This window comes from Parvimonas sp. M20 (genome assembly GCF_035282425.1).
GTDB lineage: Bacteria > Bacillota > Clostridia > Tissierellales > Peptoniphilaceae > Parvimonas.
On record NZ_JAYKBQ010000004.1, the window covers coordinates 57,672 to 115,342 of the forward strand.

Annotated in this window: 55 protein-coding genes and 2 pseudogenes (2 of these 57 cut by a window edge); 51 read left to right on the forward strand and 6 right to left on the reverse strand. The window is 28.7% G+C overall.

Annotation, left to right across the window (positions count from 1 at the left end; translation table 11 throughout):
- Positions 1-1,003, reverse strand: partial view of a DNA polymerase III subunit gamma/tau gene (gene dnaX / locus VJI93_RS03225; RefSeq protein WP_323999214.1) — the 5' portion only. Its footprint begins 626 nt before the window's first position; the window shows 1,003 of its 1,629 coding nt (coding positions 1-1,003); it begins with the start codon at positions 1,001-1,003; the stop codon falls past the left edge of the window.
- A gap of 217 nt (positions 1,004-1,220) precedes the next feature.
- On the opposite strand from dnaX, the gene VJI93_RS03230 reads away from it, so the two are divergent.
- The gene (locus VJI93_RS03230) at positions 1,221-1,901 is read left to right on the forward strand and encodes a YczE/YyaS/YitT family protein (protein WP_323999213.1); all 681 of its coding nucleotides are present in this window, start codon (positions 1,221-1,223) and stop codon (positions 1,899-1,901) included.
- Positions 1,902-1,981: 80 nt separating this feature from the next.
- Positions 1,982-3,160, forward strand: a complete 1,179-nt coding sequence (locus VJI93_RS03235; protein ID WP_323999212.1) for a M20 metallopeptidase family protein — start codon at positions 1,982-1,984, stop codon at positions 3,158-3,160.
- 280 nt (positions 3,161-3,440) lie between these two features.
- Here VJI93_RS03235 and VJI93_RS03240 read toward each other — a convergent pair whose 3' ends face one another.
- On the reverse strand, positions 3,441-4,595 hold the full coding sequence (locus VJI93_RS03240) for an NAD(P)-dependent malic enzyme (RefSeq protein WP_323999211.1): 1,155 nt from the start codon (positions 4,593-4,595) through the stop codon (positions 3,441-3,443).
- Between the two features lie 202 nt (positions 4,596-4,797).
- Complete coding sequence (locus VJI93_RS03245) at positions 4,798-6,090, reverse strand: 2-hydroxycarboxylate transporter family protein (RefSeq protein ID WP_323999210.1); 1,293 nt, start codon at positions 6,088-6,090, stop codon at positions 4,798-4,800.
- Between the two features lie 178 nt (positions 6,091-6,268).
- On the opposite strand from VJI93_RS03245, the gene radA reads away from it, so the two are divergent.
- Positions 6,269-7,636, forward strand: coding sequence for a DNA repair protein RadA (gene radA / locus VJI93_RS03250; RefSeq protein WP_323999209.1), 1,368 nt, complete (start codon positions 6,269-6,271; stop codon positions 7,634-7,636).
- A gap of 37 nt (positions 7,637-7,673) precedes the next feature.
- Here radA and VJI93_RS03255 read toward each other — a convergent pair whose 3' ends face one another.
- Complete coding sequence (locus VJI93_RS03255) at positions 7,674-8,219, reverse strand: DUF6648 family protein (RefSeq protein ID WP_323999208.1); 546 nt, start codon at positions 8,217-8,219, stop codon at positions 7,674-7,676.
- Between the two features lie 36 nt (positions 8,220-8,255).
- Positions 8,256-8,681 (reverse strand): hypothetical protein, encoded by a 426-nt coding sequence (locus tag VJI93_RS03260; protein WP_323999207.1) that lies wholly within the window; start codon positions 8,679-8,681, stop codon positions 8,256-8,258.
- Positions 8,682-8,998: 317 nt separating this feature from the next.
- On the opposite strand from VJI93_RS03260, the gene VJI93_RS03265 reads away from it, so the two are divergent.
- The 44 genes and pseudogenes from VJI93_RS03265 (at position 8,999) to fabZ (ending at position 53,031) form a co-directional block, all read left to right on the forward strand.
- Entirely contained in the window at positions 8,999-9,703 is a 705-nt protein-coding gene (locus VJI93_RS03265; protein WP_323999206.1) for an ABC transporter ATP-binding protein, read from the forward strand.
- A gap of 1 nt (position 9,704) precedes the next feature.
- A complete protein-coding gene (locus tag VJI93_RS03270) occupies positions 9,705-12,926 on the forward strand; it encodes an FtsX-like permease family protein (RefSeq protein ID WP_323999205.1) in 3,222 nt (1,073 codons plus the stop codon).
- A 33-nt stretch (positions 12,927-12,959) separates the two neighbouring features.
- Complete coding sequence (locus tag VJI93_RS03275) at positions 12,960-13,421, forward strand: GNAT family N-acetyltransferase (RefSeq protein ID WP_323999204.1); 462 nt, start codon at positions 12,960-12,962, stop codon at positions 13,419-13,421.
- Between the two features lie 44 nt (positions 13,422-13,465).
- The gene (locus tag VJI93_RS03280) at positions 13,466-15,046 is read left to right on the forward strand and encodes a type I restriction-modification system subunit M (RefSeq protein WP_323999203.1); all 1,581 of its coding nucleotides are present in this window, start codon (positions 13,466-13,468) and stop codon (positions 15,044-15,046) included.
- On the forward strand, positions 15,039-16,055 hold the full coding sequence (locus tag VJI93_RS03285; RefSeq protein ID WP_323999202.1) for a virulence RhuM family protein: 1,017 nt from the start codon (positions 15,039-15,041) through the stop codon (positions 16,053-16,055). The genes VJI93_RS03280 and VJI93_RS03285 overlap by 8 nt, the downstream gene beginning before the upstream one ends.
- Positions 16,048-17,238: pseudogene (locus VJI93_RS09380) on the forward strand (restriction endonuclease subunit S); the annotation flags it as partial. The gene VJI93_RS03285 and the pseudogene VJI93_RS09380, both read left to right, overlap by 8 nt.
- A gap of 180 nt (positions 17,239-17,418) precedes the next feature.
- Positions 17,419-17,931 (forward strand): annotated as a pseudogene (locus tag VJI93_RS09395) (restriction endonuclease subunit S); the annotation flags it as partial.
- A 19-nt stretch (positions 17,932-17,950) separates the two neighbouring features.
- Positions 17,951-19,033: an AAA family ATPase gene (locus tag VJI93_RS03295; protein WP_323999199.1), complete on the forward strand. Its 1,083-nt coding sequence runs from the start codon at positions 17,951-17,953 to the stop codon at positions 19,031-19,033.
- Positions 19,034-19,038: 5 nt separating this feature from the next.
- Positions 19,039-22,062 (forward strand): type I restriction endonuclease subunit R, encoded by a 3,024-nt coding sequence (locus VJI93_RS03300; RefSeq protein ID WP_323999198.1) that lies wholly within the window; start codon positions 19,039-19,041, stop codon positions 22,060-22,062.
- Between the two features lie 235 nt (positions 22,063-22,297).
- Positions 22,298-23,191, forward strand: coding sequence for a flavodoxin domain-containing protein (locus VJI93_RS03305; RefSeq protein ID WP_323999197.1), 894 nt, complete (start codon positions 22,298-22,300; stop codon positions 23,189-23,191).
- Positions 23,192-23,451: 260 nt separating this feature from the next.
- On the forward strand, positions 23,452-24,192 hold the full coding sequence (locus VJI93_RS03310; protein ID WP_323999196.1) for an alpha/beta hydrolase: 741 nt from the start codon (positions 23,452-23,454) through the stop codon (positions 24,190-24,192).
- A 29-nt stretch (positions 24,193-24,221) separates the two neighbouring features.
- Entirely contained in the window at positions 24,222-24,581 is a 360-nt protein-coding gene (locus VJI93_RS03315) for a DUF6176 family protein (RefSeq protein ID WP_323999195.1), read from the forward strand.
- A gap of 27 nt (positions 24,582-24,608) precedes the next feature.
- Positions 24,609-25,370, forward strand: a complete 762-nt coding sequence (locus tag VJI93_RS03320; protein ID WP_323999194.1) for a class I SAM-dependent methyltransferase — start codon at positions 24,609-24,611, stop codon at positions 25,368-25,370.
- A gap of 29 nt (positions 25,371-25,399) precedes the next feature.
- Positions 25,400-26,314 (forward strand): alpha/beta hydrolase fold domain-containing protein, encoded by a 915-nt coding sequence (locus VJI93_RS03325; RefSeq protein WP_323999193.1) that lies wholly within the window; start codon positions 25,400-25,402, stop codon positions 26,312-26,314.
- 49 nt (positions 26,315-26,363) lie between these two features.
- Positions 26,364-26,693, forward strand: a complete 330-nt coding sequence (locus tag VJI93_RS03330) for a nuclear transport factor 2 family protein (protein ID WP_323999192.1) — start codon at positions 26,364-26,366, stop codon at positions 26,691-26,693.
- Between the two features lie 159 nt (positions 26,694-26,852).
- Positions 26,853-28,307 (forward strand): glutamate--tRNA ligase, encoded by a 1,455-nt coding sequence (gltX, locus tag VJI93_RS03335; RefSeq protein WP_323999285.1) that lies wholly within the window; start codon positions 26,853-26,855, stop codon positions 28,305-28,307.
- Between the two features lie 7 nt (positions 28,308-28,314).
- Positions 28,315-30,015 carry a DUF2207 family protein gene (locus VJI93_RS03340; RefSeq protein WP_323999191.1) on the forward strand — a complete coding sequence of 567 codons (1,701 nt, stop codon included), beginning with the start codon at positions 28,315-28,317 and terminating at the stop codon, positions 30,013-30,015.
- 53 nt (positions 30,016-30,068) lie between these two features.
- Positions 30,069-31,784, forward strand: coding sequence for a DUF2207 family protein (locus VJI93_RS03345; RefSeq protein ID WP_323999190.1), 1,716 nt, complete (start codon positions 30,069-30,071; stop codon positions 31,782-31,784).
- Between the two features lie 47 nt (positions 31,785-31,831).
- Complete coding sequence (locus VJI93_RS03350) at positions 31,832-32,380, forward strand: LemA family protein (RefSeq protein ID WP_323999189.1); 549 nt, start codon at positions 31,832-31,834, stop codon at positions 32,378-32,380.
- A gap of 139 nt (positions 32,381-32,519) precedes the next feature.
- A complete protein-coding gene (locus VJI93_RS03355; protein ID WP_323999188.1) occupies positions 32,520-32,993 on the forward strand; it encodes a YehR family lipoprotein in 474 nt (157 codons plus the stop codon).
- 149 nt (positions 32,994-33,142) lie between these two features.
- Positions 33,143-33,637 carry a YehR family lipoprotein gene (locus VJI93_RS03360; protein ID WP_323999187.1) on the forward strand — a complete coding sequence of 165 codons (495 nt, stop codon included), beginning with the start codon at positions 33,143-33,145 and terminating at the stop codon, positions 33,635-33,637.
- 106 nt (positions 33,638-33,743) lie between these two features.
- Complete coding sequence (locus tag VJI93_RS03365; RefSeq protein ID WP_323999185.1) at positions 33,744-34,217, forward strand: YehR family lipoprotein; 474 nt, start codon at positions 33,744-33,746, stop codon at positions 34,215-34,217.
- A gap of 106 nt (positions 34,218-34,323) precedes the next feature.
- Positions 34,324-34,800, forward strand: coding sequence for a YehR family lipoprotein (locus VJI93_RS03370; RefSeq protein WP_323999184.1), 477 nt, complete (start codon positions 34,324-34,326; stop codon positions 34,798-34,800).
- 446 nt (positions 34,801-35,246) lie between these two features.
- Positions 35,247-35,732 (forward strand): DUF1307 domain-containing protein, encoded by a 486-nt coding sequence (locus VJI93_RS03375; protein ID WP_323999182.1) that lies wholly within the window; start codon positions 35,247-35,249, stop codon positions 35,730-35,732.
- Positions 35,733-36,143: 411 nt separating this feature from the next.
- The gene (locus VJI93_RS03380) at positions 36,144-37,106 is read left to right on the forward strand and encodes a metal ABC transporter solute-binding protein, Zn/Mn family (RefSeq protein WP_323999180.1); all 963 of its coding nucleotides are present in this window, start codon (positions 36,144-36,146) and stop codon (positions 37,104-37,106) included.
- Between the two features lie 65 nt (positions 37,107-37,171).
- The gene (locus VJI93_RS03385; protein WP_323999179.1) at positions 37,172-37,882 is read left to right on the forward strand and encodes a metal ABC transporter ATP-binding protein; all 711 of its coding nucleotides are present in this window, start codon (positions 37,172-37,174) and stop codon (positions 37,880-37,882) included.
- A 3-nt stretch (positions 37,883-37,885) separates the two neighbouring features.
- Positions 37,886-38,770, forward strand: a complete 885-nt coding sequence (locus VJI93_RS03390; RefSeq protein WP_323999178.1) for a metal ABC transporter permease — start codon at positions 37,886-37,888, stop codon at positions 38,768-38,770.
- Positions 38,767-39,876 (forward strand): metal ABC transporter permease, encoded by a 1,110-nt coding sequence (locus VJI93_RS03395; RefSeq protein WP_323999177.1) that lies wholly within the window; start codon positions 38,767-38,769, stop codon positions 39,874-39,876. Before VJI93_RS03390 ends, VJI93_RS03395 begins: the two co-directional genes overlap by 4 nt.
- A 259-nt stretch (positions 39,877-40,135) precedes the next feature.
- Entirely contained in the window at positions 40,136-40,720 is a 585-nt protein-coding gene (locus VJI93_RS03400; protein ID WP_323999176.1) for a DUF3841 domain-containing protein, read from the forward strand.
- A 165-nt stretch (positions 40,721-40,885) separates the two neighbouring features.
- Positions 40,886-41,332, forward strand: a complete 447-nt coding sequence (locus tag VJI93_RS03405) for a hypothetical protein (protein ID WP_323999175.1) — start codon at positions 40,886-40,888, stop codon at positions 41,330-41,332.
- A 76-nt stretch (positions 41,333-41,408) separates the two neighbouring features.
- Positions 41,409-42,014, forward strand: a complete 606-nt coding sequence (locus VJI93_RS03410; RefSeq protein ID WP_323999173.1) for a hypothetical protein — start codon at positions 41,409-41,411, stop codon at positions 42,012-42,014.
- 181 nt (positions 42,015-42,195) lie between these two features.
- A complete protein-coding gene (locus VJI93_RS03415; protein WP_323999172.1) occupies positions 42,196-42,714 on the forward strand; it encodes a biotin transporter BioY in 519 nt (172 codons plus the stop codon).
- 199 nt (positions 42,715-42,913) lie between these two features.
- Positions 42,914-43,141, forward strand: a complete 228-nt coding sequence (acpP, locus tag VJI93_RS03420; RefSeq protein WP_004832775.1) for an acyl carrier protein — start codon at positions 42,914-42,916, stop codon at positions 43,139-43,141.
- 42 nt (positions 43,142-43,183) lie between these two features.
- Complete coding sequence (accB, locus tag VJI93_RS03425; protein WP_004832776.1) at positions 43,184-43,621, forward strand: acetyl-CoA carboxylase biotin carboxyl carrier protein; 438 nt, start codon at positions 43,184-43,186, stop codon at positions 43,619-43,621.
- A 1-nt stretch (position 43,622) separates the two neighbouring features.
- A complete protein-coding gene (accC, locus tag VJI93_RS03430) occupies positions 43,623-44,990 on the forward strand; it encodes an acetyl-CoA carboxylase biotin carboxylase subunit (RefSeq protein ID WP_323999171.1) in 1,368 nt (455 codons plus the stop codon).
- On the forward strand, positions 44,974-45,840 hold the full coding sequence (accD, locus tag VJI93_RS03435) for an acetyl-CoA carboxylase, carboxyltransferase subunit beta (protein WP_004832778.1): 867 nt from the start codon (positions 44,974-44,976) through the stop codon (positions 45,838-45,840). Before accC ends, accD begins: the two co-directional genes overlap by 17 nt.
- On the forward strand, positions 45,840-46,757 hold the full coding sequence (locus VJI93_RS03440; RefSeq protein ID WP_323999168.1) for an acetyl-CoA carboxylase carboxyltransferase subunit alpha: 918 nt from the start codon (positions 45,840-45,842) through the stop codon (positions 46,755-46,757). The genes accD and VJI93_RS03440 overlap by 1 nt, the downstream gene beginning before the upstream one ends.
- Complete coding sequence (locus tag VJI93_RS03445) at positions 46,757-47,704, forward strand: beta-ketoacyl-ACP synthase III (RefSeq protein ID WP_323999165.1); 948 nt, start codon at positions 46,757-46,759, stop codon at positions 47,702-47,704. Before VJI93_RS03440 ends, VJI93_RS03445 begins: the two co-directional genes overlap by 1 nt.
- Before the next feature lie 9 nt (positions 47,705-47,713).
- Complete coding sequence (locus tag VJI93_RS03450; RefSeq protein ID WP_004832781.1) at positions 47,714-48,658, forward strand: DUF561 domain-containing protein; 945 nt, start codon at positions 47,714-47,716, stop codon at positions 48,656-48,658.
- Positions 48,651-49,730: an NAD(P)H-dependent flavin oxidoreductase gene (locus VJI93_RS03455; RefSeq protein WP_150263244.1), complete on the forward strand. Its 1,080-nt coding sequence runs from the start codon at positions 48,651-48,653 to the stop codon at positions 49,728-49,730. Before VJI93_RS03450 ends, VJI93_RS03455 begins: the two co-directional genes overlap by 8 nt.
- 4 nt (positions 49,731-49,734) lie before the next feature.
- Positions 49,735-50,631 (forward strand): ACP S-malonyltransferase, encoded by an 897-nt coding sequence (locus VJI93_RS03460; RefSeq protein ID WP_323999161.1) that lies wholly within the window; start codon positions 49,735-49,737, stop codon positions 50,629-50,631.
- Complete coding sequence (fabG, locus tag VJI93_RS03465; protein ID WP_150263242.1) at positions 50,624-51,358, forward strand: 3-oxoacyl-[acyl-carrier-protein] reductase; 735 nt, start codon at positions 50,624-50,626, stop codon at positions 51,356-51,358. The genes VJI93_RS03460 and fabG overlap by 8 nt, the downstream gene beginning before the upstream one ends.
- Positions 51,359-51,365: 7 nt before the next feature.
- Positions 51,366-52,598, forward strand: a complete 1,233-nt coding sequence (gene fabF, locus VJI93_RS03470) for a beta-ketoacyl-ACP synthase II (protein ID WP_150263241.1) — start codon at positions 51,366-51,368, stop codon at positions 52,596-52,598.
- A 1-nt stretch (position 52,599) separates the two neighbouring features.
- Entirely contained in the window at positions 52,600-53,031 is a 432-nt protein-coding gene (gene fabZ, locus VJI93_RS03475; protein WP_323999158.1) for a 3-hydroxyacyl-ACP dehydratase FabZ, read from the forward strand.
- Between the two features lie 14 nt (positions 53,032-53,045).
- Here fabZ and VJI93_RS03480 read toward each other — a convergent pair whose 3' ends face one another.
- Entirely contained in the window at positions 53,046-53,816 is a 771-nt protein-coding gene (locus VJI93_RS03480) for a biotin--[acetyl-CoA-carboxylase] ligase (RefSeq protein WP_118059118.1), read from the reverse strand.
- A gap of 106 nt (positions 53,817-53,922) precedes the next feature.
- Here VJI93_RS03480 and VJI93_RS03485 point away from each other — a divergent pair, with 106 nt between their 5' ends.
- The 4 genes from VJI93_RS03485 to gatB form a co-directional block, all read left to right on the forward strand.
- Positions 53,923-54,468 (forward strand): MarR family winged helix-turn-helix transcriptional regulator, encoded by a 546-nt coding sequence (locus VJI93_RS03485; RefSeq protein ID WP_004832788.1) that lies wholly within the window; start codon positions 53,923-53,925, stop codon positions 54,466-54,468.
- Positions 54,469-54,568: 100 nt separating this feature from the next.
- A complete protein-coding gene (gene gatC / locus VJI93_RS03490) occupies positions 54,569-54,853 on the forward strand; it encodes an Asp-tRNA(Asn)/Glu-tRNA(Gln) amidotransferase subunit GatC (RefSeq protein ID WP_323999156.1) in 285 nt (94 codons plus the stop codon).
- Positions 54,853-56,259 carry an Asp-tRNA(Asn)/Glu-tRNA(Gln) amidotransferase subunit GatA gene (gene gatA, locus VJI93_RS03495; RefSeq protein WP_323999154.1) on the forward strand — a complete coding sequence of 469 codons (1,407 nt, stop codon included), beginning with the start codon at positions 54,853-54,855 and terminating at the stop codon, positions 56,257-56,259. Before gatC ends, gatA begins: the two co-directional genes overlap by 1 nt.
- A 1-nt stretch (position 56,260) precedes the next feature.
- Positions 56,261-57,671, forward strand: the 5' portion of a protein-coding gene (gene gatB / locus VJI93_RS03500; RefSeq protein WP_323999153.1) for an Asp-tRNA(Asn)/Glu-tRNA(Gln) amidotransferase subunit GatB. 17 nt of this gene lie beyond the right edge of the window; the window shows 1,411 of its 1,428 coding nt (coding positions 1-1,411); it begins with the start codon at positions 56,261-56,263; its stop codon lies beyond the right edge, outside the window.

A 57,671-nucleotide genomic window follows, 5' to 3' on the forward strand; every position in this document is an offset into this window, starting at 1 on the left:
CAACATCTAAAAGATTTTCTAAAATGAAAATAAGTTCATCCATTTCAAATTTATTTGAATGTTCTAAATATCTCTTATATTCAACATCATTTAAAGTTGTAAGCTCTTTTTTTATGCTCTTTACTAAAATTATATTTCTAAAATGTTTGATTAAATCAATGATTATATTATGTGGAGTCTTTCCATTTTTCACCAAATTTCTAAAAGTTTCAATAGTTTCGTTTTTGGATGAATTTAAAATTGACTTTGAAAGCTCAAAGAGCATATTTAAGTTCACAAGTCCCAAACATTCATTTATATCTTCAATAGTAATTTTTTCTTTTCCTGTTGCAACAACTTGATCCAAAAGACTTAAAGCATCTCTCATTGCACCTGAAGAAAGCTCAGAGATTAAATTAATTCCGTCTTCTTCTATCTTAACATTTAGATTATTTAAAACATAGTTTATATTTTCAACTATATCTGAATTACCAATCCTTTTAAACTCAAATCTTTGACATCTTGAAATAATTGTATCAGGAAGTTTATCAATTTCTGTTGTCGCAAGAATAAAAATTAAATGTTTAGGTGGGTCTTCTAAAATTTTTAAAAGAGCATTGAAGCCTTCATTTGTAATCATATGGGCTTCGTCTATTATATAGACTTTGTATTTTACGATTTGTGGGGGATAGATTACTTTTTCTTTTAATTCCCTTATATCATCAATACGTCTATTACTTGCAGCGTCCATCTCTACAACTTCAAGAGCCTTGTCTTCTAAAATCATTTTACAATTTTCACATTCATTGCAGGGATTTCCGTCAATTGGACTTAAACAATTAACTGCACGAGCGAAAATTTTAGCACAGCTTGTCTTTCCGGTTCCTCTAATTCCTGAAAAAAGATAGGCATGTCCTAAATTTCCCGTTCTTATTTGATTTTTTAAAATCTCAACAATATGTTCTTGACCAACTACTCTCGTAAAATCCTTAGGTCTAAACTCTCTATAAATAGCTTGTTTCAAAATTACACCTCTAATATTTTAATTAATATATATATATATATTATATCATAAAAATAATTGAATATCATAAATAAAAAAGAGATATTTAAAACTAAGCTTTCTAAATTGCAAAAGTCCAATATTTATAAAAAAATTAACAAAGTTCTTTATAAGTCCATTTTTAAACATTGACAACTATTTCTATTTTTTATAAAATATTCAGGTAGGGGAGAGAAAGATGAAAAAAGATAAATTATTTATTAGAATTGCCATGTCTATAATCGGTATGATTATATTGGGTATAGGAGTATTTTTTACAATTAAAGTTAATTTAGGGGTTGACCCTGCAAGTACAGTTGATCTTGGGATGTCAAAACAATTGGGATTAAGTTATGGAACTTGTGCAGTAATTTTTAATATAGTATTTTTGACTATAATATTTTTTGTGGATAAAAAATATATAAATATATCATCAATTTTAGCTATTTTTACGATAGGTTATACAGTTGAAGCAATGAATTTGATTTTTGGTTGGATTAATTTACAAGATTTGAGTTTGATTTATAAAATCATAATTTGTATTATAGGAACTTTTATTATAGCTATCGGTGTTACAATTTACATTTTTGCAGATTTAGGAGTTGGAGCAACCGACGGAATTTCTGAATTAATAAGTGATAAGACAAAATTTTCTTACAGAACCGTAAGAGTTATTTCTGATTTTCTACTTGTTATTATCGGATATTTAATGGGTGGAGTTGTTGGAATTGGAACTTTGATTATAACATTCTTTGCAGGACCTTTTATTCAGTTTACAAGAAAATTACTTGCTCCTTTTCTCAAAAAAATATTGGGTGCAGAATTGGTTGATAGCGTAAACCAAGATGATGAAAAATTTGAAAAAGAAGTTATTGCATAAAATAGGGGGAACCCTATTTTTTTGTTGCGAAAAGTGGTATTATATGTTTATAGTGTTCAATTAAAATCAAGGAGGTTTTTATGGATATTCTAAAATTGGTTAAAGAAAAAGAAGAAAAAGTTATAAAAATAAGACGAGATTTACATCAAATTCCCGAGTTAGAATTGGAACTTCCCAAAACTATGGAATATATTTCAAAAGTTTTAGATAAAATTGGTGTAAATTATAAAAAATTATTAAATGGGAATGCAATTGTCGTTCAAATTGACGGAGAACAAGAGGGTAAATGTATTGCGATAAGAGCCGATAGTGATGCACTTCCAGTTATTGAAGAAACAGGACTTTCTTTTGCTTCCACAAATGGAAATATGCATGCTTGTGGACATGACGGACATACTGCAATGGCACTTGGAGCCTGTATGATATTAAATGAAAATAGAAATAAACTCAAGGGAACAGTAAAAATATTTTTTCAACCTGGAGAAGAAACTCCGGGTGGGGCTTTACCTATGATTGAAGAGGGCTGTATGGAAAATCCGAAAGTTGATGCAGTTATCGGGCTTCATGAAGGCTGTTTAATTCCTATTGAATATGGCAAAATAGGTGTAAAATCTGGAGCAATAATGGCTTCAGCAGATATTTTTGAAATCTATGTAAAAGGAAAATCCTCACATGCTGCAACACCGCATCTTTCTGCAGATCCAATTGTAGTTTCATCAGAAATTGTACTTGGACTTCAAAAGATAATTTCAAGAGAAATAAATCCGATTTCAAATGCTGTTTTAACTATCGGAATAATAAGAGGGGGCACTGCTCATAATGTAATTCCTGAATCTGTTTACATCAAAGGAACAGTTAGGACTTTAGACGAAAAAGTAAGAGAATTTATTGCAAAGAGAATTGAAGAAATTGCAGATGGAATTGCAAAAGTCAACAATTGTGAATCTGAAACAATTTATCACTTCATGTATCCTGTAGTAATTAATGACGAAAAATTTACTGAATTTTTTATAGAAAATACAAAAGAAGTTTTAGGAGAGGACTCAGTTGAGATAATAAAAAATCCGAGTATGGGTGGAGAAGATGTTGCATACTTTTTACAAAAAGCAAAAGGAACTTACTTTATGCTTTCAAATCCAAAACTTTATGAAGGAGATAAAATATATCCACATCATCATAGCAAATTTGATGTCGAGGAAAGTTTATTTTACAAAGGAATGTGTGCAGTATTAGGAACTGTTTTTAAATATTTAAGCTAGAAAAATGGATTGTCGAAAATGACAATCCATTTTGTATTCTCAAATTTATTTTTTTATGTATCGAAGATACATTCATTTTTGTTTGCAACAAAAATGTGAGATTTCCACAGTCGATTGTACTCAAATCAAAGATTTGAACAATCTTTGTGTCAGCCCTAATTTTGCTTGTAAACAAGCAAAACTAAATGTATCGAAGATACATCAAAAAAATATTATAAACAAAAAAATCCCCAACATTGTTGAGGATTCAACAATGTTGAGGATTTGCTTTAATTTCTTACTATTTAACTTTTTCTGCAACTGCTTTTGCAACTGTATTAGCTACATTTTCTTCAAAAGCGGAAACTATTACATAATCTTCTCTGATTTTATCATCAGGAATCATACTTGCAAGTCCGATTGAGGCAGCTAATTTCATTTCATCAGTAATTTTCTTAGCCTTTGCTTCTAAAGCACCTTTAAAAATTCCAGGGAAAGCAACTACATTGTTAATTTGGTTAGGCATATCTGATCTTCCTGTTGCAGCAACTCTTGCTCCAGCTTCTTTTGCATCTGCATAAAGAATTTCAGGTTGTGGATTTGCCATTGCAAATACAATTGCATCCTTATTCATTGAAGCGACCATTTCTTTAGTAACTAAATCTTTTTGACTTACACCAATGAATACGTCAGCACCAACAAAAGCTTCTTTCATAGTCATATCTTTTTGTTCTTTATTTGTAATTTCTGCAAGTTCTTTCTTTACAAAGTTATAATTTTCTGAATGTTTTTTGTTTATTGCACCCTTTGAGTCAAATGCTATTACATTTTGAACACCCAACATCATAATTAATTTGATGATTGAATATCCAGCAGCACCAGCTCCTGAAACGACAACTTTAATATCCTTAGCTTCTTTTTTAACTAATTTTAATGCATTAATTAATGCCGCTGTAACAACTATTGCAGTACCATGTTGGTCATCGTGGAATACTGGAATATCAAGTTCATCTATTAATGTTCTTTCAATTTCAACACATCTTGGAGAAGAAATATCTTCAAGATTAATTCCGCCAAATGTAGGAGCAAGAGCTTTTACAATTGAAATAATTTCCTTAGGGTCTTTTGTATCTAAAACTATAGGAACAGCATTAACTCCACCAAATTTTTTAAATAAACAGCATTTTCCTTCCATAACAGGCATAGCAGCTTCAGGACCAATATCCCCAAGACCTAAAACAGCAGTACCGTCTGAAATAACAGCAATTGTATTAGCTTTGCTTGTATATTTATAAGCTAAAGAAGGGTCTTTGCTTATTTCCATACAAGGTCTTGCAACACCTGGAGTATATGCATAAGTTAAATCCTCAGCGTTCTCCAATTTTGCCTTTAATTCTGTTGATAATTTTCCTTGCCATTGTTCGTGAAGCAACAAGGCTTTTTCGTAAACATCCATTTTTTTCTCTCCTTTATAATAAAATATTCGTTGTTAATATACTACAAAGATTTCTAAAAGTCAATACAAGTATATAATTTCAAAAATTTTTCTTTTTAAGTTTTTAGTGTATAACATTTAAAAATTTTAGTAAGATATAAAATTCTTATTGCGTCAAGGCACCTGCCCGATGAGAAGCATCGAGGAAGAGTTGGTTTCTTATCTATCCAAAAAATATTGGAACCAGGAATGATGCTAATAAAATTATAAAAGCGCCTCCAAGTCTTGATGAAATTTGTGCAAAAGGCATAAGTTCCATTCTATCCGATGCAGTTAAAACTGCAACATCTCCGGTTCCTCCCATATTTGCCATACAAAGTCCTGCAGTTATTGCTGATTCTACAAAGTAAAAACCTACAAGATGTCCTACTACACCAGCTCCTATTATTGCTCCAAGTACAACCAATGCACAAAGAATTAGGTATTGGAATGAGAAAGAACTGATTATTTGTCCTAAATCTGTATATGCAATACCGATACCTAGCATAAGAGCACTTGTAAAGTTTTTAGCAACAAATGAATACCAAATTTCTGCCGGTTTAACAACTTCTTTTGGAAGTAAATCCAACATTTTTACGATTGCAACTGAAATAATCATCCAAGCATAAGTATGAATGTTTATCCCTAACATTTTCATTCCTGCTGAAATTAAAGAACCTAGAGCAAAGAAACTTGTTGCAACTATAATTCCCGCACCATAATCAATTACAGTTGTTTGAGAATTGTCTTCAAGTTTTTCTACTTTGAAAGTATCTCCAGTATTTCTAACTAACATACCATTTCCTGTTAATTTAGGGAATGATTTTCCCAATTTATTCAAAAGTCCACCGGATACAATTGCAAGAGCATTTCCAAGTGCAACGGCAGGGACTAATTTAGCCAAAATAACTTCAGTTTTAACACCTAGAGTAGGGGCAAAAACTTTTGAAATTGGAACAGCACCGGCACCCATTCCTCCACCCATAATAGGAATACCTATATAAGCAGTAGTTTCTTTAAAACTCATTCCAAAGAGCATTCCGCCAAGTGCAACAAAAAGTAGCGAAAGAAAAACAGCACCTAAGATACAAGGCAAATATCTTAAACAAGCCTTAATTAAAAGTTTTCTATTCATACCTAAAATAGAACCCGTTATCAGTGCAGCAATATAAAAATCCAAGAAACCGGCTGATTTCATAAATGTTGTAGTGTTTTTTATAACACTTTCCGGAGCAACTTTAAAATAAACAATAGCAGCTCCACCAAAAATACAAATAATTGCACCACCACCGAAAAAAGTATTGATTATTGGAGTGTGATTTCCAATTAGATTAAATAGTTCTCCAAAAATCATCAATACAAGGAAAGCCCCAATCATACCGGATGGTAATGTATCAGTATAAATTGAAATTATACTTAGAACTAAAGCTATCATATACATTGGAAGTTTTAGTCCTGAAATTTTTAAATCTTTCATAAAAGACTCCTTTCTAAAAATTATCTTCAGTACATATTATATATTAAATTTTTTTATATATCAATAATGAATATCTTTACTAAAAAATTTTATTATAAAATTAAATCTGATTTAAAAAATAGTGGAACCAAGGTTGCTTTTTGAAATTTTTTACATTAAAATATAGTTGGTGATTAAAATGAAAACAAAGAAAAAATATATATGTTCAAATTGCAAAAAAGAATCCTTGGGTTGGCAAGGGAAATGTAGTTTTTGTGGTAGCTGGGGAACGATAGAAGAGATTGAAGTTTCCGATGTAAAAAGCTCGACTGATAAAATTGTTGCAAAGGGAAAAGTTGAGAAGCTAAAAAATGTAAATATAAATGAAAATGATAGATTTATAACCGGAATAGATGAGTTAAATCGTGTTTTAGGTGGTGGAATTGTAAGGGATAGTGTAAATATTTTAACTGCAAGACCTGGTTGTGGAAAAAGTACATTACTTTTACAACTTGCATTAGACTTTGCAAGTAAAAATGTAAAAACTATCTATATTTCTGCAGAGGAAAGCTCATCACAAATAAAGTCAAGAGCAAATAGAATTGTAAAAGAAATCCCTGAAAATATTTGGATACAATCTACACAAAGTATGGATGAGGTTTTGAGTTCAATTGAAGAGGTTGATGCTGAAATTGTAATTTTAGATAGTATTCAAACTGTTATGTTAAGTTCAATTCCATCAAGGGCAGGTTCTCCGACACAGACTGTCGAATGTATAAATGAATTAGTTCGAGTTGCAAAAAATAATAAAAAACCAAGGGCGATTTTCATAGTTTGTCATATGACAAAACAAGATGAAATGGCAGGACTTAGAACTTTAGAACATATGGTGGATTCAGTTTTACTCTTAGAGGGAGAGTCTGATGAAAGTTTAAGAACTCTTACAAGTACAAAAAACAGATTTGGAAGGACTGGAGAAATAGGACTATTTAAAATGGAGGAATATGGGCTTTTAGAAATTAAAAATCCATCAGAATTTTTTGTAACTCAAAGGGAAAAAGACATTTGTGGAAGTGTATTATCCGTTGTAAAAGAGGGGAGCAGAATGTTAGTTGTTGAAGTTGAAAGTCTAGTTTCTCAATCTTTTACAAGTTATCCTGCAAGAATTGGAGATAGTCTTAAAAAAGATCAATTAAATACATTGCTTTCCATTTTAGAAGAAAGGGCTGGATTTAATTTATACAATAAAAATGTAATTTTAAAGACTACGGGAGGACTAAAAATTTCTGAGCAATCTGTAAATTTAGCTGTAATTATTTCCGTTGCATCTTCAATTTTAAATAAATCAGTTCCAAGAGATAATGTGTTTATTGCAGAAGTTGGACTTACTGGAGAGCTTAAAAAAGTTCCAAATTTAAGCGAAAGACTAACGGAACTTGACAGGATGGGCTACAAAAAGGTCTATATTTCAAATGAAGTTGTGGATATTAAAAATTTAAAAACATTAAAAGTAGAAAAATCTAAAACACTAAAAGAAGTTATTGATAAAGTTATTAGAAATGTTTAATATTAAAAAATAAGGTTGTGTAGCGCTACACAACCTTTTAAATATTTGTATTAACATAGTCATCAATCTTTGAAATTCTAATCTCATTTACAAATATATTTTTTTCCTTTAATTTTTGTAAAATTTCAATATTCATAGAATGAAAAATTGCAAATTCAACATCTTTTACAACAATTTCAAAAAGAGAATTATTGAGCCTCTTTGAATTCATATCTATAAAATATGCTTCTGTAGAATTTTCATCTAAAAAATCAATCATCCTTAAAAGATACTTATCTTTTTCTGCATAATAATTATTAGATTTCATAAGATTTTCATTATATTTTTTTTGTTTTTTCTTGTTGTTTGAATACAAAATTGATTTTTGTTTAAAAAATTTCGCCAGAATATTATAGTACTGATAATTATACATTCCTTCTTCCAGCGTAGATATATTTAAAAGTGGTTTCATATTTAAGTTTTGTATCAATTCATAATTTTTTTCCAAAAAAGATATTTTATCAATTTTTCCATCTGATAGTTCAAAAATCAAATCATTTCTTTTTTTGAAAAAAGTTTCAAGTTGTTTTGTTGGAATATTCATATCACAAAAAAAGCACCTTAACGATGCTTTTTAAATTTAGTCTAACTTTAATTCGACACAAGTTGCTTGAGCCCCTTCGCAAAGTTCTTCTTTAGGAATATCAACTCCCATGAAAACTTCAAGATTGTGCTTTTCGCAAAATGTTTCGACATCCTTTTTAAATTTGCAAAGCATATCGCTATCCATTTTAATTATTGAATAGATTCCGTCGATGTAAATTTTTTCTACATCGTAGTCTCTTGAAACAATTCCGAAGATAAATCCGAATAATTTGTCAAGATTTACAATGCCATATTCTTTAGCATTTGTCAACCTAACACTGTGGTCTAAGCTGAAAATATGAGAATCATCAGCATCAATAAAAATTATATTTCCGTTTCCTTTTCTCACTTCTTCATTCGCTTTATCTATCAACCATTTAGTTTTTCCAGATCCTGATGGACCAAGTACAAAATTTAACATTTAAACCACCCCTTAAATTCTTTTTTTCATTATACCATTTTGTAATAAATAAAACAAGTGTTTTTTTACAAAAAAAATTAATAAAAACTATTGAAAAATAAATATTTTTGATTAAATTTCTACAATATGACTGCAAACGATATTAATAATATATTAAATATAAGTTTTAAGAATAAATTTTAATAAGCATACTAACATACTTTACTATGATTAGAAATCTTGATTTTTTATCATTTTTGTGCTAAAGTAGAATCAGGTAATTTTGAATTATTTTACCAATTTATTATTCATTTTAAAGATATAAAGAAGGTGGAATTATGGCTTTTGTTGAATTTAAAAACGTTTATAAAAAATATAATGAAGGAAAAAGTTCAGAAATTGTTGCAAATAGAGATGTTTCTTTTGAAATAGAACATGGAGAATTTTGCATTATCGTCGGACCATCAGGAGCGGGAAAATCGACAATCCTAAATATCTTAGGAGGAATGGACAATGCGACAAGTGGAGACATCTTTATAGACGGAAAAGATATTTGTAAATTTAATAAAAGACAACTTAATGATTATAGAAGATTCAATGTAGGTTTTGTTTTTCAGTTTTATAATTTAATTTCTAATTTAACAGTTTTGGAAAATGTTGAACTTGCAGGGCAAATCGTAAAGGAAAGTTTAAATCCAGCAGGGGTTTTAGAATCTGTTGAATTATCTCACAGATTAAAAAACTTTCCAAGTCAATTATCAGGTGGAGAACAGCAAAGAGTTGCGATTGCTAGAGCTCTTTGTAAAAATCCTAAACTGCTTCTATGTGATGAACCTACAGGAGCTTTGGATTATCATACTGGAAAGAGAATTTTAGAACTTTTACACCAAAGATGTAAAAGTACAAATACAACTGTAATTTTAATAACTCACAATCAAGCAATTGCGCCAATGGCAGACAGAGTTATCGAAATTAATGATAGTACTGTAAAAAATGTGATATTAAATAAAAAGCCAAAGAACATAAAGGAAATTGAGTGGTAGTATGAAAAAATCATTGTTTAAAAATTTTTACAGAACGATCTTTAGAACATTTCCGAAATTTATTTCTATTGTTTTTATGATTGCTCTTGGAGTAATGGTCTTTGTCGGACTTAAAATAACTCCATATATCATGAGAAGAAGTGTAGATGAACGTGTAAAAGAAGGAAATTTATACGACTATAAAATTTCTTCTAATTTTGGCTTGCAAAAAGAAGATGAGGATATAATTTCCAATTTAAAAAATCTAAAAGATGTTGAATATGGTTATAGTATTAATCTTAAAGACGAAGAACGAGAAGTTGATTTTACTATTGAAAGTAAGGCTGAAAAAATAAGTACTGTTCAAGTAGTAGAGGGAAAAGACATTGAATCTGACTCTGATATTTTGTTGGATGAAAGACTAAGAGATAAATATAAAATTGGAGATGAAATAGACTTTAAAAATGTTGAAAAATTTGGAATTTTTAAAGATGAAGTAAAAAAATTAAAACAAAATAAATTTACTGTAAAAGGCTTTATCAAAAGTTCAGAAGTTTTAGCTACATTGCTAGCTGGAACTACTGAAAATGGATATTTGGCAATAATCTCAAAAAATACTTTTGATTTTAGCTATTTTTCTTATGCAAAAATTACCTTTTCTGACCTTAATGACTTGAATAGAAATAGTAAAGAATACAAAAAGCTATCAAGCGAAAGAAAAACAGAATTACAAGGATTGTTTAAAGGTAGAGCTGGAGAAGTATATAATGTTATTTATGCTCAAAAAAGAGAAACTTTAGATGATAGTAAAGAAGAGGTTAACAAAAATAAATTTGATATTGAAGAAAGTGAAAAGAAATTACAACAAAATCTTGAAAAAGTACAAAGCGGAAGAAAGGATTTAAGAAGAGCATTTGCGGATTTGGATTATCAAAAAAATCAATTTATTAAACATGTAAATGAAAACAAAGGGAAATTGGTAAATGCTTTAAACGACTTGAAGTCTAAAAAAACTGAGTTAAATAAAAATAAAGATGGTTTAATAGATAAAAACAATTCTTTAGTATTAAACAAAGAAGAATTGGAAAAAACTAAATCAGAAGTTGATTTAGGAATAAAAACAGTAAATGAAGAATTAAGATTGCTTGAAGAAAACTATAAGGCAAAACTAATTGAAGAAAGTGAATACAAGGTAAAAAAAGGGGAATTAAATAAAAAATTAACTGAATTAAATACGACTTTACAAACGATTCAAGGAAATTTGGACTCAATTAATTCAAATATATCCAGTATTTCTGCTAAAATTAAAGAATTATCGGAAGCCGAACAGAAACTAAGTTTAGAAATAAAAAAAATGGAAAGTCAAATGCAACTATTGGAAAAACAAGTTAAACAAGGAGTTTTAAAATTTGACGAATACCATGCAAAATTAGTTCAAAAAAAAGCCGAAGTTGAAGAAAATAACTTAAAATTGAATAAAGGTAAAGATGAATTGGAGGATGCTAAAGAAAAAGTTCTTGATGCAAATAGTAAAATTTCTGACGGCGATGAAGTTTTATCCAAATTGATAGAACCAAATTACAATATTGAAGAAGGATTTGTTTCATCTGCAATGTCAAAAGTTTATTTTGCATCTAATGGAATCTATGGTGTTTCAAATGTATTCTCAATATTTTTCTATTTCATTGCTCTTTTAGTATCACTTACAACAATGACTAGAATGGTAGATGAAAACAGAATCCAAATAGGAACTTTAAAGGCTTTGGGATATAGCAATATCGATATAGCAAAACAATACTTTTACTATGGACTTTTAGCGAGTATCATTGGAGGAATAATAGGAACTATCCTAGGATTCAAAGTGATTTCTCCACTTGTTTACAGATCTTATTTAAAAGCCTTTATATTTACAAAAGTTTTTGACAATTACTATCCACAAATAATTATTGTAGGAATATTAATTGCAATTTTCTGCACAGCTTTTGTATCTTATGTAACATGTATAAGAACTTTAAAAGAAAAAATTTCATCACTTATGAGAGCAAAGGCTCCAAAGTCAGGAAACTTTGTTTTTCTTGAAAAAATACCTTATATATGGAAAGAACTTTCATTTTTACAAAAAGCAACTCTAAGAAATGTCTTTAGATATAAACTTAGATTGTCAATGACAATTATAGGTGTAATGGGGTGTATGGGACTTTTAGTGCTAGGATTTGGAATAAAAGATAGCTTGGACGGAGTTTCTGAAATACAATACTCAAAATACACAAAATATCATTCATCAGTTATCTATAATCCAATGGCATTGTCAAAAGATTTAGATAAATTCAACGAAGATATAAAATCAAACAAGGATATTAAAGAAAGTCTTGATTTATCTTTATTATCTGTAAATATAAAATCAAAAAAAAGTTTTGATGAAAAAATAGGGGTCTTTACAACTGATAATTTAAGTGATTTTTCTAAATTTTTTGGTCTATACAATGGAGATAAAAAAATCGAAAAATTAGATGACGGAATCTATATAAATAGAAAATTAGCTGAAAAATTTTCACTTTCAGTTGGAGATGAAATAAGATTTATAAATAACAACAAGGAATATAAAGGAGTCGTTGCAGGAATCTTTGAAAATCATGTTGGCAATTTCTTTATAATGAACGAAAAAACTTATGAACAAACTTTTTTCAGAAAACCTATAAAAAATACTAAGCTACTAATTTTAAATGATGGAAGCAAGAGTAATATTGAAAAAGTAATAAATGAATTAGAAAAAAATCCTGTTGCCGTAAAAGGCACAAATATACATTCCTTGAAAAGAATAATTGACGATGCATCTTACAGCATAAACTCAATAATCTTGCTAATTGTGGTTTGTTCAGGCTTCTTGTCAATCGTAGTTTTATACAACTTAAGTAATATAAATATCTCTGAAAGAAAAAGAGAAATTGCAACACTTAAAGTCTTAGGATTCTATCCTTTGGAAATTGACAACTACATCTACAAAGAAACTGTAATACTAACAATGTTAGGAATAGGTCTTGGAGTCTTTGTAGGCCATAGTCTACACATAAACATAATGGAACAACTTGCGATGGACTCAATCAGATTTTTCAACAAAGTAAAACTCATAAGCTACATTTATTCAGCACTAGTTACACTACTATTCACATTTGTAGTTTACTTTGTAGTAAAAATAATGCTTAGCAAAGTTCCGATGATAGAATCATTAAAAGATGTGGAATAGAAATAATCAGGAGTGATAATCTTGGAAGATATTATGAATATAGATACAAAAAGGTGTAGGATAAGACAATTTAAACAATCAGATGTAGATGACCTATATTTGATATTAAGTAACCCTAAAGTGATGGAATACATTGAAGCACCTTTCACTTTAGAAGACACAAAAGACTTTTTAAACAAAAATGCACTGTCTTATCCTCCCCGAGTATTTGCTTTGGAATATAAACAAAACAAAAAACTAATTGGACATATTATTTTTCACAAATACGATAAAGAAAGTTACGAAATAGGCTTTATCTTAAATTCAGACTATTGGGGACAGGGCATAGCAGACGAAATAACAAAATCACTCATTGACTATGCAAAAGATAAAAATATCCATTCACTTATCATCGAATGTGATAAAAGACAATTAGCAACACAAAAAATCGCAACAAATAACAATTTTAAGCTAATAAGTAGCGAGAATTTGCTTGTTTATGAATTAATTCTATAAAAAATGTAGTAAATAAATAATTTAAATAGAGAGAGGGAGAGAAAATGTCGGATTTTTCAAAAGAAAATAATGAAACTGCACAGAGGGCAGAGCTTCATAGAAAAATATGGGCTATTGCAGATGATGTTCGCGGAGCCGTAGATGGCTGGGATTTTAAACAATATATATTAGGGATTTTGTTTTACAGATTTATTTCTGAAAACTTAAGAGATTATTTTGATGAAAATGAACATTTAGCAGGAGACCCTGATTTTAAATATGCAAAAATTTCAGATGATGAAGCAAAAAGAGATTTTAAAAGTGGAACAATAGAAGAAAAGGGATTTTTCATTTTACCTAGTCAGCTTTTTGAAAATGTAGTAGCAAGTGCAAAAGATAATGAAAATTTGAATACAGAACTTGCGAATATCTTCTCTGATATTGAAAAAAGTGCTATCGGAGCGGAATCTGAAGATGATATCAAAGGACTTTTTGAAGATGTTGATACAACAAGCAATAGACTTGGGGGAACAGTAGCGGAAAAAAATAAGAGATTAAGAGATATATTAATAGGGATAAACCAAATTAATTTTGAAAATTTTAAAGATAATCATATTGACGCTTTTGGAGATGCTTATGAATATTTAATTTCTAATTATGCAAGTAATGCTGGAAAATCCGGTGGGGAATTTTTTACTCCACAAACCGTATCAAAACTTTTAGCAAGAATTGTAATGGATGGAAAAGAAAAGATAAACAAAGTGTATGACCCAACTTGTGGAAGCGGAAGTTTACTTTTACAAATGAAAAAACAATTTGATGACCATATCATAGATGAGGGCTTTTTTGGTCAAGAAATTAATATGACCAACTTTAACCTAGCTCGTATGAATATGTTTCTTCACAATGTAAATTACAATGCCTTTTCTATCAAGAGAGGAGATACTTTACTTAATCCGCTACATAATGACGAAAAGCCTTTTGATGCGATTGTTTCAAATCCTCCGTATTCAATTAAATGGATAGGTGATGCGGACCCTACTTTGATTAATGATGTTCGTTTTGCTCCTGCAGGAAAATTAGCACCAAAATCTTATGCAGACTATGCTTTTATTATGCACTCACTAAGCTATCTTTCAAGCAATGGTAGAGCTGCAATAGTATGTTTTCCGGGAATTTTCTACAGAAAAGGTGCAGAAAGAACTATAAGAAAATATTTAATAGACAACAATTTTATAGACTGTGTAATACAATTACCTGAAAATCTATTTTTTGGAACATCTATAGCAACTTGTGTCTTAGTTATGGCTAAAAACAAAACTGAAAACAAGGTGCTTTTTATTGATGCAAGTAAAGAATTTAAAAAAGAAACAAATAACAATATCTTGGAAGAAAAAAATATAAGCGCAATAGTTGAAGAATTTAGAAATAGAACAGACAAAGAATATTTTTCAAGATATGTAGATAGAACCGAAATCGAAGAAAATGACTACAACTTATCCGTTTCTACCTATGTAGAAAAAGAAGATACAAGAGAAGTAATCGATATAAAAGTTCTAAACAAAGAAATTGAAGAAACAGTAAAGAAAATAGACGAATTAAGAAGCTCAATAAATGAAATTGTAAAGGAGCTTGAAGATGAGTAATGAAATAAAACAAGATAATGGCGAGATAGTAATATATAATACAGGCGATGGAAACACTAGAATAGATGTTCGTTTTATTGATGATACGGTTTGGCTATCACAAGCTCAACTTTGTAATTTATATCAAACTAGTAAATCAAACATTAGTGAACATATAAAACATATTTTTGAGGAAGGAGAATTAACAGAGGAATCAGTTGTTCGGAAATTCCGAACAACTTCCTCAGATGGCAAAAATTACAATGTTTTACACTATAATTTAGATATGATAATTTCACTTGGATATAGAGTAAAATCAAAAATAGCTACTGATTTTAGAAAGTGGGCTACAGAACGATTAAAAGAGTATATTATCAAGGGTTTTACAATGGATGATGAAAGGCTCAAAAACTTGGGTGGTGGAGTATATTGGAAAGAACTTTTAGAGAGAATTCGTGATATCCGTTCAAGTGAAAAAGTATTTTATCGACAAATATTGGATTTATTTTCTACAAGCATAGACTACAATCGAAATAGTGAAGAAGCTAAACATTTTTTTGCAACAGTTCAAAACAAACTTCATTATGCTATTCATAATCACACAGCAAGTGAGATTATTTATAGTCGTGTTGATAGTGAAAAAGAATTTATGGGACTTACAATTTTCAAAGGAGAGCTACCTACATTAATAGAGGCAAAGGTAGCAAAAAATTATTTGAGTGAAAAAGAACTAAAAAGTTTAAATTCTTTAGTTTCAGGATACTTAGATTTTGCAGAAAGACAGGCAGAAAAAAAAGTTGTTATGACTATGAAAGATTGGATAAATCATGTGGATAGAGTATTGATAGCAATAGGAGAAGATTTACTAAAAGATAATGGCAAAATATCAAGACAACAAATGATAGAAAAAGTTGAAAAAGAATATAAAAAATATAATGAAAAAACATTAACACAAGTAGAAAAAGACTATCTTCTTGAAATTAATAATATAAAAAATATTGTCTCAAAAGGTGGAGCTGACAATGAGTAAAATAGATGAATTACTAAAAAACGAAAAAGTTGAATGGAAAAAACTTGGGGAAGTTTGTCAAGAAAAATTCTGGATAATGCCTAGTACTCCTAAGTTTTCGAATGATTATAAAATTCCATATATTACTGGGAAAAATATTAAAAACGGAGAAATAGATTTTGATAATGTAAAATACATTTCAGAAGAAGATTTTTTAGCTTTTAAAAAGAATAGAAGTATTAATAAAGATGATATATTAATAAGCATGATAGGAACTATAGGAGAAATAGGGATTGTAAAAGGAAATAATAAATTTTATGGTCAAAATTTATATCTATTAAGATTAAATGATAATATAATTTTAACAAGATATTTTTATCATTATTTTACGCAAAATAAAGTTAAGAATAGTTTAATTTCTAAAAAAAACAGTTCAAGTCAAGGTTATATCAGAGCTGGAAATATTGAAAATCTGGAAATACCTATTCCGTCAATAGAAATACAAGAAAAAATCGTAAAAAAACTTGACAAATTTACAAATTATGTTACTGAATTACAGTCTGAATTACAGTCTAGAACTAAACAGTATGAATATTATAGAAATATGCTTTTAAGCGAAGAATATTTGAATAAAATTTCTAAAAAAACAGATGGTTTGGAAAGTAAAGGTTATAAAGTGAAATTCGTAAAACTTGGAGAAATTGTTGATATTGTTGTTGGAGGGGATGTACCTAAAGATAATTTTTCAATAATTCCAACGGATAAATATAAAATTCCTATATTTAGTAATGGAATAGAAGAAAATTCATTATACGGGTTTACAAATATTGCTAAGGTAGATAAAAAAAGTGTAACAATTTCTGCGAGAGGTACTATTGGTTATGTAAGTTACAGAGAAGAACCTTATTTTCCGATAGTGAGATTGCTTTGTTTAATCTCAAGGGGTGATATAGTAGTTAAATATCTCTATTATTTATTACAAAACTCAAAGATCAATCATAAAGAGACTGGTATTCCATCGTTAACAACAGATATGATAAAAAATATTAAAATAACATTACCACCTATTGAAATTCAAAACATAGTAGTTGAAATTCTTGATAAATTTCAATCTTTGTTGGGAGATACAAAAGGTTTGTTGCCACAAGAAATTGAACAAAGACAAAAACAATATGAATATTATCGTGAAAAACTCTTGACATTTGATGTAAGTTGTGCTAAACACACACACACACACACACACACTATAATTTCTAATAGTTATTTTGATTTACTAAAAGAAGCAGGAGAAATTGTTGGTGTTAGTGTTTTTGGAGTTGAACTAAAGAAATTGGAATATTTTGCTGAAATTTATGATGGAACTCATCAAACACCAAAATATGTTAATACAGGAGTCCCTTTTATAAGTGTTCAAGATATTAAAAACATTTATGGAACTAACAAATATATAACAATGGAAGAATATAATAAATTTAAAGTTAAACCTAGAAAAAATGATGTTTTTATGACTAGAATAGGAGATATTGGAACTTGTGCTATTGTTAAAAATGATGATGATTTAGCTTATTATGTAACATTAGCATTGATTAGACCAAGTAATGATATTGTGTTAAGTAAATTTCTAAAATATTTAATTGAAAGTAATCAAGGTAAAAAAGAGTTAAGTAAAAGAATTTTGCATAATGCAACTCCTATAAAAATTAATCTTGGAGAAATAGGAAAATTAAAATTTTTTATCCCATCTATCAAAGTTCAAGAGTATATTGTTTCTATTCTTGATAAATTTGATTCTATTGTAAATGATATTTCAAAAGGCTTACCAAGAGAAATTGAATTAAGACAAAAACAATATGAATATTACAGAGAAAAATTATTAAGTTTTAAAAGAAATGATTAGATAAGTAGGGGGTGTAATTATGGAGGACTTTAGCTCTTTGGAAGAAATTGCTCAAAAAATTAAAAATTCTGGAAAGAAAGCTACTTTGATATATGCTTTTAATGCAACAGGAAAAACAAGATTATCAATGGAATTTAAAAATTTGCTGACTGAAGAAAAAAATGGGGAAATTATAAAACCTGTAAAATACTATAATGCATTTACAGAAGATTTATTTTCATGGGATAATGACTTAGCTAATGATTATGAAAGAAAACTTAAGATTAATAAGGAACCAGCATTTATTAAATTAATAGAAAGCCAAGGAAAAGAAAACGAAATATCAGATAGATTTAAAAAATTTACTAATTCAAAAATTGAACCTAATATTAATACTAATACTGGAGAAGTTAGATTTAGTTTAGCTACTGGAGATGATAATTATGTTGAAAATATAAAAATTTCCAGAGGAGAGGAAAGTATTTTTATTTTGACTATATTTATGGTTTTAATGGAAACAATTATAGATGAACTAAATCTTGCAAAAAATGATAGGAGTATAAAAGAGTTTAATAGTATAAAATATATTTTTATAGATGATCCAATTTCATCTTTAGATGATAACAATGCCATTGATGTGGCATTAGAATTAGTAAGATTGATAAAATTATCTAAAAATGAAAATTTGCATTTTATTATCTCAACACATCATGCATTATTTTATAATGTCTTACATAATGGATTAGATAATGCCGAAAAAATATGGCTAAGTAGGGCTAATAGTAATTATACCTTGACAAAATTAAGTAGAGGAGATACACCTTTTGGATACCACCTATTATTAAAAGATGAACTAAAAAAAGCAATTAATACTAATAATATTAAGAGATATCATTTTAATTTATTACGTAACTTGTTGGAAACAACGGCTTATTTTTTGGGATATACAAGTTGGAGAGATTTAATACACGAAGAAGATAAGGAGTCTTATATTAAAAGGATAAATTTATATAGTCATAGCGACTACAATGCTCTTGAAAAAAAAGAACTGGAACAGTATGAAAAAAATTTTTTGAAAAGATTATTTGAAAAATTCGTGGTAGATTATAAATGGAAGGAGTAATTTAGATGTCAGAGGAAACGAGTAAATACAGTGTGTCAACTATTGCTGAGATGACAGGAGGAATTATCTTAGCACATTATGACAAAAATAATAGAGTTGATGCAAGTTCATATCAAAGTGAAGCTGAGCTTGAAAGAGAGTTGATAGCTAATTTAGTTTCTCAAGGATATGAAAGAGTAAAATTTACAACAAGTGAAGAATTGTATGCAAATTTAAAAGTTCAAATCGAAAAATTAAATGATATATCATTTTCAAAATCTGAATGGGAAAGATTTTTAACTGAGTATTTGGATTGTCCAAAGGATGGAATGGTTGAAAAGACAAGAAAAGTTCAAGAGAACTATATTTACGATTTTATTTTTGATGATGGACATTTAAAAAATATAAAGATTATTGACAAGAAAAATATTCACAATAACTCTTTACAAGTTGTAAATCAAGTTACTGCTGGAGAAAAAAATCAAAATCGTTATGATGTAACTATTTTAGTAAATGGCTTACCTTTAGTTCATATTGAGTTAAAAAAGCGGGGAGTACCTTTACAAGAAGCATTTAATCAAATTCACAGATATAGTAAAGAGAGTTTTAATTTAGATCATTCTCTTTATAAATTTGTGCAAATTTTTGTAATCTCAAACGGAACCTATACTAGATATTTTGCAAATACAACTGCGAAAAATAAAAATAATTATGAATTTACTTGTGAATGGGCTGATGCTAAAAATAAGGTTATTCGTGATTTAGAAGATTTTACTAAAACATTTTTTGAAAAAAGAGTTATTCTTGAAGTACTTACAAAATATTGTGTTTTTGATGCAAGTAACACTTTGTTAATTATGAGACCTTATCAGATAGCAGCCACAGAAAGAATTTTATGGAAAATAAAGTCGAGTTATGAGGGTAAAAAGGCAGGAACTGCTGAAGCTGGTGGTTTTATTTGGCATACTACAGGTTCCGGAAAAACTCTTACTTCTTTTAAAACTGCAAGACTTGCAACAGAACTTGAATTTATTGATAAAGTATTTTTTGTAGTTGATAGAAAAGATTTAGACTATCAAACTATGAAGGAGTATCAAAAATTTCAACCAGATAGTGTAAATGGAAGCAAGGACACTAAAGAACTTAAAAAATCTATTGAAAAAGATGACAATAGAATTGTTGTTACTACAATCCAAAAGTTAAACGAATTTGTAAAGAAAAATCCTAATCATCCAATTTATGATAAACAATGTGTACTTATATTTGATGAATGTCATCGTTCACAGTTTGGAGATGCACAAAAAAATATCAGAAAATCATTTAAAAAATATTATCAATTTGGATTTACTGGAACTCCAATTTTTACTGAAAACACATTTACTGGGGTTATAACTTCAGATATTTTTGGAGTTAATCTTCATTCTTATGTAATTACTGATGCGATTAGAGATGGAAAAGTTTTAAAATTCAAAGTAGATTATAATAATATTACTCCAAAATTTAAAGAATATGAAATGGAAATGGATGAGGAAAAGCTAAAGAAATTAGAGAAAAAAATGCTATTACATCCTGACCGTATAACTGAAATTACTAAATATATTTTAAAGGTTTTTGATACCAAGACACATAGAAATGAGTTTTATGATTTAAAACGCAGAAGATTAAATGGATTTAATGCAATGTTTGCTGTTCAGAGTGTAGAGGCTGCAAAATTGTATTATGAAGAATTTCAAAAACAACAAGAGGCTTTACAAGAAGAAAAGAGATTAAAAGTCGCTACAATTTATAGTTTTTCTGCTAATGAAGAGCCATCTGCAATTGGAGAAATAGAGGACGAAAATTTTGAACCGTCAGCTATGGATTCTACTGCTAAAGAGTTCTTGAATAGGGCGATAAATGACTATAATAAACTTTTTAAGTCAAACTTTTCAACTGAAGGAAAGGAATTTCAAAATTATTATTCTGATTTATCTAATAGAGTAAAGAATAAAGAAGTTGATTTGCTTATTGTAGTTGGAATGTTTTTAACAGGTTTTGATGCTCCTACATTAAATACCTTATTTGTGGATAAAAATTTAAGATATCATGGGCTGATTCAAGCATTTTCAAGAACTAATCGTATCTTAAATAAAGTAAAAACATTTGGAAATATTGTATGTTTTAGAAATTTGGAAAGAGCTACAGAAGATGCGATTAAAACTTTTGGAGAAGCAAATGATATCAATGTAATTTTAGAAAAGAGTTATGATGAATACATCAACGGCTTTACAGATGAAGAAACAGGAAAGAAATTTAAAGGTTATAAGGATATATGTGAGGAAATAATTGCTAAATTCCCTGACCCAACTGAAATTGTACTTGAAGCTGATAAAAAAGAGTTTGTACAGCTTTTTGGAGAGTTGTTAAAGGCTGAGAATATTCTTAGAAATTTTGATGAGTTTGAAAGTTTTGAAAAAATTATTTCTGAAAGACTAATGCAAGATATGAAAAGTGTATATGTCGATATCAGAGAGAGTATTTTGAACGAAAGACGAAGCAAAGAAGCTGAAGAAGCACAAGTTGACTTTTCAGATGTTGAATTTCAAATTGATTTGCTAAAGACTGACGAAATTAATCTAGATTATATTTTAGCTTTGATTCTTGAAAAGGCAAGAGAAAATGACGATATCGAAAGTTTAAAAGCAGAAGTTCGTAGAGTAATCAGATCAAGCCTTGGAACAAGAGCTAAAGAAGATTTAGTTATGGAATTCATTAGCAAAACAAGATTATCACAGTTGAAAAATACTGACGATATTATTGAAACTTTTTATGATTTTGCAAAAAAAGAAAAAGTAGTTAAAATTAATCAACTAATTGCTGAAGAAAATCTAAACGAAAAAGCCAATAGATTTATAGAAAAATCCATATCCAAAGGTTATGTGGAATATGCAGGAGATGAATTAGACGGTATAATTCCACCACTATCAAGAAGAGGTGGAGTAAGAGAAAAGAAAAAAGAAATTGTGTTGGAAAAAATAAGAAAAATAGTTGATGTTTTTGTTGGAATTTAGAATAGTTATTTGATTAGACGGTAGAGATACCGTCTTTTTGTGTGAAAATTTATGTATCTACGATATATTTACTTTTGCTTACAAACAAAAGTAGGTCTGACGGAGGAATTGTATCAAATAATAAAATGACTCTGTAAATTTTCTAAAGTTCTTATTAAATTACTTTTTGTTAGCTAAATTTGGCAAAGGGTATATTTAAAATAGTGGTACTAAAGTTGAAAAGAGGCGAACAGATATGAGTAGTGCTATGGAATATAAGAGTAATCAAAATTTAGAGCTTTCTTTAGATGATAATATTTTGGATGAGAGAGAATCTTTTTCTCCAAAAGTTAAAGTAATTTATTTTTCACCTACGGGAACTACTAAAAAAATAATTAAAAATGTAGTTAAAGGAATTGAGTCAAAAGAAGTAGATTATGTTGATTTAACAAAGGAAAATAGAATTTCTAAAACAGAAAATATTGATACAAGCAAAGCTGATTTGATTATTTTAGGGGCTACGGTTTATGGCGGATTTTTGTATAAAGAATTTAGAAATTATATAAAGAATATTGATTTTAATAATAAAGCTGTCGCTATAGTTTTACTATATGGAAATGCTACTATTATGTTTTCAAAAAGAGAGATTATTTCTATTGTTAAAAAGAATAATGGCAATGTTGTGGGATATGGAGAGTTTATAGGAGAACATTCTTATTCAACAAAAGAACTACCCGTTGCTATAAATAGACCGAATTCAGAAGATATCAATATGGCAATTTCATTTGGAAATGCAATAAGAGAGGAATTAAAAAATAATATAGAAAAGAATAAAAGCTTAAGTTTATTTGATAGATTTATAGGCAAAGTTGCTGATATAAAACCTGTACATACTGGGAGAAGAATATTTACTATTCCTAAAACTGATTATGAGCTTTGTGATAATTGTGGGGTATGTATAAAAAAATGTCCTAAAGCTTGTATTGATAATCACATTATAACGGATAAAAAAGCTTGTATTGTATGCATGGCTTGTGTAAAGGCTTGTCATAAGAATGCTCGTATAAGCAAGGCAAAAAATCCATTGATAAAAATGGGATTGAAAAAAATTAATAGAAATAAAAATGAATCAAAGTTTGTTGTTTTTTAGAATTAGTAGACTTTGTGTTTTAATTAAAAGAAATTAGACGGTAGGGATGCCGTCTTTTTTGTTTTAAAAAATAAATTTGTATTCTATGTATCTTCGATATATTTTTTGTATAAATTTTTCTAACTTGCAAGCAAAAAACTATTTGAGAGAGTGAGAAATCACTCTCTTTTAAATTTATATATAGATTAGAATTGTAACAAGTGGTATAATAGAATTAAATTAAAAAGATTATTGATAATACGGAAATTAAGGAGCAAAAAATGAATTTTGTTGATATTAATGAGGGTGGCGAAAAAGTAATATTACTTATTCATCCTATGTTATCTTCTGCCGAGGGAATGAAATTTTTAATTGCTGACAATATATTAGGGGATTATAGATATATAATTCCGGACTTATCAGCACATGGAAAGTCAAGAGAAGTATATAAGTCAGCGGAAATGGAAGCTAATAAAATAAAGAATTATTTAATTGAAAACGGAATAGATAAGATAAATTTAGCTTTTGGAGCCTCTTTAGGTGGAGTAGTATTGTTAAATTTATTAAATAGCAAGGATATAATTGTAGATAAATGTGTTTTTGAAGGAGCTAGTTTGTGGCAAAAAGCCTATTTTTTAGATTTTCTTTTTAAGAAAATTTTTTTGAGAAAACATAAGAAAGCTCTTAAAGATAAGAATTTTGCTGTAAAAAAAATGACTGCTCTATATGGAGCGGAATTTGGTAAAATAATGGCAGAGTCTTTTATAAGGATGGATGATGAAAGTATTGTGAATATAATTCACGACTGTTCTTTTGTAAAAATTCCAGATTTATCTAAGGATGAGCAAGAAAAGCTAATTTTTTGTTATGGTTCTAAAGAGTTTGATTATAAAGAAGCGAAGAAGGTGATACCCAAAAAACTACCTTATATTAAATTAAAAGTATGGGAAGGTTATGGGCATTGTGATAAAATTACAGAAGATAATTTAGAATATTGTAAATTTTTAGAAAGTCAAATATAAAAAAAAAGTACTATTTTTTGGGGGAAAGTATGAATATGGAATTATCACGATTTCGTGTCAGAAAAGGGAAGTCGGAAGTAGTAGATAAGTGGATGAATTTTTTAAATGAAAACATGGAGGAAGTATTACTTACTTTGGACGGAGAGAGAATGTATGTAGAAACTATTTTTAGAGAAAAATGTGATGATGAAAAGTATCTTTATTGGTATTCAATTCAGGGAGAAAATGGAATAAGAGTGGAAGAGTCTGATTCGTGGATAGATAAAAAGCATCTTGAGTATTGGGATGAATGTATAGATAAAAATTATTATGTTGAAATGTCAATGCAAGTTTCTATGATTCCTCATCATATAGCTAATTTGATGACGGATAATTCAATTGTTAGATAAATAAAATAGATATTTAAGGAGAAAAATATGGATAAAAAGACACTTTTAAAGCAATGGTTGCATGAGCAGAAAATTGCTCATATTAAGGGTTGGGATTTTTCTCATATTAGAGGAAGATATAGAGAAGAAGATGATCTTCCATGGGATTTTGGAAGCATTATAAAATGTTATTTAAGAGAAAGTGATTATTTGTTGGATATGGAAACTGGTGGTGGAGAATTTCTTTTATCTTTTCTATTAAATCCTAAATATACTTCAGCAATTGAAGGCTATGAGCCAAATATTAAGATATGTGAGGAGAGACTTATTCCTTTGGGAATAGATTTTAAACCAGCCGATGGTGGTGATGAACTTCCTTTTAAAGATAATTATTTTGATATTATTACAAATAGACATGGTGAATATAATATTAATGAACTTAAAAGAGTTCTTAAAAGTGGAGGATTATTTCTTACACAACAGGTTGGTGCAGAAAATGACAGAGAATTAGTGGAACTTTTAATAGGAGATGTTGATATTCCATTTCCTAAAGCTTATCTGAATATTTCAAAACAAGAATTTATAGAAAATGGTTTTGAGATTATTGAAGAAGTAGAAGCTTATAGACCGATAGAGTTTTATGATGTTGGAGCTCTAGTTTGGTTTGCAAGGATTATAGATTGGGAATTTCCTTATTTTGAAGTTGAAAAGTATAAAGAAAATCTTTTTAAAGCACAGGAAATTCTTGAAAAAGAAGGAGTAATTAAAGGGAGAATTCACAGATATTATTTTGTTGCAAGAAAGAAATAAAGAAATTACATTTTTAGGAGGAATGAAAAATGTCTAAGTTATCTTTTAAATATCGTTTTTTTAAATTAATTATTAAGCTTATTGGGGTTAAAAAGTATTTTAATAAAAGTGAATCAGAAATTATTTCAAATGCTAGAAAGAGAATGAAAAAGACAAAGATTCCAGTTCTTTCTCATAATGAAATCAACTATGAAATCAAAGAGTTTAATGGAGCAAAGGTTGCGTATATAACACATAAAAAGCCAACAAAAAAAGCCTGTCTATTTATAATAGGAGGAGGGATGGTTATGCATCCAAGTAAGAATTCTATTAAGACAGCTTTAAGAGTAGCTCTTGAAAGTGGTCGTAATATGGTTATTCCATATTATCCATTATGCATAAATCATACAATTGATGAAGTGTATGAATGGATGTATAGTTTATATAAGTCAATGCTTAATGAATATAATGTTTCAGATATTCTTGTTACAGGAAGTTCTTCCGGTGCAACTCTTGCATTAGGACTTGTATCATATATAAATATTTCAAAGAAAGATATTGAAGTTCCAAAGAGAATATATGCATCATCTCCAGGAGAATGTTTTAAAGATGCAGATTTGATAAAAAAAGGAGAAATTCTTGATAAAAAAGATATTTTATTGACTTTATCATTTGTTAAAATTTTTGGTAAAATTATGGCTCATGGAAAAGATATGCCAGAGTACATGCTGTATCTTGAAAAGGGTAATTATCATGGAGTAGAGGAAGTCTATCTTTCTTATGGAAGTGATGAAGTGCTTTATGCTGCATATGATACAATAAAAGATAAACTTGAGAATGATGGAGTTAAGGTAATTTCAGAAATAGGAGAAAATTTGTTTCACTGTTATCCGTTCTTTCCTATTGTAAAGGAAACCAAGTCCGGTTGGGAAAATATGTTGCAATATCACAAAACTAATGAATGAGTATATTTAGTTTTTAGATAAATTAAAAATAAATGAAAGCAGGAAAACTATGGATAATAGAGATATTTTATATGTATTTTTTAAGGCTGAAAATGAGCGTAATTGGGAATTGTACAAACAGTTTTTACATCCAGAAGTATGTTGGGAATTGTTCAGCAAAGAAAAGAAAAAAATTGTTGGAATAGAAAATTATATAAAAACTATAAAAAATGCATATCTAAATACGGATTCTAAATTTTCGTGTATAGATATGCAGATTTCTAAAAGCGAAAATAGAATAGTCACTTATTTAGTAAATAATTTTGGTGTTCGTTCTTTGGATATTTTTGATTTTAAAGATGGAAAAATATATAGAGAATATGAGTTTATTTTAGATTGATAAATTAAAATTGTTAAATACAAAAAAATTACAGAATTTTTGACGGTAGAGATACCGTCTTTTTTATGTTAATTTTTTTGATTTTTGTACTAATTCTTTACAAAATAATGCAATTGATATATAATTATTGTAAGTTTATGTTATTTTTTTAGGAGGAAAATAGAAATGGTTAGATTACGTTTTGCACCAAGTCCAACAGGATATTTACATATAGGAGGACTTAGGACTGCTTTATATAATTATTTATATGCTAAGCAAAATGGAGGAAAGTTTTTGCTTAGAATTGAAGATACTGATAGAACAAGATATGTTGAAGGGGCTATAGAAAATTTGATTCACGAACTTAAATGGGCAGGAGTTGAGGCAGATGAAGGTGTTTGTCTTGATGAAAATGATAAGATTACAGAAGTTGGTGAATGTGGTCCATATATTCAATCTGAAAGAGTTGAAAAAGGGATTTACAATAAATATGCAGAGGAACTTATTGAAAAGGGTTATGCTTATTATTGTTTTTGTAGCAAGGAAAGACTTGATGATATAAAAAATCAACAAAAAGCTGATGGAAAAATTCCAAGATATGACGGACTTTGTAGAGGAGTTAGCATTGAAGATGCTAAGAAGAGAATTGCAAATGGCGAAAGTTATGTAATTAGATTAAAGTTACCGGAAAATAGAGATATTGTTTTTGAAGATGTAATCAAAGGCAAAATTACAATAAATACAAATGATATGGATGACCAAGTTTTAATTAAGGCTGACGGTTTTCCAACTTATCATTTTGCTGTAGTTGTTGATGACCATTTAATGGGAATTACTCATATTGTAAGGGGAGATGAATGGATTTCATCAACTCCTAAACATATTTATCTTTATGAAGCTCTTGGCTTTGAAAAGCCTACTTTTGTTCATTTACCAACAGTTTTAAATAAGAGCGGAAAGAAATTATCTAAGAGAAATGATGATGCATCTGTTGAAGATTTCAGATTAAAAGGATATTTACCGGAAGCACTTATAAATTATCTTGCTCTTGTAGGTTGGAGTCCAGAAAGCAATGAAGAAATTTTATCTTTAGATGAAATGGTTAAACAATTCTCCTTTGATAGAGTTTCAAAATCTGGTGGAGTTTTTGACGTAGATAAATTAGATTGGGTTAATGCTCAATATATAAGAAAGATGGAAGTTTCAGAACTTGCAAAACTTGTTAAACCTTATTTGGTTGAAGCTGGTTTTGTAAAAGAAGATGTTTGTGAAAAGAGACTTGAGCTTATCGCTAAGACTTTCCAAGAATCTATTTCAAGACTTCCTGAAATTGTAGATCAATCAAGATTCTTATTTGAAGAAGTTGAAGTTGAGGCTGATGCTTTAGAAATGAGAAATGTAGAACATATAGGAATTTTAAAGGAAAAAATAGAGGAAGAATTATCTCAAATCGATGAAATTGATGAAGTGATTGCTAAGGACTTTATGAAAAAAGTTCAAAAGGCATCAGGATTTAAGGGAAAAGACTTGTATATGCCGGTTAGAGCATTGCTTACTGGTCAAGTTCATGGACCTGAACTTTCAAATATTTTAGAAATTTTAGGAAAAGAAGAAATTTTAAGAAGATTGGTATAGTTGGCTTATGAAAAATTTTAAAAATATTATAAAGAGACTTTTTATATTCTCTTTCATATTAATTGGTTTTTTTATAGTACCTTCAAATAATTCTTTTGCAGATACTTTTTACAAAAACACAATAAATGTTAAAATTAATAAAGACGGAAGTGCTGATATCGAAAGCATTATGGATTTTGAGCCGTCAAAGGGAACTGAATACTACGTTCCAATAGAAAATTTAGGGAAAAGTGAAATTTTAAATTATAATGTTTCTGAAATCATAGAAGGGAAAGAAGTTCCTTATGAGACTTTAAAAACTTGGAATGTAAAGCAAACGAAAGAACAAAAAGCAAAGAAAGCTGGAATTGTAAAGACTAAAAACGGCTATGAACTCTGTTTTGGATTTGGAGAATATAAGAGAAAAACTTTTGTTTTAAGATATAGAGTTACTAATTTTATAAAACTTTTAAAAGATTCTGATATGATTTATTGGCAATTTGTTAATAAGAATTTAAATTCTGCTCCAAAAACGGTAAAAATTACTATTTCAAAAGCTGAAGGTAAATTCGATAATACAAATGCTAAGATTTGGGCTTTTGGAAATAAAGGAAAGATTGAATTTTTAAATGGGAAAATAGTTTTTAATAGTTTGTCAGGACTTTCTAGCTCTAATTATGTTACAGTTTTAGTTAAATTAAATAAAGGAGAAATAACTTCCGGGGAAACAATAAATAAAGATTTTTCATATTATCAAGATTTAGCTTTTAAAGGTTCAGACTATACTAAAAACAACGCTAAAAAAAAGTTGATGCATGATGTTACACTTTTCGTTGTAGCACCGATAGTTGTATTCGCTTCTTTTCTTACTGTATTATTCTTAGTTAAAAAGAAAGGATATAGTAAGGGTGATTTTAAAGGAGAATATTATAGAGATATTCCTGAAAAAGAATGGTGGAAATTGTCTTATATATTAAAAAATGCAGGTTTTGATGGTAATGAGGCAATATTTAGAGCATATTTTCTAAAATGGATTCAAGCTAAGCTATTAATACCTATAACAGAAGAAAAGGGAGTTGTTTTTAAAAAGGATGTTTTAGCTCTAAAAATAAATGAAGATGCTCCTAAAGAATTTGATACGAAAATAGAAGAAAAATTTTATACTATGGTTGTAGAAGCATCTATGGGAGATGGAATTTTACAAGAAGATGAATTCTCAAAATATTTAAAAGATGAAATTAAGCAACATAGATTTCAAGAATTATCAGAAGAGTTAGAGTTTTTATCTCTTGACTATGCAAGAGAAAACAATCTTTTTGATAAAAAAACAAACGGTGAATGGACGAAAAAGTATAATGAAAAAGGTAAGGGCTTTGTCGCTAATTTAATAAAATATTATAATTATTTAAAAGATTTTTCTTTGTTGAGTGAAAGAGAAATTTCTGAGATAAAAGTTTGGAAAGAACTACTAATTTATGCTACACTTTATGATGTTACAGATGTCGTTGAAGAACAATTAAGAAAATTATCTCCAGAAGTATTAAATAATATAAATGTAGATTTAGACTCATTCCATACGGGAGTTATTTATTCTGATACTTTCTCTAATAATTTTGTAGATGCTTATTCTAGTAATGTATCAAGCTTTTTTGGTGGAGATGGTGGATACACAAGCACTGGTGGAGGGGATGACTCCTTCGGCGGTGGCGACGGTGGTGGAACTCGTTAACATAGAAATAGATATTATATAACAAAATTTAAAAAGATTTATTAAGGAGGCTTATGAAAAATTTTAGAAATGTTATAAAAAGGCTTTTTATATTCTCTTTTATATTACTAGGTTTTTTTATAGTACCTTCCAATAATTCTTTCGCAGACACTTTCTATAAGAATGAAATTAAAGTTAAAATTAATAAAGACGGGAGTGCTGACATCGAAAGTATTATGGATTTTCAACCAACAAATGGGACTGAATACTATATTCCAATAGAAAATTTAGGAAAAAGTGAAATTCTAAATTTTAAAGTTTCAGAAATTCAAAACGGGAAAGAAGTTCCTTACGAGAGTTTGAAAACTTGGAACGTAAAACAAACTAGAGAACAAAAAGCTAAAAAGTCAGGAATTGTAAAGACTAAAAATGGTTATGAACTTTGTTTTGGTTTTGGAAAATATAAGAGAAAAACTTTTGTTTTAAGATATAGGGTTACAAATTTTGTAAAACTTTTGAATGACTCTGATATGGTTTTTTGGAAATTTGTAAATGATAGGCTAAATGCTCCTCCAAAAGAAGTAAAGATTACCATTTCAAAAGTAGGAGGGAAATTTGACAATACCAATGCTAAAATTTGGGCTTTTGGTAATAAAGGGAAGATTGAATTTTCAAATGGAAATATAGTTTTTACTAGTTTAGCAGGACTTTCTAAGTCTAATTATGTAACTATTTTAACTCAGATAAATAAAGGAGACTTTGCTTCTGGGGAAACCATTAATAAAAACTTTTCATATTATAAAGATATGGCATTTAAAGGTTCGAGTTATAAGAAGAATACAACAAAAAATAAATCAAAAGTTCCTTATAGAACAATTATTAGAGCTATAATATTTTTAGTTGTTGCTATTTCTGGAGCGACTGCTGCAGTTGTATCAAATAAGAAATTTAAAGGTGGACATAAAAAAGGAGAGTTCAAGGGAGAATACTATAGAGATACTCCTGAAAAAGAATGGTGGAAATTATCTCTCATTTTACAAAGTGCAGGTTTTAGTGGAGCGGAGGCAATTATTAGAGCATATTTTCTAAAATGGATTCAAGGGAAACTTTTGCTACCTATGACTGAAGAAAAGGGATTTATTTTTAAAAAAGAGGTCTTATCCTTACAAATAAATAATAAATCAAATTATGAGTTTGAGACTTCTACAGAAAGAAAATTATTTGATATGGTTAGAGCTGCTGCTAGAGATGATGAAATTTTACAAGAAAATGAATTTTCTACTTACTTAAAAAAGACAAAAAATCAAAATGCGTTTAAATCAATTCAAGAGACTTTAAAACAAGCATCCGTTACTTATGCTCAAAATAATGACTTTCTTGTTAAGAATAGTAGAGGGAAGTCGACATATACTTACAACGATAACGGGAAAGACTTTACAATGCATCTAGTAAAGTATTATAATTATTTAAAAGATTTTTCTTTATTAAGTGAAAGAGAAGTTTCTGAAATAAAAGTTTGGAAAGATTTATTGATTTATGCGACACTTTATGATGTGGCTGAAGAAGTTGAAAAGCAAATGAAGAAACTATCTCCAGAATTTTTGGAAAGTTACGATGTAGATGTTTATTCATTGCATACTGCAATGGTTTATTCTCATGTATTTTCTAGTAACTTTTTAGATGCTTATACGAAAAGTGTTCAAAGCTCTTCCGGTGGAGGCGGAGGCTTTTCAAGTATCGGCGGAGGAGGAGGCTCCTTCGGTGGTGGTTCCGGTGGTGGAACTAGATAATTGGGTATATATTCAATGAAATATATAAATATAGAAAGGAGAAAATTATGGTAATATTATATGTAATTTTAGGAGTTGTTGTTTTACTATTATTATGGCTTATGACAAGCTACAATAAATTAGTGAGACTAAGAGAAATGGTAAAAAATGCTATGGGACAAATAGCTGCAAATGTTGAATCAAGATGGGATGCTTTAAAATCTTTAATTGATGCAACTAAAAAATACTCTGAACATGAAGCTGAAACATTGGAAAAAGTTGTTCAAGCAAGAGGAAGTGTAAACAGTAGCAGTACTGTAAAAGATATTGAAGCTGATGATAATATGTTTACTCAAGCTTTATCAAGACTTGCTGTTGTAGTTGAAGCATATCCTGATTTAAAAGCCAATGACTTGTATCTAAATACAATGGATAAAATCGATGAATATGAACAGGATGTAAAGAACTCAAGAATGATTTATAATGATATGGTTACTAAATTTAATAGAGTTGTGTTAGTATTTCCAATGGTATTAATTTCAAGAATGTTAGGATTCAGCGAATACGAATATTTCAAAAATACAGAATCAAAAACTAATCCACCTAGCTGGGATTAAGGATATTACAGTATTAAAAGTACTCGAAAGGGTACTTTTTTTAGTTGAGTTTTTATAGAGAATTTATTTACAATAAATATTGAAAAAATAGTTTTTATATGATAAAATTACTTATGCATTATTTATACGGAGGAAAATTATGAAAAAATTAAGAAGTTTTTTGTTATCTTTAGCAATGATTTTTGTTGTGGTATTGTCAACTGCTTGCTCAAGCAAAGAAGCTACTGCTACAAAAACTTTTGTAAAAGAACAAAATGGTGTTAAGGTAACCCTTGTCTATACTTATATTGAAAGTGAAGACAAAGTTGTTAAACAAACAAGTAAAACAGAGGCTTTATTCTCTGCATTTAAAGGTAGAGATATAGAGCAAGTAAAAAAACAATTACAAGATATTTCTGCTAAATTTCAAGGAATTAAAGGGATAAAAGAAACCGTTGATATTCAAGAAGATAAATTCATTGAAGAAGTGGAAGTAGATTATTCAGAGCTTGATTATGAAAAGGCAAAAAATCTTCCTGGAATGATTTTCTCAGGAGATCCTACAAAAACTAAAGTTAGTATGGAAAAAAGTGAAAAAATGTTAATGACACATGGGTTTGAAGAACAAAAATAATATTTGGATGATTTTAAAGACTGTATGATTGGGGTCTTTTTGTGCTTAAATTTATTTGTAATATAGCCAGTATAGATATACAGTTAGATTGAAAAAACTCTTTTAATATGGTAAAATGAAGTGTAAAATTATTTATAAGGAGAAGGGTTATGAAAAAATTAAGAAATATTCTATTGTCAGTAGCTATGATACTGGTTGTAATATTGTCAACAGCATGTACAAATAAAGATACTACTACCACAAAAAAAGATACTAATGCTACAAAAACTTTTGTAAAAAAACAAAATAGCGTGAAATCAACTGTTACTTATACTTATATTGAAAATGAAGATAAGGTTTTAAAGCAAACAACTGTAAATGAAGGTGTATATGCTGAATTACCAAATGCAAAAACTAAGGAAGCAGTTCAAAAAGTATTAGATCCTATTGCTAAAAAGTATCAAGGAATCAAAGGAATAAAACATTCTATTGACTATCAAGAAGATAAATTTGTTGAAAATTTGGAAATTGACTATGAAAATATTGATTATGAAAAAGCAAAAGAAATACTTGGAAAAGATTTTACAGATCCATCAAAAACGAAGATTAGTATGAAAAAAACTGAAGAATTGCTAACAAATCAAGGATTCAAAGAACAAAAATAATAGAATTTTGAATTTAAAGGCAGTATATATACACTGCCTTTGTGTTTGAAAAAATTTTTATTATGTGGTAAAATGAGTTGTAAAATTTTTTATATGGAGGTAGATTATGAGAAAATTAAAAAATATTCTATTATCAGCAGCTATGATGCTAGTTGTTATATTGTCAACGGCATGTTCAGGTAAAGGTTCTAATGCTACAAAAACTTTTGAAAAAGAAAAAAATGGTATAAAAACAACAGTAACTTACACTTATATTGAAAGTGAAGACAAAGTTATAAAACAAACAACTAAATTAGTTGGAGAATATGCTAAATTACCATCTACAAAGACAAAGGAAGCAGTTCAAAAAGTATTAGATCCGATTGCTGAAAAGTATAAAGGAATTAAGGGAATAAAGCATTCCATTGATTATCAAGATGATAAATTCGTGGAAGAAACTGAAATTGATTATGAAAACCTTGATTATGAAAAGTCAAAAACAGTTCTAGGAAAGAATTTCCAAGATCCTGCAAAAACTAAGATTAGTATGAAGAAAACAGAAGAAATGATGTCAGGACAGGGATATACTGAAGTAAAATAATATGATTTTAGAACAATTAGCAGTACAATTTTGTACTGCTTTTTTGTTGTCAAAAGCACTTTTTTATGGTAGAATTAGTCGAAGAATTTTAATACGGAGGAAAGATATGAAAAAACTAAGAAATATTCTATTGTCAGTAGCAATGCTATTAGTTGTGGTATTGTCAACAGCTTGTTCAAGTAAAGAAGCTACTGCTACAAGAACTTTTGTAATGGAGAAAAATGGTTCTAAAATTACTATGGTATACACTTATATTGAAAGTGAGGACAAAGTTGTAAAACAAACAACTACAAATGAAATTATGTATAATCAGTTGCCCAATGCAAAGACAAAAGAGGATGCTCAAAAAATTTTGGATCCAATTTCTCAAAAATTCCAAGGAATTAAAGGATTAAAAGAATCTATTGAATATCAAGATGATAAGTTTATTGAATCATTAGAAGTTGATTATACAGACTTCGACTATGAAAAAGCTAAAAGTCTTCCTGGAATGAAATTTTCTGGAGATCCAACAAAAACTAAAGTAAGTATGCAAAAAAGTGCAGAATTATTAACACAAAATGGATTTGAAGAACAAAAATAAGAAGATTTTAGAATAAAAAGGTAGTATAGTTTTTATACTATTTTTTTATTTGGAAATACTAAGGTAATTAATAAGAGTATATAGTGTTGAAAAATATTGATAAAAAGTTTTTAATATGATAAAATTAACTATAAGTTATGGGATAGTATGAAAAATAAAGAAAAGGTAAAAAAGCTATTAAATCTATACAGAAAAAATTTGAAGGCATTAGAGGAATAAAACATTCAGTGGAATATCAATAAGACGAATTTATAGATATTTTAGAGATTGATTATACTAATCTTGACGTTGAAAAAGGAAAAGCAAAGGGAGTATTTGAGAAAGAATTTATAGATTCTTCAAAAGTATCTGTTAGTATTAAAAAAACTGAAAAATAAATGATGGAATGGGAATATACAGAAGAAAAATAATCTTATTTTTCCATTTAAATAATAAGGAGGTAGGATATGAAAAATATTAAAAGAATTATAACAAGTTTTATCTTAGTTTTTTCAATTTTATTCTTATCAGCTTGTGGTGGAGTAAAAAGTAAAACTTATTATATTGAAAAAGACGGAAGAGAAATTACAGTGAAGGTGAAACATAAAGATGATAATGTAAATGAGATTGATATAGAGGCTAGACTTTCTTATGGATTGTTGATGGTTCAAAATCAAGAACAGGCGAAAGTTTTATTTTCTTTAGTAAAGAGTATGAGTACAAAACTTGAAGGAATTAAATTTGAGGTTGATTATGCTGAAAAAGATTTTAAATTAAAAGTTAATGTTGATGTTAATAAAGTTGATGTTAATAAAGTTAAAGGGTTTATAAGTTTGTTAGGAGAAAAAGTTCCTAAAAGCATTACAGAAAATGTTGATGAAGTATCAAAAAAAGTAAAAAGTTTTAAAGAGCTTAAAGAGACTCTTTTGAAAGCTGGATTTAAAGAAAAATAATATGAAAGTATAACAAAAAAGTAATATATTTATACTATTAGACTGGCGAAAAAGTGTCGATGAGCAATCATCGACACTTTTTTGTGGAGAAAAGATAGAATAAGTAGTATAATAATTATAATATAGTTAAATAATTAGACATGAATTTTCAAATAATTTTGAATTAAAACAAAATATATAAAAAAAGTATAGACATATGCTCTATCTATATTCTGATGAAATATATTTGAATTGTTTGTTAGTACTTATTATAAAAATTAAATTCAAAATATCATTTGACAGTTTAGATTCAATACTAAAAATTTTTTTCTCATAAATAAATAATAATTATTGATATTATTTAAAAATTGTGGTAATATATACTGGTAAGAGGAAATAAACTCTTTATAGAATTTTTTTAGGAGGAAAAAAATGAGAAAAAAAATAATATTATTACTTGCATTGGTACTTTCTGTGGGGATTTTAGGAGCTTGTACCAAAAAAGATGATAGTAAAAATAAAGAGGGGGAAAAGAAAACTGAGCAAAAGACTACAAAGAAGAAAGTTATCGCTACAAGTACAATGCTTACAGATTTGGTAAAGCAAATAGGTGGAGATAATTTTGAAGTTGAAGGAATGATGAAAGCGGGAGTTGACCCTCATTTGTATAAACCGACAGCAGGAGATGTTGAAAAACTTGAAAAAGCTGATGTTGTCGTTGTAAACGGATTACATTTGGAAGGACAAATGGGAGAGGTTTTACAGAGTTTAGAAAAGCAAAATAAAAATGTTGTAACTGCATCTAAGAATATTCCATCAGAAAATTTACTTCCTTGGGATGAAGAAGGAGCAGGTCCTAATGATCCACATATGTGGTTCAGTATTAAAAATTGGAAGATAGCCGCAAAAAATGTTGCGGAAGGTCTAAAGAAAGCTGATAGTTCAAAAGCTGAAGAAATAGATAAAAATCTTGCTAAATATGAAAAAGAACTTGATGAACTTTCTGATTATATAAAGAAAAGAGTAGCAGAATTGCCAAAAGATCAAAGAATTTTAGTTACTGCACATGATGCTTTTAACTATTTTGCAAAGGAATTTGGATTTAAGGTAGAAGCTATTCAAGGAATCAGTACAGAATCAGAAGCAAGTGCGGCTGATATAAAGAAACTTTCAGATTTCTTGGTTAAAACAAAAATAAAAGCAGTTTTTGTTGAATCTTCAGTTCCTAAGAAGACTATTGAGTCTTTAGTTGAATCTTGTAAAGCTAAAGGGCATAATGTTAAAATAGGTGGAGAATTATATTCTGATTCATTGGGAGATGAAAATACAAAAGAAAATACTTTTATCTCAATGTATAAATACAATGTCGATACAATTGTTGATGCTTTAAAATAATACTTGAAAAAAATCTCCTAAATATATACTTATATTGTGGAGATTTTTTGTTTTGGAGGAATAAAATGGATGAAATAGCTGTAAAAGTTGAGGATTTAACTATTGCTTATTATCTTAAACCTGTAGTTTGGGATGTGGACTTGGATATTAAAAAAGGTAAACTTACTGCAATTTTAGGACCAAATGGTGCTGGTAAATCAACTTTGTTAAAGGCAATGCTAAATTTAATTCCCATTTCATCTGGAAAAATTTCGTTTTTCGGAAAATCTTATAAAGAATTTAGAAAAGATATTTCTTATGTTCCGCAAAGTGAATCTGTGGATTGGGATTTTCCAACAGATGTTTTAGATGTTGTTATGATGGGAACTTATGGAAAGCTCGGTTGGATAAAAAGAGCAGGTAAAAAGGAAAGAGAACTGTCTTTAGAATCTTTAAAAAAGCTTGGGATGGAAGATTTTGTCGATAGACAAATAAGCGATCTTTCAGGTGGACAACAACAAAGAGTTTTTTTGGCAAGAGCATTAGTTCAAGATAGTGAGATTTACTTTTTAGATGAACCTCTTAAAGGGGTTGATGCTAAAACGGAAAAAGAAATTATGAAAATTTTAAAGGAACTCAGAGACAATGGAAAGACGATTATAGTTGTTCATCATGATTTAAGAACTGTTGAGGAATATTTTGATGAGGTTGTACTTTTAAATAAGTTGGTTATTGCTTCAGGTTCTGTTAAGGATGTTTTTACAGAAGAAAATATAAATAAGGCATATAGGGTGTAGATTATGAATGGAGTTTTAGATTTGCTTACTGACTATACTTTTTTGATGATAGCTTTAGGTTCAGGACTTTTGGGGCTTTTAAGTGGAATTATGGGAGTGTATGTTACAGTAAAAAAAGAGGGGCTTATTTGTGATGCAATCAGTCATTCAACACTTCCTGGTGTTTGTATTGCTTTTATGGTGCTTGGAATAAAAAATTTAGAATTTTTGCTTCTTGGAGCTTTTATTGCAGGAGTTATAGCTGCACTTCTTATTTTTGGAATTGATTTGAAATCAAAAGTAAAATTTGATAGTGCATTGGCGATAGTTTTGTCAACATTTTTTGGTCTTGGTGTCGTTTTACTTGCACTTATCCAAAGAAAAGCAAATACAAATCAAGCAGGTCTTGATAAATTTATATTTGGACAAGCAGCCGCCTTTTTGAAAAAAGATATATATTTTTTAATTGGAATAATTATCTTGGTATTGTTTGTAATTTTACTGTTTTGGAAAGAATTAAAACTTTTTTCATTTGATCCGGAATTTGCACAAACAAAGGGATTCTCTATAAATTTAATGACTGGAATATTAATAGTTTTACTTGTAATTTCAATAGTTATGGGAATTCAATCAGTTGGAGTAATTCTTATGAGTACAATGTTAATTGCACCACCTGTTGCTGCAAGACAATGGACGGATAAATTCAATATTATGATGATTTTATCAGGAATTTTTGGAGCTTTTTCAGGAATTACCGGTTCATTTATAAGTATGTATTATAAAGGTCTGTCAACAGGACCAGTTATAACCATAGTTGCAAGTTTAATTGTATTTTTAAGTATTTTATTTTCACCAAAAAAGGGAATTTTATTTAGTAAAAAGAGGACTATGCAAGGAGGGACTAAATGAGACAATTAGAAATTTTAATAGCTGTAAGTTTAGTTTCAGCCGCTTGTTCACTATTGGGACCATTTTTAATTCTTAGAAAAATGGCTATGATGATAGACTCTATAACTCATACAATTTTACTTGGAATCGTAATTGCTTTTTTCATTACAAAAGATTTAACAAGCCCTTTGTTGATTGTCGGTGCTGGCCTAGTTGGAATACTTACTGTATTTTTGACAGAACTTATAAATCAAAAGACAACTTTGCATGAAGATGCATCAATAGGACTTGTATTTCCGTTTTTGTTCAGTATTGCTATAATATTGATTTCAAAATTTTTAAGAGGAGTACATCTTTGTATTGACTCCGTTTTAGTTGGAGAAGTTGCATTTTCAATAATTCCTAGAATTGAATTTTTTGGGTATGAAATGTCAAAGGTTATTTTTGTAATGGCAGTGATATTTTTAATTGATTTAATTTTTATTTGGTTCTTCTTTAAAGAATTAAAAATTTCTACATTCGACAAAAATTTAAGTCTGATTTCCGGATTTGCACCAGTTATTATTTATTATGCACTAATGAGCTTAGTTTCTGTAACAACTGTAGGAGCATTTAATGCAGTAGGTTCAATACTTGTAATTTCATATATGGTTGTTCCATCTGCAACGGCATATCTTTTAACCCATGATTTAAAGAAAATGATATTTATAAGTGTTTTTACAGGTGTGTTAAGTAGTATCTTAGGATTTTATACAGCACATGTTTATGACCTTTCTATTGCAGGAACGATAGCCATAGTTAATGGATTGATATTTTTATTAGTTTTTGTGTTTGAACCAAGAAACGGAATAATCAAAAAAATATTAAATGAAAATAGAAAGAGAGTTGAATTTGCTGAAGTTACTATGATGCTCCATATAATAAATCATGAAAATACTGAAAGAGCTGACATCGAGTGTAATGTTGTAAAAATAAATGAGCATTTATGTTATGCAAAGAATAAATTTGAAAAAGTTTTAAAGAACATAGTAAATAAAAAATTTGCATATATAGAAAATGATATTATAAAAGTTACTGATATCGGTAGAGAAAAAACTTTGGATAAATTTAATGAATGGATGAAGTAAGATGAAGATAGAATAATCTTTTGATTATCATTTATCTTTATTTGAATTTGCAAAGAAATTATTTCAAAAATTTAATAAAAAATTAAAAGAGAGATAATTTTAAATAAAAAACAAAAAAGCATAGACAAAAATTGTGTTTTGTCTGGACTCTGAGCTATTGAATTTTTTCAATAGCTTTTTTGTGTCCTATATTCAGATTGATTTTTTTTGGTTTAATGTAGTACAATAAATTGTAGAGATATGAAGGGGAGTGAAATATATGGAAACTGTAAGATTATATACAAGACAAGATATTAGATCTTTAAAAGAAATTGAAGAAAAAGGATATTTTACAAATAAAATTTCTTATGTTAAAGAAAATTTTGGTGTAATTTCCGACTATATTTTGAATTGCTATAATTATTTTGTAAAAGAGGCAAGTAAAAGAGTTCCAAAACCGGATGAAGTTGAGATGCCTGTTTGGTGTGGAGTAAGCAATAAAAATTGTATGCCTCCAATTGAAAATTCAGTTTTATATGTTTTAGATGTTCCGAAAGATGAGGTAATCTATTTTGACGGAGTTAAATGGGATTATGTACTCAATCATCATTATATTCCATTGGATGAAGAAGATGATAAAAAGTATAAAAAGAGATTAAAAGATAAGGGAATAGATAATGGCTTTGAATTTTTTGAAGGAAAGTATAAGAATTTTTATCCCGAAGAAAGACAAATAGTTATAGACAGTTGGACTAGAATATTCGATATTGATGAATGGGATATTTACAGAGTTCAAGCAAATATTTGGAAAATAAAAAAAGAATGGATTTTCGCTATGGTAAAAAAAGGAGATATTATTCCTTAATTTTAACTGTTACTTTAATAAATTTTTATTTTAATGTTTTTGTCATTTTTTTGAAATGTGATATAGTGAAACAAAGATGATAATATTTTTTATTTAGTGGATTATTATGCGTCATTTAATGTATATATTTTAGGTTATACTGTGAATAATTTCAAGGAGGATATTATGAAAAAATTTTTTAGAAAATTTGTTTTAATTTTGCCTGTTTTTATTGTTTTGTCAGGTTGTTCTAAAAGTTCCAAAGTTGATGACGATAATACAAATAAGCAAGTAGTTAGAAAGGCAAGTAAAGAAGTTGAAAAAATTTGTGGATACTATTATGCCTATGATTCACAAATTGTTGTAGATAATGGTGAATATTATGGTGTGCCTTGTATGTATTATAAGGCTAAACCTATAGACTTTGACAAATGTTCGAAAGAATCTGTTAAAAAACTTCGTGGTGATTTTACAGATGATGGAAATTTTTTAGATCCGAAAATTTATGAAGAAGATGGAAAAAAGTATTTAACAGCTGATTTTTTCCCTGAAAAGAAGTTTTGGATAAAAGACGAAAAAACCATTGTTGATGTTGAAACTAATACGGAATATAAAAAAGGCGACCCTAAATAAATATGTGAAATTAATTAAACAACTAATGGCTTTTGCCATTAGTTGTTTTTTAAAAATAAGAATTAAGGAGGATGTAATGAAAAATAAATTTAAAATTTTAATTCTATCTTTCATTTTATTGACTTCTTGTACCAATGGAAGAGCTAAACAGCCTGAAAATAGTTTTAGAAAAAATCAATATGGGAATCACGTTATTGCAGATGCTAAGCTAGATTATTATGGAAATTTGAATGATGTTGAAAAGGAAACGAAAGTAATTGTTGTAGGTAAAAAAATAAAGCAAAATCCGTCAAAAATACAAAAAAATAAAAATAACGGATATGTTAATGGTGTATATACAATTTCGAATTTTAAAATAGAAAAGGTTTTTAAATGTAATTTCAAAGCGGGAGATGTTATAGATATTTTTGAAAGTGCCGGAATAGATGAGGAAACAGGGAAGATTTATCATATTGCAGGATATGAGTTTATGGAAAAGGATGAGGAATATTTACTGTTTTTAAGACGTTCGGAAACTGATCTGTGGTATATGATATCAGGATTGAAATTTGGTAAAATTTCACTTTCAGGTAAAAAAGGAGATTTGCGATTAGAAATGGAAAAAGCAAATGAGTATTTGGAAGAATTTGAAAATGAAGATAGAATAAGAGAAGAAGCGATAAAAAAATATATTGAAAAGTAGTGATAAAAAATTTTGAATGCAGTCTGTTGCGTGGTTTTTACAGACTGCTTTTTTATGAAAAATATCCTTAACTTTTATAATTTGATTTTTTTACTTTAAGAAAAAATTTACTTACAATATTGACAAAAAAATTTTTTTATGTTCTAATTTTTAAGTAAAAATTTTAAAGAAAGGAGATATTATGAAGATAAGTACTAAAGAACTTACTTTTGTAGCATTGTTCAGTGCATTAATTGCCGTTGGAGCATTTATAAAGATTCCATTTTTGCTTGTTCCGATTACATTGCAAACTCTATTTATTGTTCTGTCAGCATTGGTGTTGGAACGTAAATTAGCTGTATTAAGTGTAATTGTATATATAATGATTGGGCTTGTAGGATTTCCTATATTTGCAAATGGTGGTGGAATAAATTATATTTTCAGTCCAACTTTTGGATACTTGGTATCATTTATATTTGCAACTTATTTTATTGCTAGCTTTAAGGAAAAGAATATTTATATAAGTACTGCTATTGGAATGTTAATTATTTATGCTCTAGGAATGATATATTTTGTATTTATACAATATGTACTTAATGGGAAAGTGTATTTAATAAGTTATTTATTTTATAATTTATTTTTAGTTTTTTTACCTGGAGATATACTTTCTTGTGTAGTTGCAATCATTGGATATAGAAAGATACTTAGATTAAAGAAATAGAACTTTTTAATAATTTTTTAGAAACAATACTCTTTTTGATTTTTTATCAAATTAAGGGAGTGTTGTTTTTTTGTGTTTTTATAAAAATTTAAGTTTATAAAAAAATACTTGACATTATAAAACAAATAATATATAATTTGACTGTCAAAACTTTGACTGTCAAATATTTGATAATCAAAATAAAAAAGGAGATAAAATTATGTTAGAAAAAGTTAGAGAAATTTTAGTAGAATCATTAAATATCGAAGGAAGTGAGGTAGTTCCTACTGCAAGACTAAATGAAGATTTAGGAATTGATTCTTTATCATCTATTGAACTTGCATTGGAAATAGAATCAGAATTCGATATAAAAATTGAAGATGAAGAATTAATGAAATTACAAACTGTACAAGATGTAATAGATATTATTAACTCAAAGACGAAGTAGTAAGCTATCAAAACTAGCTTACTAAATTTTTAGGAGAAATTTATGGATATTGACAAGATAAATAGTATTATTGAATTGTTTAAAAATTCAGGTTTAGATGAAATGACTTTAGAACTTAAAGATTTTAAGATCAATTTGAAAAATAATAAAGTTGAATATGTTACTAAAGAGGTAGTAAATGTTGTAGAGAAAAGTAATTCTGTAAAACCTGTAAAAGAAGAGAAACAAGTTGATGATACTAACGGTGAATGGATTAAAGCTCCTTTTGTTGGAACTTTTTATGCTGCACCAAGTGCTAATGAAGCACCTTATGTAAAAGTTGGTCAAAAGATAAAAGAAGGTGATATTATTTGTATTTTGGAAGCTATGAAAGTTATGAACGAAATAAAATCCAATAAGAGTGGAACTGTGCTTGAAATTAAAGCACAAAATGGAAATATGGTTGAATTTAATGAGGAGCTTATCTTGATAGGAGATTAAGATGATTAGAAAGTTACTAGTTGCTAATCGTGGTGAAATAGCAGTAAGAATAATTAGAACTTGCAAAGAAATGGGGATAACCTCTGTTGCAGTTCATTCGGTTGGAGATAAGGAAGCGTTGCATGTTAATTTGGCAGATGAAGCAATATGTATAGGTCCTGATAATCCTTTACAATCATATCTTAATATGAATAATATTATTCAAGCTGCTTGTAGTAGCGGATGTGATGCAATTCATCCAGGATTTGGATTTTTAAGTGAGAATCCAAAATTTGCAAAATTAGTTGAAGAATGTGGTTTAATTTTTGTAGGTCCTAATCATGAATTGATAAGTATGTTAGGGGATAAAAATGAAGCCAGATTACAAATGATAAATATTGGAGTTCCAGTTATTCCTGGAACAAAAAATGTCATTGAAAATGTTGAGGAAGGACTTTTAGAAGCAGAAAAAATTGGATATCCAGTTATCATCAAAGCCTCTAGTGGTGGTGGTGGTAAAGGAATGAGAATAGTTTGGGATAGTTCTGATTTTATTGAAAATTTTAATACTGCAAAATCTGAGGCAAAAGTTAGTTTTAATGATGATAGAGTTTATATTGAAAAATATATTGAATTACCAAAACATATTGAAGTACAAATTTTAGGGGATATGTTTGGAAATGTAATTCATCTATATGAACGTGATTGTTCAATGCAAAGGAAAAATCAAAAAATTTTGGAAGAGGCGCCTTGTCATGTTCTTGATAAAAAAATTCGAGAAAAGTTGATTACAGACGCTGTTAAAATTTGTAAGCATTTAAAATATTATTCAGCTGGAACTATTGAGTTTTTAGTTGATAAGTCAGGCAATTATTATTTTATGGAAATGAATACCAGAATTCAAGTAGAACATCCTATTACAGAGATGATTACGGGAGTTGATATAGTAAGACAACAAATACGTGTTGCATCAGGATTAAAGCTAAATATCAAGCAAAAGGATATAAAAATCAAAGGATATTCTATTGAATGTAGGATAACTGCTGAAGATACTAAGAATAATTTTGCACCTTCTCCAGGTAAGATTGAATTTTTGAATATACCTTGTGGGAATGGAGTTCGTATTGAAACGGCAGTTTATAATGGTTATACAATTCCACCTTTTTATGATTCTATGATTATGAAGGTGATAGCTTATGCTCCTACAAGATTAGCTTGCATTAAGAAGATGAGAGTTGCTCTTGAGGAATTATTTGTTGATGGAATAAGTACGAATATAGAGTTTCAATATTTGTTATTACACAGTCCAAATTTTATTAATGGTAGATATGATACTGGATATGTTGCAAAATATATAAAGGAGTTAAGTGAAAATGCAGAATATATTTAATACTAGAAAAAATAAAATAAGTAAACTTAAAATTTATAGAAAAAATAATACTACATTTTTACCAAAGGAAATTCCTGATGATCTTTTCAAAGCTTGTCCAAATTGTAATGAGAATATCACTAATGAAGAGTGGGAGTCCAATTTATATGTTTGTAGTAAATGTGGACATCATTTGAGAATTGGAGCTCCAGAGAGAATTAGAGAGCTTTGTGATATTAACTCCTTTGATGAATTTGATGCTGAAATTACTACCTTTAATGAAGAAAATTTTTATCAATATGATGAAAAGCTTGAAAAAGCTAAAGCAAATAGTGGAATAAATGAGGCTGTGGTTTGTGGAATTGGAGAAATTTCAGGAAAAAAAGTCGTTATTTGTGCTATGGATAGTAATTTTATGATGGGAAGCATGGGAAAAGTTGTAGGAGAAAAGATTACACGTTCAATTGAATATGCGACATTAAAAAAATTACCTTTAATTATAGCAACTGCAAGTGGTGGTGCCAGAATGCAAGAGGGAATTATTTCTTTAATGCAAATGGCAAAAACGAGTTCGGCTTTGAAAAAACATAATGATAAAGGCTTATTATATATAACTATTTTAACAGATCCAACTACAGGAGGAGTGAGTGCCAGTTTTGCAATGCTAGGAGATATAATTATTGCGGAACCCAATGCTCTTATCGGATTTGCAGGAAAGAGAGTTATTGAAAAAACTATAAATGAAAGTTTGCCTGAAGAGTTTCAAAGAAGTGAATTTTTATTAAAAAAAGGCTTTGTAGATTTTATAGTAAGTAGAAATAAATTAAAAGATACAATACATAAACTTTTAATTTTACATGGAGTGAAGTAATGGAATATAAAGATTATGAACTATTAATAAGGGATCTTATAGATAAAAAGAATAATGCAATAGATGAAAAAGAAAAAGAAATTATAAGAAATAAAATAAGAAAAATCTGTTATGAAGCAAATCAAAATTTAACTTCATGGGATAGAGTTTGTATTGCAAGAAATAAATCACATCCTAAAGCAGAAGATTATATAAAAAGATTATTTTCAAATTTCATTGAATTGCATGGAGATCGCTATTATGGAGATGATAAGGCTATAATATCAGGAATTGGAATATTTCATGACATTCCAGTTACTATAATAGCACAAGCAAAGGGAAAGACTACAGAAGAAAATATTGAAAGAAACTTTGGAATGAGTAATCCAGAAGGATATCGCAAAGCGATTAGACTTGCAAAACAGGCTGAAAAATTTAACAGACCAATAATAACTTTTGTTGATACTGCCGGAGCTTATCCCGGAAAAGACGCCGAAGAAAGAGGACAAGCAGAGGCAATTGCTAAATGTCTATATGAATTTTCAACAATTGAAACACCTATAATCTGTGTTGTAATTGGAGAAGGTGGAAGTGGTGGAGCTCTTGCTTTAAGTGTTGGAGATAGCATTATAATGCTTGAAAATTCAACTTATTCGATTTTATCACCTGAAGGCTTTTCATCAATTTTATGGAAAGATGAAACGAAATGCAAAGAAGCTAGTGAAATGATGAAACTTACAGCTTCAGACCTTAAAGATAAAAATATAGTTGATGAAATAATAAGAGAACCTTTTGGTGGAGCACAAAATAATTTTTCCGAAGTGATAAAACTTTTAGATGAATGTATCTATAAAAAAATCAAAGAATTGAGAAAAGTTAGTAAAAGTAGTTTGCTTTCTAATAGATATAAAAAATATAGGAATATTGGAGTTTATTAATGAAAATTTTAGGTTTTGGGAAAGCTGTTCCTAGAAAAATTGTTACAAATGATGATCTTTCAAAATTTGTAGAAACAAGTGATGAGTGGATTTTTCAGAGAACAGGAATAAGAGAACGTAGAATTTCCGATGAAAACACAAGTGAATTGGCATATAGATCAGCTGTTGATGCGATAAAAAATTCAAATATTGATAAAAATGAAATCGACCTAATTGTTTGTGCAACAATGACTCCGGATAATTTTACTCCATCAGTAGCATGTATGGTACAAGAAAAGTTAGGACTTGGAGATAATGTTACTGCATTTGATGTAAATGCTGCATGTACAGGTTTTGTGTATGCCTTAAAAATTGTAGCTTCTATGCTTAATACATATCATAAAAAAGCATTAATAATAGGCTGTGAAACACTTAGTAAAATAATAAATTTTGAAGATAGAAATACATGTGTTTTATTTGGAGATGGAGCTGGAGCAATTGTTGTAGAAAAAGACGGGAAAACTGAGGAATTTTACACTTGTAGTTTTGGAAATGACAAAGATCTCATTGCTGAAAATGTAGGAATGAATTTTGAAATGAAAAATAAAGTTCTTAAATCTGGCTTTTTAAAGATGGATGGTAAAGAAGTATTTAAATTTGCTATAAATGTTGTAGAAAAATCTATAAATAAAATTTTAGATATGAATAATTTAAAAATTGAAGATATTAATTTGATTATTCCACATCAAGCAAATCAGAGAATAATAAGTAATGTTGCTAAAAAATTTAATATAAGTAATGATAAGTTTTTCGTTAATTTAGAAAAATACGGCAATACAAGTGCTGCAAGTATCCCAATGGCTCTTTGTGAAGCCTTTGAATCGAAAAAAATTACAAAAGGAGATAAAGTAATTTTAGTTGGCTTTGGTGGAGGATTAACTTGGGGTTCTACAATTATTGAAATATAGGAGAAGATAATGATAAATGAAATATTAGGAATAAAATATCCGATTTTTCAAGGTGCGATGGCAAATATTTCAACTGCAGAATTTGCAGCAGATGTTAGTAATTCGGGTGCTCTTGGAATTATCGGAACTGGTGCAATGGATGCCAAAATGGTAAGGGAGTCTATAAAAAAATGTAAAGAACTTACTGATAAACCTTTTGGGGTTAATGTAATGCTTATGAATCCCTATTGCGATGAAATAATTGAGGTTATTTTAGATGAAAAAGTTGCAGTTGTTACTACAGGAGCAGGAAACCCGGGAGTTTATGTTGAAAAATTAAAAGCTCAAGGAATAAAAGTTATTCCAGTTGTTCCAAGTGTTGCTCTTGCAAGAAGAATGGAAAGTGTCGGTGTTGATGCAGTTATAGTTGAGGGAACCGAATCTGGAGGGCATGTTGGAGAACTTTCAACAATGGCTCTCGTTCCACAGGTAGTTGATGCGATAAATATTCCAGTAATTGCTGCAGGAGGAATTGCTGACGGCAGAGGTTTTAATGCTGCTATAAGTTTGGGAGCAATTGGTGTGCAAGTAGGTACTTGTCTACTAGTTGCTAAAGAATGTCCAGTTCATCAAAATTATAAAAATGCTGTAATTAAAGCAAAAGATATAGACACTGTTGTTACTGGTCGTAGTATAAATACACCGGTTAGAATTTTAAAAAATGATATGAGTAGGAAATTTTTACAATTAGAAAAAGAAGTTTCATCAAGGGAAGAATTAGAAAAGTTGACTTTAGGTTCTTTAAAAAGAGCTGTAATTGAGGGTGATGTTAAAAATGGTTCTGTGATGCTTGGACAAATTTCAGGTATGATAAAAGAAGAAAAAACATTGAAAGAAATTTTTGAAAATATTATGGAAGAAAGCAAAATAGAATTTAAAAGATTAAAAAATTTAATAGGGGGAGACAATGCTTAATTCTATTAAATTAAAAAATAAAATTTTAAAAGTACCAATTATTCAAGGAGGTATGGGAGTTGGAATTTCATTGTCAAATTTAGTAGGTAATGTTATGAGTGAAAATGCTATGGGAGTTTTAAGTTTCGCTCACCCCGGATATAATCGCAATACATTTTTAAAAAATACATCGGAAGATAATTTTATTGCAATGAAAGAGGAAGTTAAGAATGCAAGAAAAATTTCTAATGGGAAAGGACTACTCGGAGTCAATATAATGGTTGCGACATCTGAATATGCACTTTATGTTAAAGAATGTGTAAAGCTCGGTGTTGATGCAATAATTTCAGGAGCAGGACTTCCACTCAATTTACCTGAATTGACTAAAGGAAGTGATGTTCTTATTGCCCCCATAGTTTCAAGTGCAAAGGCTTTAAATCTTATTCTTAGAAGATGGGATCAACATCACAATAAAATCCCCGATTTTGTTGTAATTGAGGGAAGTGAAGCTGGAGGACATCTAGGCTTTAAAAAAGATGATGTTTTAAATGATACTTGTGAAAGTATAGATGAAATTTTGGAACAATGCTTGAAATTAGTTGTTGATTATGAAGAAAAATATAATCAAAAAATTCCAATTTTTGTAGCTGGTGGAATTTTTACAGGAAAGGATATTGCAAAATATGTGAAACAGGGGGCGAGTGGAGTTCAAATAGGAACTAGATTTATTGCGACAGAAGAATGTGATGCTCACGAAAAATATAAAGAGATGTTCGTAAAAGCTAAAAGAGAAGACATCATTATAGTTAAGAGTCCAGCGGGGTTTCCCGGAAGGGCTATAAGAAATAAATTTACAGAAAGATTGGATAAAGATGGAAGAATTCCTGTAAAATATTGTGTTGATTGTATTTTACCATGTAATCCTAAAAACACAGTTTATTGTATAACTGATGCTTTAATAAGAGCAGTAAAAGGAGATGTGGAAAATGGATTAGTATTTTCAGGAACTAATGCTTATAGAATAGATAAAATAACAACTGTTAAAGAATTAATTTCAGAATTGGTTTCTGAAGCAAATAATGAATTGAGGTGATTACATGAAGATAGCATTTTTATTTGCCGGTCAAGGTGCTCAATATGTAGGAATGGGACAAGAATTGTCTGATAGTTCGGTATTTAAAGAAGTATTTGAATATTTGCCTTCAAATCTACAAAAGATTTGTTTTGAAGGTCCTGCAGAAGACTTAAATAATACTTTAAATGCCCAACCTTGTATAGTAGCAGTTTCTTTAGGAATAGCAAAAGTTTTAAAAAGTAAAGGTGTTGACTGTGAATATGCAGCGGGCTTAAGTTTAGGAGAATATACAGCTTTAGCCTATAGTGAAGCAATTTCCGTTAAAGATGTTTTAGAGCTTGTAAAGAAACGTAGTGAGATTATGTCTAATGCTGTGCCTAAAAATACAGGAATGGCTGCAATTTTTAATTGTGAGGCAAAAATAATTGAAGATGCAATTAAAGATATAGAAAATGTAGAGATAGCAAATTATAATAGTCCTAAACAGATTGTAATTACAGGAAGTATGAATGGTATTGATGAAGCTATTTTGAAATTAAAAGATTTGGGATATAAGTCAAAAAAATTAAATGTAAGTGGGGCTTTTCATTCAAGTTATTTAAAAAATGCTAGTGATGAATTATTTTCTGTATTAAAAGAAGTTGAATTTAAAGAACCAAATAAAAAAATAGTTTTTAATACTATTGGGAAGACTTCTGATGAAGATATTAAAATACTTTTGAAAAATCAGATAAAATCAAGTGTAAAATTTATGCAAAGTGTTGAGTTTATGATTGAAAATGGCATTGATACTTTTGTTGAAATAGGACCTGGAAAAGTTTTGAGTGGATTGGTTAAACAAATTAATCCGGATGTAAATATTTATCCGGTAGAAAGTCTTGAGTCTATAAGAAAGGTGGTTGAGTTATTACATGAATAAAGTTGCATTGATTACAGGAGGAAGTGGAGGAATAGGCAGAGCTATTTCAATCAAACTTGCCGAAGAAGGATATGATGTAGTTATCAACTATCATTCCGATTATGAAAAAGCATTAGAAGTAAAAAAAGTTTGTGAAGAATATAATGTTAAAGTTATGTTATATAAATGTAATATTTCAAAATTTGAAGAAGTTGAAATTATGTTTAAAGAAGTTGTAAAAGAAATGGGAAGAGTTGATGTTTTAGTTAACAACTCAGGAATCACTAGGGATACTTTAATTTTAAGAATGAGTGAAGAAGATTTTGATAAGGTAATAGATGTAAATTTAAAGGGATGTTTTAACTGCATAAAAAATGTTTCAAGAATTATGATGAAACAAAAATCAGGTGTTATAATTAATATTTCAAGTGTAGTTGGACTTTCTGGAAATATTGGACAAGTTAATTATGCAGCAAGTAAAGCTGGAATTTTAGGAATTACAAAATCTGTTGCAAGAGAATTAGTTTCATTAAATGTAAGATGTAATGCCATTGCTCCCGGTTTTATAGAAACAGAAATGACGGATGTTCTTTCTGAAAATGTAAAAGAAGGGATATTAAAATCAATCCCTATGAATAAGATGGGAAGTCCTGAAGATGTAGCAAATGTGGTTAAATTTTTAGTTAGTGATGAATCAAAATATATAACGGGTCAAGTAATTAATGTTGACGGTGGAATGATAATGTAGGTGTGATATGAAAAGAAGAGTTGTTATAAGTGGATTGGGAGTTGTTTCGCCAATCGGAAATGATAAGGAAGAACTTTGGAGTTCTATAGAAAATGGAAAATGTGGAATCGATGAAATTTCATTATTTGATACAAGTGAACATAAGGTAAAACTTGCAGCGGAAGTTAAAGATTTAGATTTTGACAAGTATTATAACAAGCGTGATTTAAAATTTAATGATCGTTTTGTAAAATTCGCAAGGATTGCTACTAAACAAGCCTTTGAAGATTCAAATCTTAAAGATTTTGATAGAGATAGAACTGGAGTTATTTTAGCAAGTGGAATAGGTGGAATAGAAACTATTTCAAATTGTGAAAATGTATTGAATGAAAAAGGACCAAGTAGAGTTTCTCCATATTTTATTCCTATGGCATTGATAAATATAGGAGCTGGAACTGTGGCTATTGATTTAGATGCAAGAGGATATTGCAGTAGTGTTGTTACGGCTTGTGCAGCCGCTACAAATGCAATAGGTGAGGGATTTTTAAAAATTAGAGATGGATATTTGGATATTGTTTTTACAGGAGGAAGTGAAGCTTCTATAACTTCACTTTCTGTAGCAGGATTTGCAAGTATGAGAGCTTTAAGTGAAAGTACTGATAAAAATAGAGCGAGTATTCCTTTTGATAAAGAAAGAAATGGATTTGTAATGGGAGAAGGAAGTGCAGTACTAGTTCTTGAAGAGTTGGAACATGCCCTAAAACGTAATGCTAAAATTTATGCTGAAGTTGTAGGATATGGAAACTCTTGTGATGCTAATCATATAACAGCTCCTTTAAGTGATGGAAGTGGAGCAGGAAAGGCAATGTTAAATGCGATTAATGATGCGGGATTGAATCCAAAAGATATAGAATATATTAATGCTCATGGTACTAGTACACCTTTAAATGATAAGTCAGAAACTTTAGCAATAAAATATGCTTTTGGAGAAAATTATAAAGATGTATTAGTTAGTTCTACAAAATCTGCAACAGGACATTTGCTTGGTGCAAGTGGTGCTGTTGAAGCATTAATCACAACTTTATCATTAAAAAATTCTTATATTCCTGCAACATTGAATACAAATGAAATTGATGAAGAATGTGATCTGAATATCGTAAAAAATAAAGGATTAGAAAAAAATATAAAATATGCAATGAGTAATTCTTTGGGTTTTGGTGGACATAATGCGAGTATAATTTTAAAGAAATGGGAGGATTAATATGGTTTATAATTCAAATGAAATTCAAGAAATAATACCACATAGATATCCGTTTTTACTAGTAGATAGAATTGACTATATAAATGAAGAAAAGACAGAAATAGTTGGGACAAAATGTGTCAGCGCAAATGAAATGCAATTTATGGGACATTTTCCAAATAAACATGTTATGCCGGGTGTTTTAATTGTCGAAGCTTTGGCACAAACAGGCTGTGTTTTATTGCTTAGTAAAGAAGAAAACAAAAATAAAATTGGTTATTTTGCAGGTATTAATAAAATAAGATTTAAACAAATGGTTTTACCTGGAGATGTACTAACTTTAAAAGTAAAACTTGTGAATAACAAAGCAAATATTTACATTGCAGAAGTTTGTGCAATGGTTGAAAATAAAACTGTTTGTAGTGGGGAAATAATCTGTTCAGTTGGGAATTAAAAAATAAGTATAAGTTATCTTATACTTATATCAGAACTTATTAATTTGATGATTTTTTCTTGTTCTTGGACTATTAATGCACCGTTGTCCTCAATATCTATCGCTTTTGCAAAGAATTGTCTATCATTTTGAATTACGGTAATGTCTTTTCCAAGAACATAAGAATTTTCTTTGTAAAGGTCGAGATAGTTTTTATTATCTATAAAATATAAATCAAAAAAGTTGATTATTTCAGAAATTAATTCATTTCTTGAAATTTTAATATTTGTATTATTTTCAATAGATGTAGCGATGTTTTTTAAACTTGGAGGGAACTCAAAATTTTTTACATTTATTCCTATTCCAACAATCATATTGTCAATTATATTGTTATTTAGGTTGATTTGACTTTCGCAAAGAATTCCTCCAACCTTTAAATCATTTAAAATTATATCATTGACCCATTTTAGTTTTACATCTAAATTATAGACGGATTTTATTGCTGAAAGAACAGCAACGCTGGTTAAAATTGTTATTTTTAAAGACTCTTCAATTAAACAATTCGGATTAATTAAAATAGACATATATATTCCAGTATCTTTATTAGATATAAATTGCCTATCATTTTTTCCGTAACCATTAGTCTGTTCATTACTTATTACAATAGTACCATAATTTTTTTCGTTTATCTTTGATTTTAAATACTTATTTGTTGAATCAATACTATCAAAAATTTCAATATTATGTTTATACTTTAGATTTTTTTGAATTTCTTGTATATTTAAGTTGTTCTGTAAATTTTTCATATATTAATTATACATAAATTTTAGAAAAAAACAACTATACTGAGTTTTTATATTGACTAAAGTAAAATACTGTTATATACTTTTAATATAAGTTAGGAGGGTAAAAATGGCTGAAAGTAACACAAGACAAACGTTAAATGAATTATTAGTAGATTTGTTTAATTTTATATTATATATACAGGAAAAATATATGAAAGAAAAAGGTGTGCCTTTGACGATGTATGAAGTTCATTTGCTTGAAAATGTTTCAAAGATTAAAAATAACACAATAGGTAATATTGCAGATGCTATGTTAGTTACAAAGGGAACTCTTTCAGTTAATGCCAGTAGACTTATAAAAAAGGGATATTTAACAAAATATGTTGATAAAGATGATAGAAGAGTTGTTAGAGTTGAAATAACAGATAAGGCTAAAGAAGTTTTGAAAATACATGATGAATTCCATGAAAATTTAATTGATCGTGCATTAGAGGACTTAAATTTATCAGATAATGAAGTTTTAAATAAAAGTTTTGAATCCATTTTGAATTATTTTAAAACTGAATATAAGAAAATGAGTCAAAAAAATGATGAGCCTAAAGTTAAGGAGACAAAATTTAAAAAGATTAAGAAATTAAATAGGATAAAAGGAAAGATTAAGGATAATATTTAGATGAAAAATAGAGGTTGTTTCGTTACAGCCTCTTTTGTTTTTTTAGTCAAAATATGTTAAAATAATACATGATAATTAATATTTCAGATAGGAGATTTTTATGGTTAGTAAGGAAGAAGTAAAGAAAATTTATTATCTTGCAAACTTGAATGTAAAAGAAGAAAAACTTGATATTATTGCTAAAAAGTTCGATGATGTTCTAGTTTTTGCCAATGAAATTATGGAAGTTGATACTTCAGAATGTAAAGCTCTAGAAATAGTTGTGGAACATAACAGCCCTTTGAGAGAAGATGTGGTTGAAGAAAGTATTTCAAGGGAAGATGCACTTTTGAATGCAAGGGACAAAGAGTATGGATATTTTAGATTGCAAAGGGTTGTGAAATAATGGATATTTTAAGCATAAGAGAAGATTTTATCAGTGGTAAGGTGGATTTGATTTCATTTTATACTGATGTTATAAAGAGAATTGAAGATAAAAAAGATTTGAATATTTTTCTTGATTTTTCTAAAGAAAAAGTCATGGAAAGAGTTGAATTTTTAAATAATAAATTAAAAAACAAAGAAAAATTGGGATCTCTTTTTGGAGTTTCAGTTTCTGTTAAGGATAATATTTTAGTTAAAGGATATAAGAGTACTTGTGGTTCAAAAATTTTGGAAAATTATTATCCGATTTTTAATGCTACAATTATTGATAGACTTTTGGAAGAAGACGCTGTTATTCTAGGAAAAGTTAATATGGATGAATTTGCAATGGGAGGCTCAGGCGAGACTTCTTATTTTGGAGCAACAAAAAATCCACTTGACGAAAGTTTAATTCCGGGTGGTTCATCCTCAGGTTCTGCAAGTAGTGTAAGTGCTGACCTTGCTATGATTAGTTTAGGATCCGATACAGGTGGTTCTGTTAGAAATCCTGCATCTTTTTGCGCTTGTGTAGGATATAAACCTACTTATGGAATGATTTCAAGATATGGCGTTGTTTCAATGGCAAGCAGTTTGGATCAAGTTGGAATTTTATCAAATGATGTTAAATCAATTCTACCTGTTTTAAATGCTATTGGTGGTTTTGATAAAATGGATGTTGTTACAATGAGAGATGCTGTAGATATTAAGGAAGATAGTGATTTTTCTTTAAAGGACATTAAAATTGCGACAGTTTCCAATATTGAAAGCTATGAAATTGACGATATTGTTTTAAATGATTATAAAAAGGCAATTGAAAATTTAAAAAGTCAAGGTGCTAGAATTGAAGAAGTAGATTTTGAATATATTAAACATTCTACAAATGTATATAATGTAGTTATGAGTTCTGAAGTTTCAAGTAATATGTCAAGATTTGACGGAATCAGATATGGATATAGAACTGAGACTTATGACTCAACAAGGGAACTTTTCACAAATACTAGAAGCGAAGGTTTTGGAGAAGAAGTTAAGAGAAGAATTGCAATGGGAACTTTCTACCTTGCAAGTTCAAATAATCAAGCACTTTACAAAAAAGGCTTGGAAGTTAGAGATTTGATAAGTAAAGAAGTTAATAAAGTTCTTTCAGAATATGATTTTATTTTAACTCCTACAACAACTTGTCTACCAAGCAAGATTGGAGCAGAAAAGGATGATGCTTTAAAATCTTATGCAGGTGATACTTTTAACGTGCCTGTGAATTTTGCTGGGCTTCCTGCTATTTCCATTCCTTTAAATCTTAAAAAAATCGGTGGAAGTGTTCAATTTATAGGTAAGAGATTTGATGATGAAAGATTATTAAATCTTGCAATGAATTTTGAAAGGGGGCTTTAATATGAGTTTAAAGACAATAATAGGACTTGAAATTCACGTTGAGTTACAAACTGATACAAAAATGTTCTGTGGTTGTAAAAATGAATATGGTTGTCCTCCAAACACAAATGTTTGTCCTATTTGTTTAGGTCATCCGGGAACTCTTCCAAGAATAAATAAAAGAGCGATTCAATATGCAATAATGGCGGGTAATGCCTTTAATTGTGAAATTTCTATGGATATGAAAATGGATAGAAAAAAATATTTTTATCCTGATTTAGTAAAGGGTTATCAAATAACTCAAGAGAGAACTCCAATTTGTAAAAATGGATATATAGAAGTTGATACCGAAAATGGAGTAAAAAAACTTAGATTACAGAGAATTCATATTGAAGAGGATACAGGAAAGTCAATCCACAACGAAAACGGACATACTCTAATGGACTATAACAGAGCAGGAGTTCCATTAATTGAAATTGTATCTGAACCTGATATGAATAGTCCTGAAGAGGCAATTGCCTTTTTAACAAATCTAAAAGAAACTATAAAATATCTTGGAATTTCAGATGTTAAAATGGAAGAAGGATCACTTCGTTGTGATGTAAACTTAAATGTAGTTGATGAAGAAAGTGGATTTAAGACAAAAATTACTGAAATTAAAAATTTAAATTCATTCAAAGCTGCTCTTCGTGCTATGGAATATGAACAAAAAAGACATATAGAAAATGTTAAAAATAAAATAACAGGCGAAAAAGAGACAAGACGTTGGGATGAATCAAAGCTTGAAACTATAATTATGCGTCATAAGGAAGAGGGAAATGATTATAGATTTAGTGTTGAGCCTGATATTCCTTATATCAAACTTGAAGAAGACTTTGTTGAAGCTATTAAGGAAAAAATGCCAGAGCTTCCAAAGAATAAGAAAAATAGATTTTTAACTGAATACAAACTTTCAGAATATGATGCAAATGTATTAACTCAAAATAAATATTTATCTGAATATTTTGAAAGAGCAGTTAAAAAGGTTGACGATGCAACTCTTGTTTCAAACTGGTTGCTTTCTGATGTTTTAAGAAGAGTTAAAGATTTGGAAATTGAATTTGAAGAAATTCCTTTAAATATTGAATCTTTTGCAAGTCTTTTAAAATTAGTTAAAGAAAACAAGATTAATGCAAATGTTGGCAAAAAACTTCTTAGAGAATTATTTGAAGAGGGAGATTTTGATCCGCTAAAAGTTGTTGAAGAAAGAGGACTAATCCAAATTTCAGATAACAGTGCATTGATTGAAATAGTTGAAGAGGTTTTAAAAAATAATCCGTCTTCAATTGAAGACTATAAAAACGGAAAAGACAGAGCATTAGGCTTTTTGATGGGACAATGTATGAAGGCTTCAAAAGGCAAGGGAAATCCTCAAAAATTCAATGAATTAATTT

Excerpts from the sequence above, each read along its gene's own strand:
- VJI93_RS03285 (WP_323999202.1), top strand. The coding sequence starts at position 15,039 with ATGAGTAATGAAATAAAACAAGATAATGGCGAGATAGTAATATATAAT.
- gatA (WP_323999154.1), top strand. The coding sequence starts at position 54,853 with ATGGATATTTTAAGCATAAGAGAAGATTTTATCAGTGGTAAGGTGGAT.
- VJI93_RS03315 (WP_323999195.1), top strand. The coding sequence starts at position 24,222 with ATGAATATGGAATTATCACGATTTCGTGTCAGAAAAGGGAAGTCGGAA.
- VJI93_RS03455 (WP_150263244.1), top strand. The coding sequence starts at position 48,651 with ATGCTTAATTCTATTAAATTAAAAAATAAAATTTTAAAAGTACCAATT.
- VJI93_RS03355 (WP_323999188.1), top strand. The coding sequence starts at position 32,520 with ATGAAAAAATTAAGAAGTTTTTTGTTATCTTTAGCAATGATTTTTGTT.
- VJI93_RS03375 (WP_323999182.1), top strand. The coding sequence starts at position 35,247 with ATGAAAAATATTAAAAGAATTATAACAAGTTTTATCTTAGTTTTTTCA.
- VJI93_RS03230 (WP_323999213.1), top strand. The coding sequence starts at position 1,221 with ATGAAAAAAGATAAATTATTTATTAGAATTGCCATGTCTATAATCGGT.
- VJI93_RS03395 (WP_323999177.1), top strand. The coding sequence starts at position 38,767 with ATGAGACAATTAGAAATTTTAATAGCTGTAAGTTTAGTTTCAGCCGCT.
- VJI93_RS03415 (WP_323999172.1), top strand. The coding sequence starts at position 42,196 with ATGAAGATAAGTACTAAAGAACTTACTTTTGTAGCATTGTTCAGTGCA.
- VJI93_RS03400 (WP_323999176.1), top strand. The coding sequence starts at position 40,136 with ATGGAAACTGTAAGATTATATACAAGACAAGATATTAGATCTTTAAAA.
- VJI93_RS03235 (WP_323999212.1), top strand. The coding sequence starts at position 1,982 with ATGGATATTCTAAAATTGGTTAAAGAAAAAGAAGAAAAAGTTATAAAA.
- VJI93_RS03370 (WP_323999184.1), top strand. The coding sequence starts at position 34,324 with ATGAAAAAACTAAGAAATATTCTATTGTCAGTAGCAATGCTATTAGTT.
- VJI93_RS03260 (WP_323999207.1), bottom strand. The coding sequence starts at position 8,681 with ATGTTAAATTTTGTACTTGGTCCATCAGGATCTGGAAAAACTAAATGG.
- VJI93_RS03385 (WP_323999179.1), top strand. The coding sequence starts at position 37,172 with ATGGATGAAATAGCTGTAAAAGTTGAGGATTTAACTATTGCTTATTAT.
- VJI93_RS03270 (WP_323999205.1), top strand. The coding sequence starts at position 9,705 with ATGAAAAAATCATTGTTTAAAAATTTTTACAGAACGATCTTTAGAACA.
- accC (WP_323999171.1), top strand. The coding sequence starts at position 43,623 with ATGATTAGAAAGTTACTAGTTGCTAATCGTGGTGAAATAGCAGTAAGA.
- VJI93_RS03245 (WP_323999210.1), bottom strand. The coding sequence starts at position 6,090 with ATGAAAGATTTAAAAATTTCAGGACTAAAACTTCCAATGTATATGATA.
- VJI93_RS03485 (WP_004832788.1), top strand. The coding sequence starts at position 53,923 with ATGGCTGAAAGTAACACAAGACAAACGTTAAATGAATTATTAGTAGAT.
- gatC (WP_323999156.1), top strand. The coding sequence starts at position 54,569 with ATGGTTAGTAAGGAAGAAGTAAAGAAAATTTATTATCTTGCAAACTTG.
- radA (WP_323999209.1), top strand. The coding sequence starts at position 6,269 with ATGAAAACAAAGAAAAAATATATATGTTCAAATTGCAAAAAAGAATCC.
- fabG (WP_150263242.1), top strand. The coding sequence starts at position 50,624 with ATGAATAAAGTTGCATTGATTACAGGAGGAAGTGGAGGAATAGGCAGA.
- VJI93_RS03445 (WP_323999165.1), top strand. The coding sequence starts at position 46,757 with ATGAAAATTTTAGGTTTTGGGAAAGCTGTTCCTAGAAAAATTGTTACA.
- VJI93_RS03450 (WP_004832781.1), top strand. The coding sequence starts at position 47,714 with ATGATAAATGAAATATTAGGAATAAAATATCCGATTTTTCAAGGTGCG.
- VJI93_RS03360 (WP_323999187.1), top strand. The coding sequence starts at position 33,143 with ATGAAAAAATTAAGAAATATTCTATTGTCAGTAGCTATGATACTGGTT.
- VJI93_RS03280 (WP_323999203.1), top strand. The coding sequence starts at position 13,466 with ATGTCGGATTTTTCAAAAGAAAATAATGAAACTGCACAGAGGGCAGAG.
- VJI93_RS03460 (WP_323999161.1), top strand. The coding sequence starts at position 49,735 with ATGAAGATAGCATTTTTATTTGCCGGTCAAGGTGCTCAATATGTAGGA.
- VJI93_RS03325 (WP_323999193.1), top strand. The coding sequence starts at position 25,400 with ATGTCTAAGTTATCTTTTAAATATCGTTTTTTTAAATTAATTATTAAG.
- VJI93_RS03305 (WP_323999197.1), top strand. The coding sequence starts at position 22,298 with ATGAGTAGTGCTATGGAATATAAGAGTAATCAAAATTTAGAGCTTTCT.
- VJI93_RS03340 (WP_323999191.1), top strand. The coding sequence starts at position 28,315 with ATGAAAAATTTTAAAAATATTATAAAGAGACTTTTTATATTCTCTTTC.
- acpP (WP_004832775.1), top strand. The coding sequence starts at position 42,914 with ATGTTAGAAAAAGTTAGAGAAATTTTAGTAGAATCATTAAATATCGAA.
- fabF (WP_150263241.1), top strand. The coding sequence starts at position 51,366 with ATGAAAAGAAGAGTTGTTATAAGTGGATTGGGAGTTGTTTCGCCAATC.
- VJI93_RS03310 (WP_323999196.1), top strand. The coding sequence starts at position 23,452 with ATGAATTTTGTTGATATTAATGAGGGTGGCGAAAAAGTAATATTACTT.
- VJI93_RS03240 (WP_323999211.1), bottom strand. The coding sequence starts at position 4,595 with ATGGATGTTTACGAAAAAGCCTTGTTGCTTCACGAACAATGGCAAGGA.
- VJI93_RS03350 (WP_323999189.1), top strand. The coding sequence starts at position 31,832 with ATGGTAATATTATATGTAATTTTAGGAGTTGTTGTTTTACTATTATTA.
- VJI93_RS03345 (WP_323999190.1), top strand. The coding sequence starts at position 30,069 with ATGAAAAATTTTAGAAATGTTATAAAAAGGCTTTTTATATTCTCTTTT.
- VJI93_RS03255 (WP_323999208.1), bottom strand. The coding sequence starts at position 8,219 with ATGAATATTCCAACAAAACAACTTGAAACTTTTTTCAAAAAAAGAAAT.
- VJI93_RS03295 (WP_323999199.1), top strand. The coding sequence starts at position 17,951 with ATGGAGGACTTTAGCTCTTTGGAAGAAATTGCTCAAAAAATTAAAAAT.
- VJI93_RS03365 (WP_323999185.1), top strand. The coding sequence starts at position 33,744 with ATGAGAAAATTAAAAAATATTCTATTATCAGCAGCTATGATGCTAGTT.
- VJI93_RS03440 (WP_323999168.1), top strand. The coding sequence starts at position 45,840 with ATGGAATATAAAGATTATGAACTATTAATAAGGGATCTTATAGATAAA.
- VJI93_RS03480 (WP_118059118.1), bottom strand. The coding sequence starts at position 53,816 with ATGAAAAATTTACAGAACAACTTAAATATACAAGAAATTCAAAAAAAT.
- accB (WP_004832776.1), top strand. The coding sequence starts at position 43,184 with ATGGATATTGACAAGATAAATAGTATTATTGAATTGTTTAAAAATTCA.
- VJI93_RS03390 (WP_323999178.1), top strand. The coding sequence starts at position 37,886 with ATGAATGGAGTTTTAGATTTGCTTACTGACTATACTTTTTTGATGATA.
- VJI93_RS03380 (WP_323999180.1), top strand. The coding sequence starts at position 36,144 with ATGAGAAAAAAAATAATATTATTACTTGCATTGGTACTTTCTGTGGGG.
- VJI93_RS03320 (WP_323999194.1), top strand. The coding sequence starts at position 24,609 with ATGGATAAAAAGACACTTTTAAAGCAATGGTTGCATGAGCAGAAAATT.
- VJI93_RS03300 (WP_323999198.1), top strand. The coding sequence starts at position 19,039 with ATGTCAGAGGAAACGAGTAAATACAGTGTGTCAACTATTGCTGAGATG.
- VJI93_RS03410 (WP_323999173.1), top strand. The coding sequence starts at position 41,409 with ATGAAAAATAAATTTAAAATTTTAATTCTATCTTTCATTTTATTGACT.
- VJI93_RS03265 (WP_323999206.1), top strand. The coding sequence starts at position 8,999 with ATGGCTTTTGTTGAATTTAAAAACGTTTATAAAAAATATAATGAAGGA.
- accD (WP_004832778.1), top strand. The coding sequence starts at position 44,974 with ATGCAGAATATATTTAATACTAGAAAAAATAAAATAAGTAAACTTAAA.
- VJI93_RS03330 (WP_323999192.1), top strand. The coding sequence starts at position 26,364 with ATGGATAATAGAGATATTTTATATGTATTTTTTAAGGCTGAAAATGAG.
- fabZ (WP_323999158.1), top strand. The coding sequence starts at position 52,600 with ATGGTTTATAATTCAAATGAAATTCAAGAAATAATACCACATAGATAT.
- VJI93_RS03405 (WP_323999175.1), top strand. The coding sequence starts at position 40,886 with ATGAAAAAATTTTTTAGAAAATTTGTTTTAATTTTGCCTGTTTTTATT.
- VJI93_RS03275 (WP_323999204.1), top strand. The coding sequence starts at position 12,960 with ATGAATATAGATACAAAAAGGTGTAGGATAAGACAATTTAAACAATCA.